The organism is Arthrobacter sp. V1I9, assembly GCF_030817075.1.
Taxonomy (GTDB): domain Bacteria; phylum Actinomycetota; class Actinomycetes; order Actinomycetales; family Micrococcaceae; genus Arthrobacter.
The window spans coordinates 3821931-3879601 of the sequence record NZ_JAUSYU010000001.1 but is presented as its reverse complement, the minus strand read 5'-3'; the positions used below and the strand labels follow the sequence as shown (position 1 = coordinate 3879601).

48 protein-coding genes and 2 tRNA genes (1 of these 50 only partly in view) are annotated in these 57671 nt (G+C 62.8%); 19 read left to right on the top strand and 31 right to left on the bottom strand.

Annotated elements, in window-relative coordinates; translation table 11 throughout:
* From rplI to QFZ70_RS18000, 19 genes are all read right to left on the bottom strand, one after another.
* On the bottom strand, positions 1 to 250 hold the 5' portion of the coding sequence (gene rplI / locus QFZ70_RS18090) for a 50S ribosomal protein L9 (protein ID WP_050057159.1). The gene continues 203 nt to the left of window position 1, outside the view; 250 of the gene's 453 nt are visible here — the first part of the coding sequence; the start codon lies at positions 248 to 250; its stop codon lies off the left edge, out of view.
* 17 nt (positions 251 to 267) lie between these two features.
* The gene (gene rpsR / locus QFZ70_RS18085) at positions 268 to 507 is read right to left on the bottom strand and encodes a 30S ribosomal protein S18 (RefSeq protein WP_003800144.1); all 240 of its coding nucleotides are present in this window, start codon (positions 505 to 507) and stop codon (positions 268 to 270) included.
* A 126-nt stretch (positions 508 to 633) separates the two neighbouring features.
* Complete coding sequence (locus tag QFZ70_RS18080; RefSeq protein ID WP_307097576.1) at positions 634 to 1224, bottom strand: single-stranded DNA-binding protein; 591 nt, start codon at positions 1222 to 1224, stop codon at positions 634 to 636.
* 73 nt (positions 1225 to 1297) lie between these two features.
* Entirely contained in the window at positions 1298 to 1603 is a 306-nt protein-coding gene (gene rpsF / locus QFZ70_RS18075; RefSeq protein WP_015939036.1) for a 30S ribosomal protein S6, read from the bottom strand.
* Between the two features lie 231 nt (positions 1604 to 1834).
* The gene (locus QFZ70_RS18070) at positions 1835 to 3250 is read right to left on the bottom strand and encodes an amino acid permease (RefSeq protein ID WP_307097575.1); all 1416 of its coding nucleotides are present in this window, start codon (positions 3248 to 3250) and stop codon (positions 1835 to 1837) included.
* 256 nt (positions 3251 to 3506) lie between these two features.
* Positions 3507 to 4823 (bottom strand): M18 family aminopeptidase, encoded by a 1317-nt coding sequence (locus tag QFZ70_RS18065; protein ID WP_307097574.1) that lies wholly within the window; start codon positions 4821 to 4823, stop codon positions 3507 to 3509.
* A gap of 82 nt (positions 4824 to 4905) precedes the next feature.
* Complete coding sequence (locus QFZ70_RS18060) at positions 4906 to 5598, bottom strand: response regulator transcription factor (RefSeq protein ID WP_307097572.1); 693 nt, start codon at positions 5596 to 5598, stop codon at positions 4906 to 4908.
* The gene (locus QFZ70_RS18055; protein WP_307097571.1) at positions 5595 to 6944 is read right to left on the bottom strand and encodes a sensor histidine kinase; all 1350 of its coding nucleotides are present in this window, start codon (positions 6942 to 6944) and stop codon (positions 5595 to 5597) included. Before QFZ70_RS18055 ends, QFZ70_RS18060 begins: the two co-directional genes overlap by 4 nt.
* A gap of 25 nt (positions 6945 to 6969) precedes the next feature.
* The gene (locus QFZ70_RS18050) at positions 6970 to 7857 is read right to left on the bottom strand and encodes an ABC transporter permease (protein WP_307097569.1); all 888 of its coding nucleotides are present in this window, start codon (positions 7855 to 7857) and stop codon (positions 6970 to 6972) included.
* Between the two features lie 14 nt (positions 7858 to 7871).
* Entirely contained in the window at positions 7872 to 8804 is a 933-nt protein-coding gene (locus QFZ70_RS18045; protein ID WP_307097567.1) for an ABC transporter ATP-binding protein, read from the bottom strand.
* Between the two features lie 212 nt (positions 8805 to 9016).
* On the bottom strand, positions 9017 to 10513 hold the full coding sequence (locus QFZ70_RS18040) for a bifunctional phosphatase PAP2/diacylglycerol kinase family protein (protein WP_307097565.1): 1497 nt from the start codon (positions 10511 to 10513) through the stop codon (positions 9017 to 9019).
* A gap of 78 nt (positions 10514 to 10591) precedes the next feature.
* A complete protein-coding gene (locus QFZ70_RS18035) occupies positions 10592 to 11788 on the bottom strand; it encodes an MFS transporter (protein ID WP_307097563.1) in 1197 nt (398 codons plus the stop codon).
* 53 nt (positions 11789 to 11841) lie between these two features.
* Positions 11842 to 13524: an ABC-F family ATP-binding cassette domain-containing protein gene (locus tag QFZ70_RS18030; RefSeq protein WP_307097938.1), complete on the bottom strand. Its 1683-nt coding sequence runs from the start codon at positions 13522 to 13524 to the stop codon at positions 11842 to 11844.
* Between the two features lie 45 nt (positions 13525 to 13569).
* On the bottom strand, positions 13570 to 15558 hold the full coding sequence (locus QFZ70_RS18025) for a penicillin-binding transpeptidase domain-containing protein (protein WP_307097561.1): 1989 nt from the start codon (positions 15556 to 15558) through the stop codon (positions 13570 to 13572).
* A 70-nt stretch (positions 15559 to 15628) separates the two neighbouring features.
* Positions 15629 to 17077 carry an NAD(P)/FAD-dependent oxidoreductase gene (locus QFZ70_RS18020; protein ID WP_307097560.1) on the bottom strand — a complete coding sequence of 483 codons (1449 nt, stop codon included), beginning with the start codon at positions 17075 to 17077 and terminating at the stop codon, positions 15629 to 15631.
* Positions 17070 to 18536: a glycosyltransferase family 87 protein gene (locus QFZ70_RS18015; RefSeq protein ID WP_307097559.1), complete on the bottom strand. Its 1467-nt coding sequence runs from the start codon at positions 18534 to 18536 to the stop codon at positions 17070 to 17072. The genes QFZ70_RS18020 and QFZ70_RS18015 overlap by 8 nt, the downstream gene beginning before the upstream one ends.
* A gap of 128 nt (positions 18537 to 18664) precedes the next feature.
* Positions 18665 to 18805, bottom strand: coding sequence for a hypothetical protein (locus tag QFZ70_RS18010; protein ID WP_307097558.1), 141 nt, complete (start codon positions 18803 to 18805; stop codon positions 18665 to 18667).
* Positions 18806 to 19363: 558 nt separating this feature from the next.
* Complete coding sequence (locus tag QFZ70_RS18005; RefSeq protein WP_163164999.1) at positions 19364 to 19948, bottom strand: histidine phosphatase family protein; 585 nt, start codon at positions 19946 to 19948, stop codon at positions 19364 to 19366.
* Positions 19945 to 21450, bottom strand: coding sequence for a CCA tRNA nucleotidyltransferase (locus QFZ70_RS18000; protein WP_307097555.1), 1506 nt, complete (start codon positions 21448 to 21450; stop codon positions 19945 to 19947). Before QFZ70_RS18000 ends, QFZ70_RS18005 begins: the two co-directional genes overlap by 4 nt.
* 207 nt (positions 21451 to 21657) lie before the next feature.
* Between QFZ70_RS18000 and QFZ70_RS17995 the strand changes: the two genes are divergently transcribed.
* The 5 genes from QFZ70_RS17995 to trxA all read left to right on the top strand — a co-directional run bounded on the left by QFZ70_RS17995 (position 21658) and on the right by trxA (position 27760).
* Positions 21658 to 22158, top strand: a complete 501-nt coding sequence (locus QFZ70_RS17995) for an NUDIX hydrolase (protein WP_163165305.1) — start codon at positions 21658 to 21660, stop codon at positions 22156 to 22158.
* 61 nt (positions 22159 to 22219) lie between these two features.
* Positions 22220 to 24469: a murein biosynthesis integral membrane protein MurJ gene (murJ, locus tag QFZ70_RS17990; protein ID WP_307097554.1), complete on the top strand. Its 2250-nt coding sequence runs from the start codon at positions 22220 to 22222 to the stop codon at positions 24467 to 24469.
* Positions 24470 to 24637: 168 nt separating this feature from the next.
* Complete coding sequence (locus QFZ70_RS17985) at positions 24638 to 26203, top strand: ABC transporter substrate-binding protein (protein ID WP_307097552.1); 1566 nt, start codon at positions 24638 to 24640, stop codon at positions 26201 to 26203.
* Between the two features lie 236 nt (positions 26204 to 26439).
* On the top strand, positions 26440 to 27396 hold the full coding sequence (gene trxB / locus QFZ70_RS17980; protein ID WP_307097551.1) for a thioredoxin-disulfide reductase: 957 nt from the start codon (positions 26440 to 26442) through the stop codon (positions 27394 to 27396).
* A 37-nt stretch (positions 27397 to 27433) separates the two neighbouring features.
* A complete protein-coding gene (trxA, locus tag QFZ70_RS17975) occupies positions 27434 to 27760 on the top strand; it encodes a thioredoxin (protein ID WP_104043843.1) in 327 nt (108 codons plus the stop codon).
* A gap of 4490 nt (positions 27761 to 32250) precedes the next feature.
* Here trxA and QFZ70_RS17970 read toward each other — a convergent pair.
* The 8 genes from QFZ70_RS17970 to rpmH all read right to left on the bottom strand — a co-directional run bounded on the left by QFZ70_RS17970 (position 32251) and on the right by rpmH (position 38007).
* A complete protein-coding gene (locus QFZ70_RS17970; RefSeq protein ID WP_307097549.1) occupies positions 32251 to 33576 on the bottom strand; it encodes a ParB/RepB/Spo0J family partition protein in 1326 nt (441 codons plus the stop codon).
* Between the two features lie 66 nt (positions 33577 to 33642).
* Positions 33643 to 34710 carry a ParA family protein gene (locus tag QFZ70_RS17965; protein ID WP_307097548.1) on the bottom strand — a complete coding sequence of 356 codons (1068 nt, stop codon included), beginning with the start codon at positions 34708 to 34710 and terminating at the stop codon, positions 33643 to 33645.
* Between the two features lie 89 nt (positions 34711 to 34799).
* The gene (rsmG, locus tag QFZ70_RS17960) at positions 34800 to 35450 is read right to left on the bottom strand and encodes a 16S rRNA (guanine(527)-N(7))-methyltransferase RsmG (protein ID WP_307097547.1); all 651 of its coding nucleotides are present in this window, start codon (positions 35448 to 35450) and stop codon (positions 34800 to 34802) included.
* 21 nt (positions 35451 to 35471) lie between these two features.
* A complete protein-coding gene (locus QFZ70_RS17955; protein WP_307097545.1) occupies positions 35472 to 36038 on the bottom strand; it encodes a R3H domain-containing nucleic acid-binding protein in 567 nt (188 codons plus the stop codon).
* On the bottom strand, positions 36038 to 37012 hold the full coding sequence (gene yidC / locus QFZ70_RS17950) for a membrane protein insertase YidC (protein ID WP_307097543.1): 975 nt from the start codon (positions 37010 to 37012) through the stop codon (positions 36038 to 36040). Before yidC ends, QFZ70_RS17955 begins: the two co-directional genes overlap by 1 nt.
* 15 nt (positions 37013 to 37027) lie before the next feature.
* On the bottom strand, positions 37028 to 37426 hold the full coding sequence (gene yidD, locus QFZ70_RS17945; protein WP_307097541.1) for a membrane protein insertion efficiency factor YidD: 399 nt from the start codon (positions 37424 to 37426) through the stop codon (positions 37028 to 37030).
* Positions 37419 to 37829 (bottom strand): ribonuclease P protein component, encoded by a 411-nt coding sequence (rnpA, locus tag QFZ70_RS17940; RefSeq protein ID WP_307097539.1) that lies wholly within the window; start codon positions 37827 to 37829, stop codon positions 37419 to 37421. The genes yidD and rnpA overlap by 8 nt, the downstream gene beginning before the upstream one ends.
* A 40-nt stretch (positions 37830 to 37869) precedes the next feature.
* Positions 37870 to 38007, bottom strand: a complete 138-nt coding sequence (rpmH, locus tag QFZ70_RS17935) for a 50S ribosomal protein L34 (protein ID WP_003800212.1) — start codon at positions 38005 to 38007, stop codon at positions 37870 to 37872.
* Positions 38008 to 38475: 468 nt separating this feature from the next.
* On the opposite strand from rpmH, the gene dnaA reads away from it, so the two are divergent.
* The 5 genes from dnaA (at position 38476) to QFZ70_RS17910 (ending at position 44350) form a co-directional block, all read left to right on the top strand.
* Positions 38476 to 39897 carry a chromosomal replication initiator protein DnaA gene (dnaA, locus tag QFZ70_RS17930; RefSeq protein ID WP_307097537.1) on the top strand — a complete coding sequence of 474 codons (1422 nt, stop codon included), beginning with the start codon at positions 38476 to 38478 and terminating at the stop codon, positions 39895 to 39897.
* Positions 39898 to 40420: 523 nt separating this feature from the next.
* Complete coding sequence (dnaN, locus tag QFZ70_RS17925) at positions 40421 to 41545, top strand: DNA polymerase III subunit beta (RefSeq protein ID WP_307097536.1); 1125 nt, start codon at positions 40421 to 40423, stop codon at positions 41543 to 41545.
* A gap of 108 nt (positions 41546 to 41653) precedes the next feature.
* Positions 41654 to 42538: a phosphogluconate dehydrogenase (NAD(+)-dependent, decarboxylating) gene (gnd, locus tag QFZ70_RS17920; RefSeq protein WP_373461616.1), complete on the top strand. Its 885-nt coding sequence runs from the start codon at positions 41654 to 41656 to the stop codon at positions 42536 to 42538.
* Positions 42539 to 42582: 44 nt separating this feature from the next.
* The gene (recF, locus tag QFZ70_RS17915; RefSeq protein WP_307097535.1) at positions 42583 to 43785 is read left to right on the top strand and encodes a DNA replication/repair protein RecF; all 1203 of its coding nucleotides are present in this window, start codon (positions 42583 to 42585) and stop codon (positions 43783 to 43785) included.
* The gene (locus QFZ70_RS17910) at positions 43778 to 44350 is read left to right on the top strand and encodes a DUF721 domain-containing protein (protein ID WP_307097533.1); all 573 of its coding nucleotides are present in this window, start codon (positions 43778 to 43780) and stop codon (positions 44348 to 44350) included. Before recF ends, QFZ70_RS17910 begins: the two co-directional genes overlap by 8 nt.
* A gap of 30 nt (positions 44351 to 44380) precedes the next feature.
* Here the strand turns inward: QFZ70_RS17910 and QFZ70_RS17905 are convergent, their stop codons facing one another.
* Both QFZ70_RS17905 and QFZ70_RS17900 read right to left on the bottom strand, forming a co-directional pair.
* Positions 44381 to 45055, bottom strand: a complete 675-nt coding sequence (locus tag QFZ70_RS17905) for a hypothetical protein (RefSeq protein ID WP_307097532.1) — start codon at positions 45053 to 45055, stop codon at positions 44381 to 44383.
* A 149-nt stretch (positions 45056 to 45204) separates the two neighbouring features.
* Positions 45205 to 46347 carry a ThuA domain-containing protein gene (locus QFZ70_RS17900; RefSeq protein ID WP_307097530.1) on the bottom strand — a complete coding sequence of 381 codons (1143 nt, stop codon included), beginning with the start codon at positions 46345 to 46347 and terminating at the stop codon, positions 45205 to 45207.
* A gap of 690 nt (positions 46348 to 47037) precedes the next feature.
* On the opposite strand from QFZ70_RS17900, the gene gyrB reads away from it, so the two are divergent.
* The 7 genes from gyrB to QFZ70_RS17865 all read left to right on the top strand — a co-directional run bounded on the left by gyrB (position 47038) and on the right by QFZ70_RS17865 (position 54102).
* Entirely contained in the window at positions 47038 to 49128 is a 2091-nt protein-coding gene (gyrB, locus tag QFZ70_RS17895; protein WP_307097529.1) for a DNA topoisomerase (ATP-hydrolyzing) subunit B, read from the top strand.
* 55 nt (positions 49129 to 49183) lie between these two features.
* Positions 49184 to 51862: a DNA gyrase subunit A gene (gene gyrA, locus QFZ70_RS17890; RefSeq protein WP_307097528.1), complete on the top strand. Its 2679-nt coding sequence runs from the start codon at positions 49184 to 49186 to the stop codon at positions 51860 to 51862.
* Positions 51855 to 52571: a DUF3566 domain-containing protein gene (locus QFZ70_RS17885; protein ID WP_307097526.1), complete on the top strand. Its 717-nt coding sequence runs from the start codon at positions 51855 to 51857 to the stop codon at positions 52569 to 52571. The genes gyrA and QFZ70_RS17885 overlap by 8 nt, the downstream gene beginning before the upstream one ends.
* Before the next feature lie 96 nt (positions 52572 to 52667).
* Positions 52668 to 52741 (top strand) — tRNA-Ile (locus tag QFZ70_RS17880).
* Positions 52742 to 52809: 68 nt separating this feature from the next.
* Positions 52810 to 52926 carry a DLW-39 family protein gene (locus QFZ70_RS17875; protein WP_229748488.1) on the top strand — a complete coding sequence of 39 codons (117 nt, stop codon included), beginning with the start codon at positions 52810 to 52812 and terminating at the stop codon, positions 52924 to 52926.
* Between the two features lie 72 nt (positions 52927 to 52998).
* Positions 52999 to 53074 (top strand) — tRNA-Ala (locus QFZ70_RS17870).
* 77 nt (positions 53075 to 53151) lie between these two features.
* Positions 53152 to 54102 carry a DMT family transporter gene (locus QFZ70_RS17865; RefSeq protein ID WP_307097525.1) on the top strand — a complete coding sequence of 317 codons (951 nt, stop codon included), beginning with the start codon at positions 53152 to 53154 and terminating at the stop codon, positions 54100 to 54102.
* Positions 54103 to 54139: 37 nt separating this feature from the next.
* Here the strand turns inward: QFZ70_RS17865 and QFZ70_RS17860 are convergent, their stop codons facing one another.
* Both QFZ70_RS17860 and QFZ70_RS17855 read right to left on the bottom strand, forming a co-directional pair.
* Entirely contained in the window at positions 54140 to 55015 is an 876-nt protein-coding gene (locus tag QFZ70_RS17860; protein WP_307097523.1) for a glycosyltransferase family 2 protein, read from the bottom strand.
* A gap of 108 nt (positions 55016 to 55123) precedes the next feature.
* A complete protein-coding gene (locus QFZ70_RS17855; protein ID WP_307097522.1) occupies positions 55124 to 55993 on the bottom strand; it encodes a hypothetical protein in 870 nt (289 codons plus the stop codon).
* A gap of 155 nt (positions 55994 to 56148) precedes the next feature.
* Here QFZ70_RS17855 and QFZ70_RS17850 point away from each other — a divergent pair, with 155 nt between their 5' ends.
* The gene (locus tag QFZ70_RS17850; protein ID WP_104043860.1) at positions 56149 to 56694 is read left to right on the top strand and encodes a peptidylprolyl isomerase; all 546 of its coding nucleotides are present in this window, start codon (positions 56149 to 56151) and stop codon (positions 56692 to 56694) included.
* A 9-nt stretch (positions 56695 to 56703) separates the two neighbouring features.
* Positions 56704 to 57582 carry a rhomboid family intramembrane serine protease gene (locus QFZ70_RS17845; RefSeq protein WP_307097521.1) on the top strand — a complete coding sequence of 293 codons (879 nt, stop codon included), beginning with the start codon at positions 56704 to 56706 and terminating at the stop codon, positions 57580 to 57582.
* Positions 57583 to 57671 lie beyond the last annotated feature (89 nt).

Sequence of the window (57671 nt, the reverse complement as noted above, 5' to 3'; positions counted from 1 at the left end):
CCTTGACAACGAGCTTGACCGGCTTGGCGGAGAGTGCAGCAGCCTGCTTCTGAGCGTCTTCCAGGGAAGCGTGCTCGCGGGCGGCGCGGGCAGCCTTGATGGACTCAACCTGCTTCTCGCCACCCTTCGACCAGGTCAGGGCGAAGTTGCGGGGGAGCAGGTAGTTACGTGCGTAACCGTCCTTGACCTCTACAACATCGCCAGCAGCACCGAGACCGGTTACTTCGTGGGTCAGAATGAGCTTTGCCATGTTAGTTAATCCCTTCCTTAGCCGCGGCCAGCGCCGGAGTAAGGCAGCAGGGCAACTTCGCGGGCGTTCTTGATTGCCTGTGCGATCTTGCGCTGTTCCTGCACCGTAACGCCAGTGACGCGACGGGCGCGGATCTTTCCGCGGTCGGAGATGAACTTGCGCAGCAATGCTACGTCCTTGTAGTCGATGACAGTGATGTCAGCGGCCTTCAAGGGGTTGGACTTTGGTTTGGGCTTACGGAGTTCAGCCTTAGCCATCGTGGAGCTCCTATTCTAGGGAGCCCGTGGATATTGATCCACGGGATGGTGGTGGTCCGGCGGCGGCAGTCACCCTGGTACCTTGCGGCACATTCGGTGGTCCCGGCGTCGGGCCTTAATTAGTTGTTAGAAGGGAGGTTCGGAATCGGGGCCGTTGCCCCAGCCACCTGCACTGGAGACACCGGGCGTTGCCCAGGGATCGTCCTGTGCAGCCTGCTGGTTGCCGCCGCCCCAACCGCCGCCGGAGTTGCCGCCCTGGTTTCCACCAGCGTTGCCTCCTCCGAAGCCACCGCCGCTGTTGCCGCCGCCGAAGCCACCCTGACTGCCGTTTCCGGCACCCCCACCGCCGGAGCGCTGGGTGCGGTTGACTTTGGCATTGGCGTAGCGCAGGCTCGGGCCGATTTCGTCGACCTCAAGCTCGATGACGGTACGCTTTTCGCCTTCTTTGGTTTCGTAGGAACGGCTCTTCAGGCGCCCGGTAACAATCACACGCATGCCCTTGGTCAGGGACTCGGCGACGTTCTCGGCCGCTTCACGCCACACAGCTGCGCGGAGGAACAGGGTTTCCCCGTCCTTCCACTCGTTGGACTGGCGATCAAAGGTGCGGGGGGTGGAAGCGATGGTGAAGTTCGCTACTGCCGAACCGGACGGTGTGAACCGCAATTCCGGGTCATTGGTGAGATTACCGATGACCGTAATGGTGGTCTCGCCTGCCATCTACTGCCTCCTTGTTCGATCCTGGGTGAAGAGTGCGTTTCCTGCGGGGTAAAGAATGAAAATTGGGCTGAAGTTACTCAGCGACAACCTTCTGCTCTTCGGGGCGGGTGATCTTGGTGCGCATGATGGTCTCGTTAAGAGACAGCTGGCGGTCAAGTTCCTTGGCGGTTTCCGGCTTGGCGGTGAAGTTCACCACGGCGTAGATACCTTCGGACTTCTTCTTGATGTCGTAAGCCAGCCGGCGACGGCCCCAGATGTCAACCTTTTCGATGGTTCCACCATCGTTGGTGATGACGTTCAGGAACTTCTGAAGCGACGGCTCAACGGTACGCTCTTCGACCTCGGGGTCGATGATTACCATCAATTCGTAAGGACGCATATGTGAACCCACCTCCTTTGGGCTAAGCGGTTACGGCATTTCCGTAACAGGAGGTTCATTTGCGATGCCGTGCAATGCCCCGCCGCCGGAACGGAGGCAGGACGCAGCACAGACTTCAATATCTTAGTGCATTTGGACCGGTATGGCGATTCGCGCTTGACTCAAGGCTATGGGCCATGGTTGCCCGAACGGCAGCACGGATGCGGCTATGTGGAAAACCCCTCCAGAGGCCTACGACGCCGGGCCGGCACCCACGGGGACGTCGTCGCGTCCAGCGTCGCCCTCGGCCGCAGCGCCAGGACCGGTCCTGCGGTAGCGCCATATGCCGATTCCCACCACCAGGGCCGCCAGGCCAAGCGAAAGGAACAGGGACTCGCGGGTGGACTCCAGGATCACCATGCCGATCAGCAAGGCCACGATGCTGGCGATGGCCACCCACGTCAGGTAGGGAAAAAGCCACATCTTCAGGGCGAGGTCCTTGGCGGCAGCGCCCATGCGCTTGCGCAGGACCAGCTGGGAGGCGGCAATGACCAGCCACACGAAGAGGGCGATGGCCCCGGAGGTGTTGACGAGGAACAGGAAGACGGTGTCCGGTGCGATGTAGTTCAGGCCCACGGTGAGGAACCCCACCACGGTGGAGGCGAGCACGGCAGCAGCCGGCACCCCGCGCTTTGAGATTTTCGTCCAGGATGCGGGGGCGTCGCCGCGGCGGGACAGGGAGAAGAGCATGCGGCTGGCGGTGTAGAGGCCGGAGTTCAGGCAGGACAGCACGGAGGTGAGGACGACGATGTCCATGATGGTGCCCGCTCCGGGGATTCCGAAGAGCTCGATCACGGCCACGTAAGGGCTTTTGGCGACGTTCGCGTCGTTCCACGGCAGGAGTGTGACAACGATGGCGATGGAGCCAATGTAGAACACCAGGATGCGCCACACAGTGGACTTCACGGCCTTCTTGACGGCGTCCACCGGGTTCTCGGATTCACCGGCTGCGATGGTGGCGATTTCGGCGCCGAAGAAGGAGAAGACCACCACCAGGATGCCCGCCAGCACTGCCCCCGGCCCGTTGGGCAGGAAGCCGCCGTTCTCCACCAGGTTGCTCAATCCGGGCGCAGGTACGCCGGGCACGAGCCCCACGATGGCGGCCACACCGAACAGCAGGAACAGCACGATTGCGGCGACCTTGATGGAGGCGAACCAGAACTCGAACTCCCCGTAGGACTTGACGGAGCCCAGGTTGGTGAGGGTGAGCAGGATCATCAGGATCAGCGCCCAGACCCATTGGTCGATCCCGGGAACCCAGCGGTGCATGATCGCGGCGCCGGCGGTTGCTTCGATGCCGAGCACGATGATCCAGAACCAGGCGTAAAGCCAGCCGATGCTGAACCCGGCCCAACGGCCCAGGGCCTTGTCGGCGTACGTGGAGAAGGAGCCCGTCTCGGGGTTGGCCGCAGCCATCTCGCCGAGCATGCGCATCACGAGGATCACCACGACGCCGGCGGCCATGTAGGCCAGCAGGATTCCAGGGCCGGCTTGCTGAATGGCCGCGCCGGAACCAACGAACAGCCCGGCGCCGATGACGCCGGCTATCGCGATCATGGACAGGTGCCGCGGTTTGAGCGACTTGGCTAATTGCTGGTCAGCGGGCATGGTGCGCCGTCCTTAGTTCTCTGGGAATGGATGGCATCAAGTGGCGCGGGCAAGGCCCGGCGCCGGGGACGCAGCATCCAGTGCGATGGGTCACAGGTTTCTCCCACCCTAAACCGGCCATGGGCCGTCGGGACTGTGCAGAAGCACAAACTCAAGCACAGCAGAGCGGGCGGGTTTCCATTTTAGAGGCAGACGGCGAACCAGATGATTCCTGCCAGGCATCGCGGAAATCCCGCGGAAACTTAAGCAGCGCGCCCTACAAAGCCGTCCGGAAAAACAGCTCCGTCACCGCAGCCAAACGCCGCGGATCTTCAACCCCGCAGAGCTCCCGGGCAGAGTGCATGGAAAGCAGCGGAACACCCACGTCCACCGTCCGGATGCCCAGGCGGGTCGCAGTCAGCGGGCCGATCGTGGAGCCGCAGGGGATCGCGTTGTTGGACACGAACTCCTGGTACGGCACCCCCGCTTCGTGAGAGAGCCGCGCCCACAAAGCCGCACCCGCCGCGTCCGTGGCATACCGCTGGTTCGCGTTGATTTTCAGCAGCGGGCCGCCGTTGAGCACCGGGTGGTTGGCGGGGTCGTGCCGCTCTGCATAGTTCGGGTGGACCGCATGGCCGGCGTCGGCAGATACACAGAACGACGCCGACAGCGCCTGCCGCCGCTGGCTCGCCGTAGCTCCAAGGCCGTCAGAGATGCGCACCAGTGCATCCTCAAGGATGGGTCCGCAGGCCCCCGAACGCGAGTTGGAGCCGATCTCCTCGTGATCGAAGGCGGCCAGCACAGCGATCGGCGCGCCGGCGCCGCCGGAACCAGGAACAGCAGACGAAGCATGCCCGATCAGCGCCACCAGCCCCGCATGGGTGGCGGAAAGGTTATCCAACCTCCCGGACGCGAAGAACTCCCCGTTCCCTCCGAAAACGGCAGGGGCCTGCGTGTCTGCAATGACGACGTCGTACCCGCCGATCCGGGCAGGATCCACGGAAGCGCCGGGAACGTGTGAAGCCAGCACAGCGAGCAAGTCAAAATCACCGGGACTCCCCAGTCCCCACACCGGGTTCATATGGCGCTGCTTGTCCAGCGTCAGGCCGTCATTGACCGCCCGGTCCAGGTGGATGGCCAGCTGCGGGAAGCGGAGCATGGGACCGGTGGCCGTCAGGTGCTCGGCGCCGTCCAGCATGACCAGCCGCCCGGCGAGCTGCAGCTCCCGGTCCAGCCAGGAGTTGAGCAACGGCCCGCCGTACACCTCCACTCCCGCCTGCAGCCAACCGTGCGCGCCGATAGTGGGCTTGGGCTTGAGTTTGAAGGACGGCGAATCGGTATGCGCCCCCAGGATGTTGAACCCGGTGGTGGGTCCGGCCCCCTCGGGGACCACCCAGGCGATCAGGGCGCCGTCACGGATGATAAAAAACGCACCGGCGCCGCCCTCCCAGGGCTCCAGCTCATCCAGGCGGACAAACCCCGCCTCCACCAGCCGGCGGCCTGCTTCGTGCACCGCGTGAAAGCTCGACGGTGATGCGCTGACGTAGGCGCCAAGGTCCTGGATATGGTCTGCGGCGGAGGAAGAAGAAGGCATGCTCCCGAGTCTAGATGGTGACGTTCAGCCCCGCCGTGTAGCCCGCCGCGGCTGATCCCGTCATCGTGGCGAGCGGGGTGAGTCAGTAGTCCGGGTTGCTGGGAACCACCAGGCCGGTTTCGTAGGCGTAGACCACAGCCTGGACACGGTCGCGGAGATGGAGCTTGGTAAGGATGCGCCGGACGTGCGTCTTCACCGTGGCCTCGGACAGGAAGTAGCGGTGCGCGATCTCTGCGTTGGAAAGCCCCTCCGCCATGGCCTGCAGCATCTCTGTCTCCCTGGGCGTCAGGTCGGCCAGGAGCGGATCGGGCGCAGTGGCCGCGGGTGCCGGCTTGTTCGCACCCCGGACGTAGGTTTCCAGCAACCGCTGGGTGATCCGGGGCGCCACCACGGCGTCGCCGCTGGCCACCAGCCGGACGGCATTGATCAGTTCCGACGGCGCCGCGTCCTTAAGCAGGAATGCCGACGCGCCTGCCTGGAGGCCTGCGAACGCATACTCATCCACGTCGAAGGTGGTCAGAATGATGATCCGGGAGCAGGCCCCGGACTCCGTGATGGCGCGCGTCGCTTCAATGCCGTCCAGCACCGGCATCCGGACGTCCATCAGCACAACATCGGGGTCCAGTTCACGGACCTGGCGGACGGCTTCGGCGCCGTTTGAGGCTTCGCCCACGATCCGCAGGTCATCCTCGCCCTCAAGGATGAGCCGGAAGCCCATGCGGAGCAGCGGCTGGTCGTCCACCAGCAGGACGCGAATGGCCGGATTGTTGATCATGCTTTGCCTTGGAATTCGTAGGGACGGAGGGGTTCGGAAACGTCATCGCCAGGCCAACTAAGGACTGCGTGCACCCGCCAGCCGCGCCCGCTGCGGCCGGCTTCGACGGATCCGGCATAGATCCGGGCGCGCTCTGACATTCCGGTGATTCCCTGGCTGGTGCCGTACGAGCCGGGCACCGGAGAATGGCCCGCAGTGCTGTCAGGGGCGGGAACTCCCGGGACTCCCGCCCCGTCGTCGAGCACGTCAATGGTGACCGAAGAACCATTTCGGACGATCGAGACGTCTACCCGTCCCAGCGAACGCCCGTAGCGGAGCACATTGGTCAACGATTCCTGGACGATCCTGTACACGGTGAGCTGGAACGCGGCGTCATCGGGCAATGCCGGGCCGGTGTGGGAATAGTGCAGGGGCAAGCCTGCGGTGCGGAACCCCTCCAGCAGCTTGGACAGGCTGTCCCCCGCAGCGAGCGGCGGCGGCGCCGCGGCTCCCGCATCATCGCGGAGGACACCGAGGACCCGCCGCATGTCGCCAAGGGCCGTCCGGCCGGTCCGGGACAGTTCGCCAAGGACCTCACCGGCACGTTCCGGACTTTTCCGGACCACGACGGCGGCGCCGTCAGAGAGACTGATCATCACCGTCAGCGAGTGGGCCACGACGTCGTGCATCTCCCGGGCGATCCGGTTCCGTTCGTTCACTGAGGCGAGGCGGGCTGTCCGCGCCGCCCAGGCGGCCACTTCCTGTTCGTGTTCCCGCCGCTGCCGGACAGAGATGCCGATGCCCGTGGCAATGAAGTTGGAGAGGGTGATGGTGGCCCCGGTGGCGATGCTGGTCAGCAGGTGGAAGTCCCCGGGGTCCACCCCCGTGTCGTGCACGAAGGAGTTCTCCATCGGCCCGACGGCCGCAAGGAGGTAAAGGAGTGCCAGCGGCGCCGTGGCCACGGCCATGGTGATGAGCGCAAAGCGGCGGGTATGCGCCACTGCCACCGCATACAGCGAGAACCAGAGGCCGGCCGAAACGTTGGAACCCCACGGGTGCACGAGCGTCACGGCCACCTCAGCCACTGCAACAAAGGCAACAAGGCCCACCGGGTGGGAACGGCGAAGGAAAAGCGCCGCGGCCACCGCCGCCAGCAGGGCGATGGCAAGCCAATTGCCGGACCTGACGGCGTCCGCGACCGTGGGCGCAACCAGCAGGCAGTAACTGAGGGCCACCAGGGCGTCCATAACGCGGGGGTGCCGGTGCAGGTAGCGGCGGAGAAGTCCCCTGCGCCTGGCCGTGAGCTCGGCAAAGGACGCGTCGGCCTGTCCGGCCGGCGCGTCCCTTCCCACCGCCGTTTCTGTCATGGTCCCTATTCTTGGTCCTGCCCGGTCAGACGTCGCGCTTCTTCAACACGATCATTGCCGGAACCAGGAACAGCAGCACGTAGCCCAGAAAGATCAGGCCGCCGTGCCAGGGATCAATCACGCCGTCGGTGTGGCCGATCGACAGGAACCGTCCGCCGGCCTCGCTGGGGATGTACTGCGGAACGTACTTCCAGAATTCACCGGGGATGAGGGTCATGAAGCCGGCGGCGATGGACAGGACAAAGAACATCGCCACCAGGACCGTGATGCCGCCGGCGGAGTTGCGCAGCAGGGTTCCCAGTGAGAGGCCGATCAGGGCAACGCCGGCTACGTAAAGGCCGCCGGTGAAGATGCTGTACAGCACGCCGTCGGTGGACCAGTCGAGGTCGAAGCCCATTCCCTGGAATACCGGCATGGCGATCAGGAAGGTAGCTACTCCGGCGATGGTGGTGATCACGTAGGAGATGACCGCAAGGATGATCGCTTTGGCCACAAAGGCCGGGGTGCGCCGCGGGACGGCGTTCATGGTGGAACGGATCATTCCGGTGGCGTATTCAGAGGACATAAAGAGGACTGCCAGTGATCCGAGGATCAGGATGCCGATCTGGAGGCCTGCGTTGGGCAGGTTGTAGAGGTCAAAGCCGGAGCCCGGGGGGAAGGATGCCTCGAGCATTTCGGGGGTCATCGTCTGGCCCTGGTCCCTGGCGCTGCGGACCATCTCATCGAGGTAGGTGTAGCGGATCAGTACTGCCAGCGCGCCGATTCCGATGATGGCGGCCAGTGTCAGCAGCAGCAGGATGCGGGTGGACATCAGCGACCACAGCTTGATCCATTCGGACCGGAGGACGCCGCCAAAGGTGACGCCTTTCGAGCCGGCAGAGGAACGGGTGGGCGCCGTGCGGGTATCAGTCATGGTGCTCATCGTCCTTACTTTCCTGCCACTGCCGGTTCGCCGGTCAGGTGCGAGTGGTATTCCACTTCGTCCTTGGTGAGGTCGAAGTACGCGTCTTCCAGGGAGGAGAGCTGCGGGGTGAGCTCGTAGAGCAGGATGCCGTTGTCCAGGGCCACCTGGGCGATCCGGCGGGAATCCATGCCAGCCACTTCGAGGGTTTCGGGCTCGCTCTGGTCCACCGTGACGCCGTCGCCGGCCAGCAGGGCAGACAGCTGCAGGGCCGCGCTGGTGCGGACCATGGTCCTGGCCTGCCGGGTTCCGGCGATGATCTCCTTGACGGGGGCATCGGCAATGATCCGCCCGCGGCCGATCACGATCAGGTGGTCCGCGGTCTGTGCCATTTCGCTCATCAGGTGCGAGGAGAGGAAGATCGTTTTGCCCTGGTTGGCGAGGTACCGGACCAGGTTGCGGACCCACAGGACACCCTCCGGGTCCAGGCCGTTGACGGGCTCGTCCAGGATCAGCGTCTGCGGGTCACCCAGCAGTGCCGCAGCGATTCCCAGCCGCTGGCCCATGCCCAGCGAGAAACCGCCGGCCTTCTTGCGGGCCACCGCTTCCAGTCCGGTCATTTCGATGACTTCCCGGACCCTCGCTTTGGGAATGTTGTGCGTGGCGGCCATGGCGAGCAGATGGTTGTAGGCACTGCGGCTGGTGTGTACGGCCTTGGCGTCCAGCAGCGCGCCCACCTCGTGCAGCGGCGCTTTGTGCTCCGCGTAGGGCCGCCCGTTGACGGTAACGGAGCCCGACGTCGGCCGGTCCAACCCCATGATCATGCGCATCGTGGTGGACTTGCCGGCGCCGTTCGGGCCCAGGAAACCCGTGACCTGCCCTGCTTGGACGGTAAAGCTGACCCCTGCCACGGCGGTTTTTCCGCCGTAGACCTTGGTCAGGCCTGTTGCCTCAATCATTGATTGTTCCTTCGGACGGCAGCGCGTGGCTGCGGCAGATGTTTCGGGACGCTTGGGTATCCACCACGCTACCGATGCCCGGCCCTGTTTCCGCCGGTCTCAGGGATGATTCAGGGGTGAACCGGGGTAGTCCCCCTGGATGATCCCCGGTCACACCGTCAGGTAAGAATTCGGTCAAGGCCGCGGGGGAATTTCGTCACGGACGATCTCCATCAGGGGCGGGGGGAGTAGTAGGTGAGGGCCCGGGGCAGGACCCGGTAGGCCACGCTGCGGACCCCGGCCAGCGCCTCGCCGTCGACGGCCAGTGCCATCGGTGATCCGCCTGCTGCGATTCGTACCTCCTTTGCCTCCGACAGGTGGGTGATACGTGAAGTGGTCACCGTGCCTGTCAGCACGGACCACAGCAGCCGCAGCCGGGCGAAGGACTCGTCTGCCGTGATCATGCGGACGTCCAGGACGCCGTCGTCCAGCAACGGGCGCAGCAGCGGGGCGTGGTCGCGGGGAAAGTAGCGGCCCCGTCCCACGTAGGCGATCCATACCTTGTGCAGCCTGCCGTCCACCGTCAGGGCGGTGGGAGTGCCCGCAGCGAACGTCCGGAACATGGCCACGACGCCGGCGAGGGGTTTTCCGAGTGCCGGCCGCAATTGTTCACGCCGCCGGACAAAATCGGGATACAAACCCACACTCGAAGTGTTGAGCATGATCACTTCCGCGGTTTGAGGCTTCCCGGCGAGGCCGCGTTCAACCGTAACGGTCCCGACGTCGGCCAAAGCAGCTTCACCTCTCGACGCCGCTGTCAGGGCTTCCTTGAGGCCCCCCGTTCCGGCGTCGCGGGCAAAGTGGTTGAGGGTTCCGCCGGGCAGGACCAACAGCGGCAGTGACCGCTCGACGGCGGCAGCCGCGGCAGCTCCCACTGTTCCATCGCCACCCCACACCCCCAGTGCCCGGGTTCCATGAAGGTCCGCCGTGTGGCTGATTGCCTCCAGCAGGTCATCCTCCGGCTGCACTGTCTTTATATACGCCTCGGGGAATACCTGCAGCAGCGCGGCAGCTGTCTCTTCCGTAAAGGAACCACCCAGAGTGTTGACCACAATCGACAGCCCCTTTCCGCGGGGCAGTTGAGGCGCCGTGGTCCAGGTCCTGGCTGCGTGCGGAATGGGCGGACGGACAGGCCACCACCGACGTGTCACCAGAGCGGCGCCGGCTCCAAGGACTGACCCGAACACCACGTCCGAGGGCCAATGTGCGCCCGTATGAACGCGGGAGTACGCCACTCCCAGCGCTGCCGGGGCCAATGCAGCACCCAAAGCGGGCTTGACCAGCCCTGCCCCTACGGCGAACGCCACAGCCGAAGCTGAATGGCCCGACGGCATGGACGAGCTCCGGGGCTGTGGATGCACAAACCGGAATACGGGCAGGTGTTCGGGCAGCGGGCGGGCCCGGGGCAGCAGGGTCTTGAATATTCCGTTGGTAACAGCGGAGGCCACCGCCTGCGCAATCAGTCCGTGAAGTGCCGCGCGTCGTGGCCAGCCGGGGATGGTGGCGAGGACGGCGGCCACGCCCATCCAAAGTTTTCCGTGGTTCCCCGCAGCAGAGAGCCGCCGGAAGAAGTCATCATGGTTCCCGCCCGGCAGCCTTGATACATGCCGTACAAGGTATCTGTCCGTACGGCTGATCCAGCGATGGCCCTTATGCCACTTCCTCTGCATGCCCTCACCATACCGCCGCCGGTGTGCCTGGCTACCGCCTCGTCAACGGCTCGCCAGCCCTCCTTCCGGCTGTGCCGCCTACTTGACCTTCAGCGGTTTGGCCGCGCCGGCGAGCAGGAGAGCGAGGAGGATGGGGGCAAGGATTGCCAGCAGCGCGAGGTGGATCCCGGTGAGGTCGCCCAGGTATCCCAGCAGGGGCGGGCCGGCCAGGAATGAGATGTATCCGAGGGTGGAGACCACGGAGACCCTCGCTGCTGCGTGCCGGGGATCGTCGGCAGCAGCGGACATTCCCATGGGGAAGGCCAAGGCAGCGCCTACGCCCCAGAGCGCGGCCCCCACCGCGGCGAGCCACACGTTCCCGGCCAAGACGAAGAGGCAAAGGCCGGCGGCGGCTGCTGCCATGCTGGCGCGGAGGACGGCGACGCGGCCGTACTGGTCGATGACACGGCCGCCGAGGAATCGCATGGCTGTCATGGCCAGGACAAAGAGGGCGAACATCAGGGCGCCGGTCGATTCGGAGGTGCCCAGGCCGTCAACGGATGCCTTGGCGATCCAGTCATTGCCTGCGCCCTCGGTCAGGGTGGCTCCGAGGACAACAACGCCGATGAGCAAGGTCCTGCCGTCCCGCCAGGCCGAGGGGCCCTTGGCGGCTTTCGGCTCCCCATCCGCGGGCACAAGTGCCGTGATGTGCGGAAGGAAGTATCGCGGAACGGTCATCGTCACCAGCAGCACGATGCCCGCGATGACCAGCAGGTGCACCGGCAGTCCGACCCCGAGGTTGGACAGTCCTGCGCCGATGAGGGCACCCACAAAGGCGCCGCCGCTGAAGGCCGCGTGGAACTGGGGCATGATGGTGCGCCGAAGCTTGTGCTCGACGTCGGCCCCTTCAATGTTCTGGGACACATCCCAGAGGCCGATCGCTATGCCAAAGAAGAACAGGGCGATGGCCGTGCCCGGAATGGACGCCGCGGCCAGGGAGAGCGCGATGCCCACACCGGCCGCCGAGGCCAGCAGTCCGCCAAAGCGCACGGTGTTGGCCGTGCCGATCCTGCCCACCACCCAACCGGCCGTAGGCAGGGCGAGCAGTGAACCGACGGCGGTGCAGAGCAGCAGGGTGCCCATCTGGCCGGAGGTGATCTCCAGGGTGTCGGTAACTGCGGGGATCCGGGCTGCCCAACTGGCGAACACCAAACCGTTGATGCCGAAGACAACGAACGTGGCTGCGGCCGCTGCCTTTAAGCCGGCATGCTGTTCCGTTCCGGTATTTATGCTCATACATTCACTACTTTCACAGAGTTGTCCTATTCAGCCAGTACTGCCACAACGCGTCAGCGTGTGCGAACCACGCGTTTCTCGTCCCACACCGGCCCGTCTGACTCGTACACCTTGCCGTCTGAACCGAACACCAGGAAGCGGTCGAAGGTCCGCGCGAACCAGCGGTCGTGCGTCACGGCCAGGACGGTCCCCTCGAAGTGGTCGATGGCCCGCTCCAACGCCTCAGCTGAGTGCAGGTCCAGGTTGTCCGTGGGCTCGTCCAAAAGCAGCAGGGTGGCGCCGCTGAGCTGCAGGAGCAGGATCTGGAAGCGGGCCTGCTGGCCGCCGGACAGGGACTCGTACTTCTGCTCGGACTGGGCTGCCAGCCCGTAGCCATCCAGAGCACCGGCTGCTGCCTCCCGGCCCAGGCCGGACCGGTGTTCGTCGCCGCGGTGCAGGATTTCCAGCAGCGTCTTTCCGAGCAGGTCCGGCCGGACGTGCGTCTGGGCAAAGAAGCCTGGACGGATCCTTGCGCCGAGTTTAACGGTGCCCTCGTGCGGCACTTCGGCAATCTCGACGTCGGACACCGGCAGGTGCTCGCGTTCCGGGTCGGTCCCGCCGGTGGCGAGCAGCCGCAGGAAGTGGGATTTACCAGAGCCGTTGGATCCCAGGACACCCACACGGTCGCCAAACCACACCTCGGTGGAGAACGGCTTCATCAGTCCGGTGAGTTCGAGTTTCTCGGCAACAATGGCGCGCTTGGCAGTCCGTCCGCCTTTGAGCCGCATCTGCACGTTCTGCTCGATGGGCAGCGCCTCGGGCGGTCCGATCTCAAGGAACTTCGCGAGGCGGGTCTGGGCCGCGTGGTACCTGTTGGCCATGTCGGAGCGGAATGCGGCCTTGTTTTTGTACATGTTGACGAGTTCCTTGAGCTTGATGTGCTCCTCGTCCCACCGCTTGCGCAGTTCCTCGAAGCGCGCGTTCCGGTCCGCCCGCGCCTCCACGTACGAACCGAACCCGCCGCCGTGGATCCAGGCACCGGCGCCGTTGATGCCCGGTTCCAGCGTAACGATGCGCCCTGCGGCGTTGTTCAGCAGTTCGCGGTCGTGGCTGATGAAGAAAACGGTCTTCTTCGATTCGTTCAGTTTGTCCTCGAGCCAGCGCTTGCCGGGCACGTCCAGGTAGTTGTCCGGTTCATCCAGCAGCAGCAGGTCGTCGGGTCCGGCAAAAAGCGCCTCCAGCACAAGCCGCTTCTGCTCCCCGCCGGAGAGGGTCGACGCCGGACGGTGCTGCGCTCGGTCAAAGGGAAGTCCCAGCGCGGCCATGCATACTTCGTCCCAGACAGTCTCGACGTCGTATCCTCCTGCGTCTCCCCAGTCCACGATGGCCTGGGCGTAGCGCATTTGGCTGGGTTCGTCGTCGTCCTCCACCATAGCCAGCTCGGCGTCGTCCACTTCGCGGGCCGCTGCGGCCAGGGCGGGCGGGGCGGCGGACACCAGCAGGTCGCGGACAGTGGACCCGTCGCGGACCTGTCCCACAAACTGGCGCATGATGCCCATGTTGCCGGAGCGCCCGATCACGCCTTCATCGGGAACCAGGTCCCCGGCGATGATCCGGAACAACGTGGTTTTGCCGGTTCCGTTGGGGCCAATCAGGGCGGTTTTGGTGCCGTCCGGAACCTTGAAGGTCACCCCATTGAGCAGCTGGGTGCCGTCGGAGAGGAAGTAATCGATACCGGAAACGTCAATATGGGCCACGTACTCCATCTTCCCACGGCGCACCCGCTGGACTTTTTCCGGAAGTTACCGCGCGGCTGTCAAGAACTTCTGCAGCAGCGGGCCCGACGTTGTGGCACCCAGGCCGCCGTCCTCAACAAACACGGCGACGGCGAGGTCACCGTGCACCGCAACAATCCAGGCGTGGGTCTTCGGCGGATTCGCGTTGCCGAACTCGGCGGTCCCGGTCTTGGCTCCCACGGGAGCGCCCGGGACGCTGGACAGGAAGCCCGCGTGGCCCGACGTCACCACGGCCCGCATCATGTCCGCCAGGGACGCTGCCTCGTCAGCGGTGATCGGGTTATCGGACGCCTGTGACGGCGCCTCGGCAGAAGCCGTGGCAGACGGCTGCGCAGCGGGGGCTGTGGAACCGCTGGTTGTTCCCTCAGCGGCGGCCCCGCCGTCGGGATTCAAGACCAGCTGCGGGGCAACCGGCGCGCCCTTGGCCACGGAGCCGGCCATCATGGCAGCCGCCAAGGGTGACAGCAGCACCTTGCCCTGGCCGATCATCGAGGCAGCGTGTTCTGTTCCGGCGGCCTCGCCGGGGACGGAACCCAGGAAGGCGGCTGCGCCGAGGGTCGGTGCTTCGACGGCAAGGCCCATCGCCATCGCGGCTGATTCAAGCTGGCTTTGCGAGACCGTGTCGCGCGCGGCGATAAAGGCCGTATTGCAGGAGTGTGCGAAGGCATCGCGGAGCGTCACCGAACCCAAGGAATCCTCCGGGTACCCCTCGGCGTTCTTGAACTTCCGCCCGTCCACCGTCAACGTGGGCGTGCACTCGACCTTCGACTCGGGGGTCATGCCATTGCGGAACATTGCCAGCGAGTCCACCATCTTGAAAATGGAGCCGGGAGCGTACTGGCCCAGCATCGCGGTGTTGTAGCCGTTGCTTCCCGGCCCGGAGGCGGCCACCAGGACCGCGCCGGTAGAGGGGCGGAGCGCAACGATGGCGGAGGCCGGGTCCACACCTTCCAGGGTGCTCTCGGCCAGCGACTGCAGCTTTGGGTCCAGGGTCGTTTTCAGCGGCGTTCCGGGCGTTGGCTTCACCTCGAAGAGCACGCGGCGGGGATCCGTTGCGGCGGCCTGGATATCTTCCCTGGTCAGGTCGGCGCGCTGGGCACGGATGACGACGGCGTCCGTCCCCCGCAGCTGGTCGTCATACTGCTGCTGGAGGCCGCCGACGCCGGTGACATCACCCGCTGTCAGTTCGCCTTCTGAGGCTTCAATTTGCTCCGCTGTGGCCTCGCCCACCGAGCCCAGCACGGCACGCGCAAACGTGCGGCTGGGAGCCAAGGGCACCGTATCGGGAATGGCGCGGGCTCCGGGAATCGCTGCGATCTGCTCATTCGTGATGGTGCGGCCTTCTTCGCGCAGGGTGATCGCGGAGACAAAGGCTTCGGCACCGGAGGCCTGTACCTGCTGGACGTACGCCGCCGGGTCCACGCCTACGAGCGCAGCAAGCTTGGTGGCGGAAGCAGCGGGATCCGAGCCTCCCAGCTGGGGCTTGTCAATGCCGACGTTCACCACGGGGCGGTAAGTCACAAGGGGAACGTCGCCCGCACCAAAAATATCTGCCCGCGGGGGCGATTGGGAACCCTTGGTCAAAATCTCGCTGTCGGCAAGGTCCGGTGCCAGGGTGGCGGGATCCCAGACCGTGAGCCACTTGTCCCCGGACTTCTTGAATTTGGCGGAGACGGTGTACTTCCACTCGGCGCCGCCGAAGTTCCAGGTGTAGTTCAGGGGTGCGGAAGCGTTGTCGCCGTCGAGGGCCAGCTCGCCCGCCTGGACGGCGGGCTTCTGCGGATCCAGCGCCGCAAAGACTTTTTTCAGCTGGTCGTTTGCAGCCGCTGATTCCTTGCCGTCGAACGGCACGGAGCCCACATCGAGTCCGGAGACTGCGGTAGCCAACTGCCCCGCGGCCGCTTCAGCGCCGCTCCTGCCGTCGTCGCAGGCAACCAGCGATGTTCCGAGAATGACGGCAGCGATGCCTAAAGAAAGTTTTGTTGATATCCCCATTGCGCCATTATCCCCTGCTTTCACGGTCGATTTGGCACATTTCGCACCGCGTGCGCTGGATGACAGGAGGCTAGGTTGCGGCCAGTCCCAGTGCGGGGACGGACAGGCCAAACATGTCCCGAAGGGCATACTTCGCCGCGTGATAGCCGGGCATGCCGGTAACACCAGGCCCTGGCGGCGTGGAGGAAGAACAAAGGTAGACGCCGCGCAACGGGGTCCGCCATGGGACCGGGGATACGACAGGCCTTTGAACCAGGTTCAGCAAGTCCATGGTGCCCGCGCTGAAGTCCCCGCCGACATAATTCCGGTTGTACTTTGCCAGCCCCGCAGCCGTGATGGCCTTGGACTCCACTACCAGGTCCCGGAACCCTGGCGCGAAGCGCTCCACCTGCGCCGTTACGGCTTCCGTCATGTCCCTGGTGGACCCCGTGGGAACGTGGCAGTAGGCCCACAGGGTGTGGTGTCCGGCCGGCGCCCGCCCGGAGTCGAAGCGGGATTGTTGGGCCACCAGGACGTAAGGGCGTTCCGGGTGTTTGCCGGCGTTTACTTCGTTTTCCGAACGTGCCACTTCTGCCCGCGTACCGCCCAGGTGGACGGTACCGGCGTCAGCCAATTCTTTTGCAGCCCACGGCACGGGTCCCGAGAGGATGAAGTCCACCTTGCACGAGCCATTTCCGTACCTGAAGGATTCCAAAGCACCGCGGTAACGCCCGGGCAGGGCGTTACCGGCCATGTTCAGCAGCCCTTGGGGAGCGACATTCAACAAAGTTGCGCGGGTGGCGGGAAGATCTTCCAGCCGGTCGATCGGGGCATCCGTATGGATAACACCGCCGTGTGCAACAAGGTCCTCGGCCATCGCGGCGGCTATGGCAGCTGAGCCGCCTTCGGGGATAGGCCAGCCTCCCGCATGTCCGAGTGCCCCGAGCATCAGCCCGGCACCGGAAGCGGCCAGGGATGGCTGATGCGAAATGGCATGGGCGGCCACTCCGGCGAGCAGCGCCGGGGCTGATTCCTCCTTGAACCGGGCGTTCCACACGCCGCTTCCCTGCTCCAGCGTCCGCAGGCCGAAGATTCCGGCCGCGATGGGATTGCGGGGGATACGGAGGAGCTGGTTCTGGGTGAAGTCCATAACGTCGTCCACACGGTCGACGAGGGGTGCCATCAGCCGACGGTACGCAGCACCGTCGCGGCCCAGTCCGGCGGCTGTCTTGTCCAGGGACCGGAAGGCCAGGGCCGCCCGGCCGCCGTCCAGGGGGGATCCATAGGACAGGTCAGGGGTGATGAGGTTTATCCGGCGGGACAGTTCAAAAGCCTTAAAGAACGGCGAGGCCACAGCCATCGGATGGACGGCCGAGCAGATGTCGTGGAAGTGTCCTGGCTGCATTAGTTCGCTGGTGCGTGTGCCGCCGCCGATGGTTTTGCCGGCCTCGAAGAGCTCCACCGAGAGCCCGGCGCGCGCCATCACCGCTGCTGCTGCAAGTCCGTTGGGTCCGGCACCGACTACCGCCACGTCAGGCATTGGTACCGACCTTCCAGGGCATGATGGAGTTTGATCGGGCCCGGGGGTTCACCCGGAGCCAGTCGGGCGCCCCGGTGAAGGGGCCGCTGTGGGGGTCATCCAGGTGATGCCGCCGGATGGGGTCGTAATCCGGGTTGTAGATATCCCAGGTCACGCGCAGCATGAGGTAGCCCACCGCAGCCATGTGCGCGGCCACGGCGAGGACGTAGTAGGGCATATCCAGGTTGTGCTGGGAAGAGCCTGCGCTGGTCACCTGTCCAAGGTACATCCACACTGCTGCCCAGTGCAGGCCTTCGATTCCCTGCCAGATCAGAAAGTCACGCCACCTCGGCCGCGCCAGCGCCAGGAGGGGGATCAGCCACACCACGAACTGCGGGGAGTAGACCTTGCTGGTAAGGATGAAGGCCGCCACGATGAGGAAGGCCAGCTGGGCCAGCCGGGGGCGCCGGGTGGCAGTCAGGGCAACGGCTGTGATGGCCGTGCAGGACAGCAGGAAAAGGCCAAGGGACAAGAGGTCGACGGCGGCCGGGCTGAGTTCCGTCCACCGCAGCCGGTCCGCCACCAGGTTGTAGGCGAACCAGGGCGAGCTGTACCCGGCATCGCGCTCTGCGCTGAACTGGAAGAAGTAGGCCCAGCCGGAGGGGTTGGCAGCCGCGAAGGGCAGGTTGACGGCCAGCCACGAGGCAGCGGCAGCGCCCGCTGTCACCAGGAAGGGGCGGAACCGGGCGGTCCGGAGGGCCAACAGCAGGATCGCGCCGAGAACCAGCAGCGGATACAGCTTCGTGGCTGTGCCCAGCCCGATGAAGACCCCGGCAAGCACCAGCCGTTGCCGCGAGAAAAAGTACATTCCCAGGGCGAGCAGGGCGACAGCCCAAAGGTCCCAGTTGATGGTGCCGGCCAATACGATCCCCGGGGCCAGGGCCACCATGGCGGCATCCCAGGGACGGCGGCTGGTCATCCGGGCGGTAGCCAGGACCGTGACTACGGTGACGGCGGCCAGAAGCGCAACATTGATGTCGAAGTAGGCGAGCACACTCGCATCCGAGATCCCGGTCCCTGGAACGAGCCATGCCGTTAGCCCCGCGATCAGTGCAGTCAGGACCGGGTACTCAAACTGGCTCCCGGTGCCAAGGACGGGAAATGTTCCCTCGGCCAGTCCACGGTTCCGAAAGAGCTCGGGAAAGTCGGAATAGCAGGTGGCGTAGAACTGCGTGGGAGACTCCCAGCCGTTGGCACGGCAATACCCTTTGACCAGGATTCCCGTAACGGCCGCCAGGACTGTGAGGAGTATCAGTACGCGTTCCACGGTGAAAATGCCGGGGGAGACGATGCCCGGGGCTGCCCTTGATCCGAGGGGGCCGCCGATGACTTCGGTGAAGTTGCGCAGCAGGACATCACTTCGGCTGGGAACTACCAGGCGGGACCGACCTCGATGCTCCGGCGGCTGGGTCTCCTGCATGGCATCGAGCTTACCGCCGCAGCCGGGCACCAGCGGGGAGAGGGCATACGGGAGCCCACGCGTTGCCGCGTGGGCTCCGGCACGGCATTGAGGTGCAACATAACTTTTCCTGAAGGAGGGACGAGTGGCTAGCGCATGCCGCCCAGTTGTTGGTGCATCAGGAGGAATACGTCTTCCCGCTGCTTCTCCAGCAGCGGGCGGTTGAATTGCCAGCGGCTGCTGCGTCTCCGGCGTGAAGGAGACAGAAGTTGTTGAAGCTTTTTGATCATTGTGGTCACCTCCTTGTCGAAACTGACAGTCCCGGAAACTGGGCGCGGCAATTAGGCCCTCAATTTCCACCTCAAAATTCGGCGGACCAGGGCAGGAAAGGCCCGGAAAAGGGCGCGCAGATATAAATAAGGGAAATGCAATGCAAAGGCGCAACGGCAGCCGGTTGAGTTAAAGGCGCGCCGTTCGGCTAAGGAATGGCACGGTTATCCCGGGGAACGTTTATGACGCCCGCACCGGCACCCGGAGAAGCCAAAGCGTCAGCACCGGTCACGCCGACGGCAGAGACAAAGGCTAGGCGCCGAGGAGCCCTGTATTCGGGCGCGCAAAAGCATCAGAGGCCGGGGCAGCGGTGATGGTCGTCTTCCGTCCGCTAGTCAAAGTAATCATTGTTCCCAACCTCCTTTTCTGCTCTGCCGTTGCTGCGGCTGACATGCCTGCCAACGGTCGCCATGACCCCGGCGAAACGCTCTGGGGTCAGGAATAAAAGTACACCATGATTAGAGTCCGCGGCTAGCTAATTCGAAAACATTTTTTCCAATAAAACTGGCAAGTAACTATCAAAGACCCCACCGGACAATTGCCGGAGTCCTCTTATCCCAGCCCAGGGTGCACACTTTCGCGGTTCCGAGAATAAAGTGGCGTCCCTCAGTAGGAGGCAATTCCAGCCAACGGGCGGTGAGGATCCGGGAGAAGTGTCCGTGCGCCACAATGAGGACGTTGTCCATTCCCGATTCCAGTACGCGTCCAATAATTTTGTCCGCCCTCGCGGCCACTTCGTCCAGGGTTTCGCCGTTGGGAACGCCGTGGGTCCAGATCAGGTAATCGGGGTTGTCCTTGCGGATCAGGTCCGAGCTGATGCCCTCGTAGTCGCCGTAGTTCCATTCCACGGCGAGCGGCTCGTGCTGCGCGTCAGGGAAACCGGCGAGTTCCGCAGTCCGGCGCGCCCGCCGCAGAGGAGACGTCAGCACCAGATCAAAATCGACCGGGTCCAGTACCTTGCGTGCCTCCACTGCCTGCTGTTCACCTTCAACAGTGAGGGGCAAATCAGTGAGTCCGGTGTACTGCCCGCTTTTGGACCACTCGGTCTCGCCGTGGCGGAGGATCCAGAGCTGGGGCCGGGGGGCAAGGGCAGGATTGGTCACTTGGACTCCTTGGAGGAAAGGTCGACGGCGGCAGGAGGCGTTCCATCCTCGGTTCCAGCAGGTGCAGCCTCGGGCTGTTCCGCCCACCAGCGGAACAGCCTCGCCTCCGCTTCTTCGGTGGGCAGGGGACCGTGCTCCATCCGCTCGTTGAGCAGGAACTTGTAGGCCCGGCCCACCACGGGGCCGGGTTTGAGCTCCAGGAGGGCCATGATCCGGGCACCGTCCAGGTCCGGGCGCACCGCGTCCAGCGATTCCTGCTCGCGCAGTGTCGCGATCCGGGCTTCGAGGTCGTCATAGGCGAAAGCCAGCCGCTCTGCCTTCCGCTGGTTGCGCGTGGTGACGTCGGACCGGGTCAGCCGGTGCAGCCTTTCCAGCAGCGGCCCGGCGTCGGTCACGTAGCGGCGCACGGCGGAGTCGCTCCAGCCGGCCTCCCCGTAGCCGTAGAAGCGCATGTGGAGCTCCACCAGGCGGGCTACGGCCTTGATGGTGTCGTTGTCGAACCTCAGCGCCTTCATCCTCTTGGTGGTGAGCTTGGCACCCACCATGTCGTGATGACGGAAGCTGACCGCGCCGCCCGCTTCGAAGCGGCGCGTAGCCGGCTTGCCGACGTCGTGCATTAACGCCGCGAAACGCAGCACAAAGTCCGGCGATGGCACGGGGCCTTCAGCGGATGTTTCCAGCTCCGCTGCCTGTTCCAGAACCTGAAGCGAATGCTGATAGACGTCCTTGTGCCGGTGGTGCTCATCCGATTCGAGCCGGAGAGCGGAGACCTCGGGCAGCACGAATTCGGCCAGGCCGGTGTCCACCAGCAGGTCAACGCCCACCCGCGGCCTAACACCGCAAATGAGCTTGGTGAGTTCGTCCCGCACCCGTTCCGCGGAAATGATGGTGATCCGTTCAGCCATTTGGGTCATGGCCTGGCGGACGTCGTCGTGGACGGAGACACCCAGCTGCGCCGCGAACCTGGCGGCGCGCATCATCCGCAGTGGATCATCCGAGAAGGACGCTTCAGGGGACCCCGGCGTGGCCAGGATGGAAGCGTGCAGGTCCCGCACGCCACCAAACGGATCCACCAGCTCCAGGGAAGGCAGTTTCAGGGCCATTGCATTAATGGTGAAGTCACGCCGGAGCAGGTCATCCGTCAAAGAGGAACCGAAGGCCACCACCGGCTTCCGGGACTCGGGGTCGTACGCCTCGGCACGGTACGTGGTCACTTCAATCTGGAAGCCGGCCTTCCGCATCCCGATGGTGCCAAAGGCGCGGCCGATCTCCCAGTAGTTGTCCGCCCACTTCTTGATGAGTGCCACCGTCTGGTCCGGCGTGGCGTCCGTGGTGAAGTCCAGGTCCGGGGAGGTCCTGCCCAGGAAAAGGTCACGCACCGGGCCGCCCACCAACGACAGCTCGTGGCCGGCGTCCACAAAACGCTGGCCGAGCTCCAGGACCACCGGGTCCACCTGGAAATCGACGGTGTGGGATTCAGTCTTGTGATGTGCGTGCGCCATAGTTACTTAAGCTTGTCAGAAACCAGCGGCAGCGCAGGCCAAAATACCGTCAAGATCCTGCTCATTCCGTCCACGGCCGGCAAAGCGCGTCATATGCAGTCCATGTTGGTGTCATGTTCCGGTCATCACGAACGGGCAACAGTCGTTAGAGTGGACTCCATGGCCCATCCAGTACCGAGCGCTCCAGGCAGGAGGACAAACGCACCGTTGCCGTCGGCAATCGGTGCGCACGTTGCGCCTGCCCAGCATTCGGCGCCGGCCTCGCTGCCTACGGTGGAGGAAGTCTCCGCCGGCGGCGTCGTGGTGGACACGTCCGACGCCGAACTGAGGGTTGCGATTATCGCCCGCCTTAACCGCGGCGGGCGCCTGGAGTGGTGCCTTCCCAAGGGTCATCCGGAGGGCAAGGAAAACAACGAGCAGGCTGCGGTCCGCGAGATTGCCGAAGAGACCGGCATCGAAGGTGACATCCTCGCACCGCTGGGAAGCATCGACTACTGGTTCACCGTCAGCGGCCACCGTGTGCATAAAACGGTTCATCATTACCTCCTGCGGGCCACCGGAGGCGAGCTGACCATCGAGAACGATCCGGACCAGGAAGCAGTGGACGTTGCATGGGTTCCCATCCACGAACTCGCGCGCAAGCTGTCCTTCCCCAACGAACGCCGCATCGCCGACCTGGCCCGTGAAGTCCTGCCCGAACACCTCTAGGACCGCACTGCCGGCGCAAGCGTTGCCATGATAGGCGCGTGCGGGTGAGACGATGAACTCGATGTCAGCTTCCAATTATCCTTCCGATCAAGCCGGCCGGGCCGGCGGCGCCCGAGACGGCGCGCCTGGCGACGGCGCATTTCCCGACCGCGCACCCCTGGCCGGCCCGCCATTGGATGGGGCACCCCTGGACGGGGGACCCGTAGACGGCGCACCCGCAGAAATCGTGTCCACCGACGGCGGTTCCGCCAACGGTGCACGAGCCGGCGCCGAGCAGGCGAGCGAAACCAGGTCAAGCGCCATCATGGCCGCCGGAACCCTCGTTTCGCGCTTCCTGGGATTCGGCAAGACCTGGATGCTGGGGACTGCCCTGGGCCTCGGTTCCACGGTCAATGACACGTTTATCAACGCCAACAACCTGCCCAACCTGATCTTCCTGCTGGTGGCCGGCGGTGTGTTCAACGCAGTGCTCGTGCCGCAGATCATCAAGGCCAGCAAGGCTCCGGACAGGGGAGCGGACTACATCAGCCGGCTCCTGACGCTTGCTGTCCTGCTCCTGCTGGGACTGACGGCCATGGTGACGCTGGCGGCACCATGGGTCATCGAACTGACCACCCAGGGGTATTCCCCGCAACAAAAAGCGCTGGCCGTGGCCTTCGCGTTCTGGTGCCTGCCGCAGATCTTCTTCTACGGCCTCTATGCCCTCCTCACCCAGGTCCTTAACGCGAACGGCGCTTTTGGACCGGCCATGTGGGCGCCCATCCTTAACAACCTCGTGGCCATCGCAGGCCTCGGGATGTTCATCTGGATCTTCGGCTCGAACGAGTTCAATCCGCACACACTGGACAACTGGGGCGAGACCCAGACTCTGTTCGTGGCTGGATTCTCCACCATCGGCGTGGTGTCACAGACCGCCATCCTGATGATCCCCGTGATCCGGCTGAAACTGGGACTCCGCCCGCGGTTCGGTTGGCGCGGAGTGGGACTGGGCCAGGCAGCCAAGCTGAGCGTGTGGACATTGCTGACCGCCGCCGTCGGGCAACTCGCCTTCCTGTACGTCATGCGCATCGCCACCATTCCCGGAGCTGAGCGCATCCGGCTTCAGCAGGCGGGCGACCCCTCCGCCACCCTGCTGCCCGGCAACGCCGTACTGGAGGTGGCCAGTCAGCTGTATCTGCTGCCACACTCCATCATTGCCTTGTCCCTGGCGACAGTGCTCTTTAATCGAATGACCCGTGCCTCGCAGGACGGCAATAAGGCGGAGCTCCGCGATGCCCTGTCGCACGGGCTCCGCACCATGGCCGTGGCCACTGTCTTTGGTGCCCTTGCCCTCTTTGCGCTGGCCGGGCCGCTGGGCATGTTCTTCTCCGGCGGCCTTCGCCAGGACGGCGTAATGCTGGCCCAGACGTTGACCATCCTCGCGCTCAGCACACCGTTTATGAGTGCCAACTTCATGATGTCCCGGGTCTTCTACGCGAATGAGGATGCCCGGACCCCCTTCTACGTCCAGCTGCTCCTGGCGGTTGTTTACGTGGCCGGGGCCTTCGCCATCCAGTTCCTGCCGGTGAACCAGATCATTTACGCCATCGCGGTGCTCTACATGGTGGGCAACATCCTCTCGGTGGTTATCAGCGCCTACTTCCTGCGCCGGCTTCTGGGGCATCTGGACGGCCCGCGGATTGCCAACTCCTACATCCGGATGGGTTACGCGGCCCTGGGCTCAGCGATTGCAGGTGCAGGGGCCCTTTGGCTGATGGGCAGCTACAGCCCGGACGGGTTCGCCTGGCGTGACCGCCTGACTGCTCTCATCACAGTCATCGTGGTGGGCCCGGTCATGCTCGTGGTCTACTTCCTCCTGCTCAAGCTGTTCCGGGTCTCCGAACTACGGGACCTGCTTCAACCCCTCCTGGGACGGCTGGGACGCGGCGGGCAAGCAGCACCTGCCACCGACGCCGGGAAACCGCCGTCGGACTCTTCACCGGGTGCGTCCTCCGGGGACCGCCCGCGCTCCGCACCGGAGCGCGCCACCACCTCTGTTGATACAGGGCTCATCCCGCGCATTTCAGGAGAATTCGACGCCGTCTCTTTCCGCGCCGGGCCGGCTCCGGAGCGCGCTGCAGGTCGCAGGCGAGAGTCCGACGGCGGTGACGGCACCGCCGCTGGGGGCAACTATCTCCCCGGTGAGGATCAGCCCAGCACCGCACGGGGCGGACTGCTGCGCGATGAGATCCCGCTTCCGGGCCGCCGGACCTTCCAGGGGAAGTCCGGCGAGAACCCCCACTTTAGGCCCCGGCGGCCCCGGAAAAAGTGATTTTTGCGCGGTCTGCCGCTGTCTTTGTCCACGGTGCGCCGGGCGCAATCGGCTAGGATCGAAAGGGAACAGGGGTAGTTGCATTCAAGGATCTGCCTCCCCGGCGGCCCCCTTGAACGGTGGTTGCGTCATCCGTGCCGGCAATACCGGACAGTCTAGGAGGAACACGTGTCCAACCCGATCGATGTCGGATCAGTACTGGGCGGCCGTTACAAGGTCACAGCCACTGTATTGGCCTCGCACGACCACGATCTGGTGCTGGATGGTGTGGACCAGGTACTTAACCGTCCCGTCAGCATCCTGGTTGCCGGACCGGACAACACGGAGCAGGTTGCACAGAGCGCCCGCGAAGTTGCTACCGGGGAACGTCCCGGAACGGTCCAGGTTTTGGACCTGGGCGTCACCGAGGCTGCCACGTACCTCATCACCAATCACACGTCCGCCGCGGACCTGCTGGATCTCGTGGTCGCGTCCAACCCTCCGTATGTGGAGCCCTTCTTCACGGACACCCTCGGAAGCGAGATCTTCGGTCAGCCGCGGTCCCACGAGCCCGAGCCTTACGACGAGGAAGACCACGTAGACGCGGGCTACATCAATTATGGTGATGCCCACCCCAGCCAGGTAGATCCTTACCGGGCTGCAGCTGCAATGCCGCAGAAGCCTCCTGTCCGGCCGGCGACGGCACCCGCCGGCCGCAAGCCATCCGGTGCGTCCCCTTTAGGGGGAGCAGCCCTTGGTGGCGCCGCCGGGGCTGCAGCTTCGAGCGCCACGACGCGCCCGGCCGGCCCTTCAACCCGACCCGCCGAAGATCCAGCCACTGCCAGTTTCACCTCCAACTCCAACTCCAACCAGGCGGAGGCGCCTGGTTCAGGGAAGCCGAAGGTGTCCCTCTGGTCTGAGGACGACTACGCCAGCGCTGATAGCCAGGACCGCTATGAGGATGCGCCGGTGGAAGATGACCGGCCTGTTCGGAAAAAGTCCTCCGTCTTGGCTCGCGCGGCAGCCCCGGCCGCTGCTTCTGCCGCTGCCCGCCCTTCTTACGCTGAGCAGAACGACTATGACGACGACCGGGATGCACCGGCACGGGAACCGCGCTCCATGCGGTGGCTTGTAGGCGGGCTGTTGGCCGTCGTTCTGATTGCCGGCCTTATATTCGCCGTGACCAACCTTGGCAGCCTCTTCTCCCCGGAGCCACAGGCCAAACCGTCGGCTCCCGCCACCAACAATGACGCTCCCGAAGCCTCCGCCGCACCAACGCAGGCACCTACCACCGCTCCGCCCGCTGTTCCGCCCGCCATCGAAAGCGTCAGCCGGCAGGGTGCTTTCGATTTTGCGGCGACTTTTGACGGCGACTTGGTCAAGGCCTACGACGGCAACGCAGCCAGCTACTGGTCGGACATGGAGTTCGCCACCGAAAACTGGGGCGGACTCGCCGCCCAAGGCGTACCGCTGGTGGTAAAGCTCAAGAACCCTGCAACGGTTTCATCCGTGACACTTTCGCAGCTGGGTGGCTCGGGTGGAAACATCACCGTGTACACCAATGACCAGCCGTCCTTGGACGGTGCGAAGGCTGTCGGGACCAACAGCTTCACCTCAACCGACCTGAACATGCCCCTTGCAACACCGGTCCGTGCCCAGTACGTCATAGTCTCCATCAACTCCCTTCCCAGGCTCGCTGCGCCGAAGACACGCTACAGCTACGGACTCCGTCTGGCCGAGGTCAAGGTCCAGTAACTCCGGCTGCCTTCGCGTGGGTGCCGCGGAACCTGCGGCTGGAGGTGCTTGACGCGGTGCTCGGGTTTGTCACGGGACGGTAATCTGGAAAAAGCGTCTCGCGGAGTTCGCTTACTGCGGTCCACCGGCAGTCTGCCGCGCCCTGGTGCCGGAATATTCAGCCTGCAGTATCAGTTGTGCCATGTGGCCGGCCTCCAAAGCGGGGCGCGTCGAATAAGGAAGAGGTTCACCGTTCAGTGACCATCACAGAAAACACCACGTCAGACGTACGTGATGTCATTATCGTCGGCTCCGGCCCGGCTGGTTACACGGCAGCTGTCTATACTGCCCGTGCCAACCTGAAGCCCCTGATGCTGGCAGGTTCTGTCACTGCCGGCGGTGAACTGATGAACACCACAGATGTCGAGAACTACCCGGGCTTTCCGGAAGGCATCATGGGACCGGACCTGATGGAGAACTTCGAAAAGCAGGCAGCACGCTTCGGCACCGAAATTCAGTTCGAGGACGTCACCTCGCTCCAGCTCGAAGGGCCTGTAAAGACGGTCACTATCGCGACGGGTGAAAGCTTCCAGGCGAAGGCAGTGATTCTCTCCACCGGATCGGCCTACAGGGAGCTCGGCCTGCCGAACGAGAAGCGCCTTTCAGGGCACGGCGTCAGCTGGTGTGCAACCTGCGACGGTTTCTTCTTCAAGGACCAGGACATAGCAGTCATCGGCGGGGGCGACTCTGCAATGGAAGAAGCACTGTTCCTTACCAAGTTTGCGAAATCGGTAACGGTTGTCCACCGCCGCGACTCGCTCAAGGCCTCGAAAATTATGGCCGACCGTGCCCTGGCCCACGAGAAGATCAACTTCGTTTGGAACAGCACCGTGGACGACGTTGTCGGTGACCAGAAAGTCACCGGCCTCAAGTTGAAGAACCTCATTGACGGATCCGTTTCGGATTTGGCCGTAACGGGTGTGTTCGTGGCCATTGGCAACGACCCCCGCACGGATCTCGTCAAGGGAATCCTGGACCTGACGCCGGAAGGAACCATCGCCGTGGAAGGGCGTAGTTCCAAGACCAGCCTGCCAGGTGTATTCGCCGCAGGCGATGTCATTGACCCCACCTACCGTCAAGCAATCACAGCTTCTGGTTCCGGCTGTGTCGCCGCCCTTGACGTTGAACACTACCTCGCAGACCTGTCCGCATAAGTCCGAAGCGTTATAAGACGAAGAGAGAGATAAAGCTATGAGCAATGCGAAAGACGTAACAGACGCAAGTTTCGGTACGGACGTTTTGTCCTCCGACAAGCCCGTTATCGTGGACTTCTGGGCAGAGTGGTGCGGCCCTTGCCGCAAGCTGGGCCCGATTCTTGACGAGATCTCTGTTGAGTACAGCGAAAAGGTTGACGTCGTGAAGCTAAACGTCGATGACAATCCGGGGATCGCCGCCGAATACGGGATTACCTCAATTCCTGCTGTTTACCTGTTCCAGGGCGGGGAAGTGAAGAGCACCGTCATCGGGGCAAAGCCGAAGCAGTTCTTCGAAAAGGAATTTGCTGACGTCCTTTCCTAGGAGCGACTGACCCTGGGCTTGGGTCCAGTAGTTTCGAAGTGGCCACCGCTTTTGTGCGGTGGCCACTTTTTTGTGGCCGCCTGGGCGATGCATCGTTTCACGTGAAACTACCCGATTGAAAGTGAACTGCCGCTTGGTTCCGGATTGTGGCTTTGCGTGCGCCTTCAAATAGCCATCCTGAACGATCTGCACATAGGCGCTCAGGAGTGCCCCGACCTGTTGCTCTTTTCCCACGGCTCCGCTGCACCGGCTGGCGGCGCCGCCGCCAGAACCATGAACCTGTTTCACGTGAAACACCGGCGCGAGCATGAACCGGTAGGACCAGCCCCTCGGTAGTAGCTGCGGCACATCGAGACCAAATTTGTGTCCTAACGTGTGCTGGCTACGCGTCTGCCAAGTAATCCAGTTGGCACTCGGGATCTGTATGCTTCCACTTGGATAGAGGCCAGCCGTTTCGTTTGGGCGTCGCCCGTGGCAGTAAGCACTAGCTCGGCCGGACGCGGGCAAGACAGGGGGTATCGCGGGCCACAGTAGCGATCGTTTTAGTATGTGGATCTCTGGGAAGTTAGGGAAGCACCTTAAGCGCACGGCACGCATTGGCGATGTGCCGATGACTATGCGCCGGGTCGCAGAATCGCGAGGCGCAAGAAGTAGCAAGCGTTTCACGTGAAACCGATGGCACCTGGGGTTCTTCTTGTCGCCTGGTGCTTTGCCCTAGTAGGGAATGTAGCCCGATCTCAAGGTAGCCTGCCCACGCAGGAAGCTCCCGAGGATTGATTGGAACGGCACTACTAGTGGGGGAGCGCCGGCTTTATCCGAGACGAAGCTGCTCCGTTTGCTTCTTCCTGATCTGGTCGGGCTTGAAGTAGCATTCCGTACTCTGGCTGGAATTGGGAGAGTCGGGCTACCAAATCCAGTCCGAACACGTTTAACTGCCCAACCGGCCTGTCGACGCCACGAGCGGTACCTATTCCGCCAAAGAGGTCCCCAGTGCGCCCACCTGAGCCGTTCCCACCGAGAGAGCAATAGCCTCGGCCGCTCCAATCTGCGTCCTTATGATTTCGAGGCACTGCTTGGAATTGGACAGCGCCCACCATCCCAAGCAAACCGACTTTGCGCGACGAAAGTGCGCCTTAGGCTCCGGTCCCTACTTACCTCCGCCAACTCGACCGTCACCCAATGCTGGTGGCATCACTCTCGATGGTACGAACGTTTTGGTCCCGCTCAGATGGCAGGAAGGATAGGCGCCGAGCACTGTTTCACGTGAAACGCGGGGGCTCAGCGGGTCCTCGGCTGGTCGTCGTTCCTCTTCACATCGCGTGCCAACATTGTGCTTACAAGCCCCACCATCTTGTCGGTATGGAAAGTTGTCCAAAGTGGCTAGCTAGATGATGCATTTTCGAAAAGCCCGAACTGAAACGGCGCGAGTGATCCTACGACGACTAACAGCCGAGCTCTGGCGGCGCCCAACCGATCAATCCGCGCGTTGCGATGACGCTAAGGTGACTACCCTAACTCATCATGCCGCTTCCCTCGTAGCAAGGCGCCAGGAGAAACAAGAGCAGCGGACAGACCGGTTTGGGCCGCTCGAGGAGACTGTAGTAACTGAACCTAAGGACGCTCACACCTGGCGCTATTCGTAATGCGGCGGCACCGCACGTCAGATGCAGATAACGCAGGAAGGCAAGAGTCGCAGGACCTCACCACCTGGAGTGCCGGAGACATTCCAAAAACAAGCATGTGTAGGGCATGGCCTGCGGTGTCCGGCCCGGCACCCCAGTCGAATCTCAGAGGGCCAGGCAACTACTGTCCGACCGAGGCCAACATTCGACCATGAACGTCATGAGTCGCGGAAGCGCCGACCTCCTTTTCCGACTGCAGACGATCGTTGTGTACACAAATTGCGCTGGACCAAGACGAGCCTGTCGCAGCTTTGTCCACATATTTATCCACAGCGCCCGTTCCGCTTATCCCCAAGGTTATCCACAGCGCGTTAGCCAGGTCACGGCATCCTCTCCCTTGGGACATAAGTCGAAGGGTGGGTCGAAGTGCGCAAGGCGACGGTCGTGCGCATCATCTTGCGGGGCAGGTTGGCCCGATGGGCAGTCACCTCAACGCCACCGCGGACACGAATCAACCATATCGGTGCTACGCTCTGCTGCCATCAGCTGCTTTGCGCGCGCTTGATACTCCCGCACGGCGGTAGCCGAGTGTTTCACGTGAAACACGCCAGACATTCAGCCGAGCGTGTGGGCCGACCACGGGGAATGGGCAGCAGTGACCGACCAGTTCCTGTCATGGAAGCAGCCGGGTCCACGTGTGTATCCCCAGGCTTATCCACATCATTATCCACAGCGCTTTCCACACGGCTGCCAACGGTTATCTTCGCCGGTCCAACAACGTCGGCACCCGCATGATCATCTAGGAATAAGGAAGTAACTCTTCAGGCGCAGGTAGCTTCCCGTCCGCTGCGCCATTGTTGCGAACAACATTAGTCCTTGTCGCCGAGAAGGAGGTCAGTCCGTCAGTGAATGGCTACGCTTTCTGTGCTCCGCCGGCCGAGGGTAGCACGCCCTCAGCTGCTGGATTTGGGTTGTGGAGGTGCATCGCATCGCCAGTTTGGAGCCGAGTGTCCAACCCGACCTGCCTCTGCCCCTACAAAAGTGGAGGATGAAGACGCGCGCTGTCTTCGCCCTGGTGCAACTACTGCCCACTGCTCGCCTGTCTCGTGGTTCTCTGGTCATTCTCCATTCAAAGGAAGGGAGGCGCGGATGCTACGGGGAAGGTGCATCTGGTCGTGTACTCCCGCGTGCGCGTACTCATCCAGCGCGACGGGAAGCACTTGGGGAGGCGCAGTACATAACTCCGCGATCCTCCGACTGGCACGAGGACTGGCGAAGAGTGCAGTTAGCAAGACCGCCAGCGTCCTTATCGTGACTGGCCCTTTTGGTATGCAGTACGTAACTGGCCGGCAGCGCGCAGGCCACCATCCTAAGCTGCATAGAATCTATTGGATTGAAACCGCCGGCTCGACACAGGGGAGCTCCTTTGCAAAAGGCAGGGGGCGTGGCCTGTCCTGTGCCGTTTCACGTGAAACAATAAGGTGCGCCACCTTCCATCACGTGGGCTATGGTTCGCACATAGGAGCTTGAAGCCGAGGTAGACGTGGCCTTCGTTTCAAGACCTATGGAAGGTGGGATAGGGGTAAAGGCAGTGCGGCAGCCCACCCACCAGCGGGGTTGCACGAATGACCAGGGCGGTGCGCTGCGCCTATATATGCAAGAGCTCTAGATCTGAGCCAGGCTAGGGGACTGATGGGAACAGCAGCGGTCCAGTCACCCGGTCATGATGGTCTGCCACCAGGCGCACGATGTTCCGTACGGTCGCGGATGTCTCCTATGCGAGTAGCTATTGCAACACTCACGAATGCGCCTTGGTACAGTCTAGGAAATCACTTGGTCCCGTCGTATCTGGCCGTGTCACTCCGGAGTCCATGGTCTCCAGAAGGACATTGAAGCCATATTTAGAGTGCGACTTGCGCGGCCCTCTAATCGGAATGGCCTTCACGGTAAAAAGCGCACCGACCTGCAGCCCTTATGCCTGGAGCGCACCTGGTTCACAGTATGAGCAGGGTTGTTATGGGTAGGCTCACAGGACATCGTGCGGCCCCAGATTTAGCTTCCCTTGGACCTTTTTACGGTACTAGATCGCCCAGATTCTCTGCCGCTGCTTTGGTAGCTGGCAGAGTACCAGCGCCCCGTAGCGCTGAGGGGCTTGTGCATTTGGGAAGGCAAGCAGCCGCTGCTTTGCTGTTTCACGTGAAACAGTAGGATGATGCCGGGGTTTGCGCTGAAGACCGTCGAGGATTCATTTGCTTGGCCTGCGCGTCGGGCTCTAGGCCCCACAATAGCGTGTCGGCAGATGCTGCGAGGAACTGAAGCAATGAGGCAATGCCAAGGTATCAAGACTTGAACACTTTCAGGATTCGCCACCGGCACCCGACAAAAAATTGGTGCAGTCTTGTTGAACCAAGGGACACAGTCCCGTTCGGGCTTGGGAGTCGCGCCGCGCAGTCCCATACGGTCCACCTACGGAATACACGGGGCTCCTTCGGGCCCTTGAGCAGCCAGGCGCGCTCTCAACCACCCCCGACGGGCTTGAACTCAAGACCATGGTCTGTTTCACGTGAAACACTTACTCACCGGGCGGAACGTGCAGAACTACAAACATCCGCATCAATGACGGGGCTCCTAGCCTTGGGGCAGTCCAGTCACTGCGCGCCGCCGGGTATCAAAGACTAATTGCTGGTTCCCAAAGGCAAGTGGACCACGAGCAGTACATGGAGGTGCGGGACTCACTGCACTGTTCAGGCAGGCAAGCTGTACCCAGCCAGCGCAGCACAGAACCAAGACACGGGCCTACCAGAGTAAGACGACAACTTCTTCATAAGTCCTCGCAAGGACGCCGAGAGCGCGTTGCGCCTGGGCTCTTTAGTTCTCAGAACCGGGAGCGAGGACGTCCATGATCCGATTAAGATCTTCAACACTGGCGAATTCAATGCTGACGCGGCCCTTGCGCACACCCAACGAGATCTTCACGTTCGTGTCCAGGCGGTCCGAAAGCGAAGACGCGAGGTAGTCAAGACGCTCGTGGCGCGCTCCCGGACGAGGAATGTTGTTTTTCGTCGGCTTAGTCGGGTCCTGGTACAGTGCCACAGCTTCTTCCGTGGCGCGCACGGACATCCCTTCAGCAACGATGCGCTGCGCCAATCGTTCCATCGCCGCTGCGTCAGGAAGTGCCAGAAGGGCGCGTGCGTGGCCCGCAGACAGCACTCCGGCTGCAACCCGGCGCTGGACCAGCGGCGGCAGCTTCAGGAGCCGGAGGGTGTTGGATACCTGGGGGCGGGAGCGGCCTATGCGGTCCGCCAGCTGTTCGTGGGTAGTACCGAAGTCTTCGAGCAACTGCTGGTAGGCGGCTGCCTCTTCCAACGGATTCAGCTGGCTCCGGTGGAGGTTTTCAAGCAGTGCGTCCCGCAACAGGTCATCGTCGGTAGTGTCCCTAACAATTGCAGGGATGGTTTCCAGTCCGGCAGCCTGTACCGCACGCCATCGCCGCTCGCCCATAACGAGCTCAAACGGCTCACCACCGGTTTCGGTTGAGTTTCGCACCACAATTGGCTGGAGGACTCCGATTTCGCGGACGGAGTGGACGAGCTCCGCCATGTCGTCCTCATCGAACACAGCACGCGGCTGTTTCCGGTTGGGATGGATATCGGAGACACGGATTTCCGCAAAACGGACTCCGGGAACTGGCACAAGCTCCACGCCGGCATTCGAACCAAACGATCGCAGGGATTCGCCGGTCGTGACGTCAAGTGGTTCAGGCCTCTCCGCATCAGGTGAGTCCGCAACTTCCGCAGCCGGCTCGACCACGGCTTTCCCGGCAACATTAGTGCTGACGGTGGTCTTCGTCGCCGTCTCGCTACCGGAGCTGCTGGAAGTGCCCGCCGACTCTGATGCCCGCTGCGCTGCGGATGATTTGGATGAAGTCGTTTTACGCGAGGTGCTGCCTGGAGCCTTGGAAGCAGAATCACTGGTGCCCGCAGGCCTGGTGGCACCATTACTTGTCGGCTCTGATTCCTTCGCCGGTGAAGTACCCCCAACTTCCTCGGGCTCAACAGTCTTCCTGCGCCCCTCAGGGAAAAAGAGATCAACGGGTCGCGAAACTGCTGCCCCGTTGCCAGCCCCATTCGCACCGGCGGAACTCGGAATCAGCGCGCCAAGACCGCGGCCTAAGCCCCTTCGCTTCTCGCTCATGGGTAAATCCCTCCAGTGGTAGAGCACAGTCTGGCCGCACTCCAGTTGTTGCAGTTCTTGAAGATTTTAGCGTTCTGCTATTTCAGCAGCGGCTTCCAGATAGGACAGGGCGCCACTGGATGAAGGGTCGTAGGTCATCACGGTTTGCTGGTAGCTCGGAGCTTCAGAAATACGAACCGAGCGCGGCACTACCGCAGACAGTACTTGTTCGGGGAAGTGTTGGCGGACCTCGGCGGCGACCTGGGCAGCAAGGTTGGTTCGGCCGTCGTACATGGTCAGGAGAATGGTGGACACCACAAGATCAGCGTTGAGATGTTTCTGGATCATCTCGATGTTCTTGAGGAGCTGGCTCAGGCCTTCCAGGGCGTAGTACTCGCACTGGATCGGAATCAGGACTTCACTCGCCGCGCAGAATGCGTTGACGGTCAAAAGCCCAAGGCTTGGCGGGCAGTCAATGAAGATGTAGTCCAGGCGCTCTTCGCCCTTCTTCGCGCGTGCCTTTGCGTAAACATCAATGGCCCGGCGCAGCCGCTGCTCACGGGCCACAAGGGACACTAGTTCAATTTCCGCACCTGCCAGGTGGATGGTTGCCGGTGCGCAAATGAGGTTGCCGATATCGGGGCACTGCGCCACCACGTCGGCCAGGGGAACGTCATTGATCAGGACGTCATAGATGCTGTCCACATCTGCGTGGTGCTCAATGCCCAAGGCGGTGGAAGCGTTGCCCTGGGGGTCAATGTCGATAACCAGGACGTTCAAGCCGGCAGCGGCTAGGGCGGCAGCGATGTTCACCGTAGTAGTAGTCTTGCCTACGCCACCCTTTTGGTTCGACACCGTGAAAATGCGCGTCTTTTCCGGACGTGGCAGCTGGCGCCCGACTAGCCGTTCACGTCGGCGGGTCTCGTGGGCAAGTTCGCGCGCGATAGGGCTCGAATCGTCAATGGCGTCGATGATGTTCGCTCTACCGGTGGACGTTGTTTCACGTGAAACCAACACCGGCGAAGACTTTGATACCTGCTTCGGCTGATTTCCTAGGAAACCCGAGGAGGCGGAAACAGCACCAGCGAGAGAACGCGCTGACCCCAATGACACGAACGGCGGTATCCGTTGCGTGGAGGCTTCGCTACTGGTCACTGGGGCACACTCACTCTCGTTCAGCTATTTTTGCTGCCGTTGACTAGCCTAACTGCTTACCCCGGCAGACTGTGGCCGCCGGGCCTACCCTAGGCCTTCTTTTGGGACTTGTTTACAACGATGCGTACTACGGTGGTTGGCTCTTCCAGCAAATTGTCGCCCACCGTAACGACGGATGTCTGAACGCCCCCCAGTTTGCGGATAACCTTCGCTGCCTTCTCGATTTCGTCGGCTGCACTGCGGCCCTTGATGGCAACAACTTCACCATGCCCGCCGAGCAGGGGGATGGTGAGGCCTGCGAGGTTGCTAAGAGCAGATACCGCCCGCGCCGTCACAACGTCGGCCTCCACATGGCCTACTGCAAGTTCAGCACGGGTCCTCATGACCGTCACGTTGTCCAGGCCAAGATCATCGACCACTTCCTGCAGCCAGATCACCCTGCGCTCCAGCGGTTCGATCAGAGTAAGTTCCAGGTCAGGGCGCGCGATCGCCAGGCAAAGGCCCGGCAGCCCGGCGCCGCTGCCGACGTCGGCAACATGGCTTCCCTGCGCGATCTCGCTTTCGATGACCGCACAGTTAAGGACGTGCCGTCCCCACAAGCGGGGAATCTCACGCGGCCCAATAAGCCCACGCTCCGTTCCGGAGGTGGCGAGGTGTTCCACATAGCGCTTAGCGAGGTCCAGGCGATCGCCAAAAATCTTTTCAGCCGCCAGAAGCTCAGCTGCCGTGATATCAACCATGATTAGCGAATCAGCAATTCTCTAGTCCGCGGATACAACGATGTGGCGTCCGGCGCCTTCGCCCTCGGACTCGCTCACCAAGCCAAGATCAGCGACGGCGTCGTGGACAATCTTGCGCTCATAGGCACTCATTGGTTCAAGGGCCACAGCCTCGCCGGTCTGCTTCACAGCGACCGCTGCGTCTTCGGCGATCTTCTGCAGGTGGCCAGTGCGTTCCTGCCGGTAGCCGTTGATGTCCAGCACCAGCCGTGACCGGTTCTCCGTTGCGGACAACACAGCGAGCCGGGTCAGTTCCTGCAGGGCTTCAAGGACTTCGCCGTCCTCACCCACCAGGCCGTCGAGGGTGTCGGACTCTTCCTCGGTAACGATGGAGATGTAGGTGCGGCCGTTGCGGACCTCGATGTCGATGTCGCCGTCGATGTCCGCGATGTCCAGCAGTTCCTCGAGGTAATCCGCCGCCACGTCCCCCTCTTCCTCAAGCCGGCTGGCCGAGGAAACCTTGGGGGCGGAGGAGTCCTCGGCCACGGACTCGTCCTGATCGTCGATGATCTCTTCGGAAAGGGCGTGTTCGGTACTCTCGGCTGACATTACTTCTTCTTCCTGTTCTTGCGTTGTGGCTGGATGCGCTGGCTCTTGGCCTGCGCCACGGCAGCGGCGGCAGCAGCTGCGTCGGCGTCCTCGTCCTTCTTGCCAGTCAGGATCGAGAGGGCCGGAAGCCCCTTGGCCGCGCGGCGCTCGGCGAGGGCCTTCGCGGCGGGTGATCCCGGCGTCGGCATGCGGCGGATAACGAAGAACTGCTGGCCCATGGTCCAGAGGTTGGTGGTGGTCCAGTAGATCAGGACACCGATGGGGAAGTTGATGCCGCCGACACCGAAGACGATGGGGAGGATGTAGAGCATCATCTTCTGCTGGCGCATGAAGGGGCTGGCCATTGCTTCTTCAGACATGTTCTTGGCCATGATCTGCTTCTGCGTGATGAACTGCGAGGCCGTCATTGCAAGGATCATCAGGATGGAGAGGATCCAAACTGCCACCTGGTTTCCGTCGCCGCCATGCAGCAGGGACGCGGACAGCGTGGCACCGAAGATGGTGGAGTCATCGAACTGCACAACCTGCTCGTGGCTCATGGCGCCGATGCCCTCGCCCTCGCGGCTCGCCGTCGAGATCCCGGACAGCACTGTGAACAGCGCGAAGAAGAACGGCATCTGGATCAGCATGGGCAAGCAGGCGGAGAACGGGTTGGTGCCGTGCTTCTTGTACATGGCCATCTGTTCCTGGGCCATTGCCTGGCGGGACAGCTGGTCAGTCTTACCCTTGTACTTGTCCTGTAGCTTCTTCAGATCCGGCTGCAGGAGCTGCATGCCGCGCTGCGCCTTGATCTGCTTCACGAACACCGGGATAAGGGCGGCACGGATCACCAGCACCAGGCCGATGATGGACAAAGTCCAGGTCCAGCCCGAAGCTTCGGGCATGCCAATGGTGCTCAGGCCCTCGTGGAAGCCCACCATGATGACGGACACCAGCCACTTGAACGGAAACATGATTGTTTCAAAGAAGTCCATACTTATCCCTATTCGTCAGGCCGCCGTGCGGCCTTCTCCATCAGTCCGAGCAGCCAGGTACTTGTCCGGGTTGTTCAGCACAACAATCGTGGGGGTCTGGCTGACAGGCCATTCCCGGTGGCCGGCGGGGACATGGTCCACACCACCGGCATTCCATGGATGGCAGCGGCCCAGGCGGCGGACGGCAAGCCAGCTTCCTTTGACGGCACCATGAACAGTAATCGCTTCAAGGGCATAGGCCGAGCATGAAGGAAAGAAGCGGCAGACCTGGCCGTACAAGGGAGAAATCACCTTGCGGTATGCGGTCAACAGAAGAATAAGGATGTTGCGGGGCAGGTTCCAGAAAAACCTCCCGGCAGCGGCAGCAGCAGGACGGAGATAGGTGACGACGACGACGGCGGTGGCGTTACGCACGCAGTGTCCCCTCCTGTGTTGTACCGGGCGAACCGTTGGCAGCAGCCCGTACAGGGCGGCCTGCCAGCCGGGTCATAGTCGCTGCCAGTGCCGCGTTGTAATCCGACAACAGCTGATCCCAGCTCGCGGACGCAGACGCAGGAAGCGCCCGGACCACTATGGCAAAACCGGTACCGTACTCGCGCAGCGAGGCAGCACCTGCTTCTCTCAGTCTCCTCTTAACGAGGTTCCTGACCACAGCGTTCCCGACACCCTTCGAAACGATGAACCCGATCCGGCTGGGTTCGTCAGCAGCAAGAGCTGCCGTATATAACACTACGTTCCGGCGTCCATTGCGGACACCGGAACGTACAGTTGTTGAAAAATCGGTTGCAGTCCTCAAACGGTTACGGGTGGCCAGCACCTTAAACTCGCAAAGAAATGTCTACCGACGAGTCAGTTATTTAGGCCGACAGCTCGGTACGGCCCTTGCCACGACGGGCTGCCAGGATGGCGCGGCCGGCACGGGTACGCATACGAAGGCGGAAGCCGTGCTTCTTGGCTCGACGGCGGTTATTCGGCTGAAAAGTCCGCTTGCTCACGTTAGTTACTCCAGTGGATCAAAGGTGCGCCCACCCGATCAGTAAAGGGGAAGAACTGGCCGACGCTAAGTTTTGTATATGCACGCTTCCCCCGGCTGCTCACACGCACTGCGTCTGAGAGGTTCAGATGGGGCCAAAAAGCGGACACAAAGGACTTCACAACGTTAGGGCAATTTAAGCCCCTGAGTCAAACCGGAGCAGGCCGCAGGCGCTATCCACAACTGTGGCCAACTGGCCCCTCCAGCCTGTGGATGAAGTGGCTCACAGGGCCGCATTCAGAACAACACCGGTGTAATTATCCACAAGCTACTTGCCAGCTATCTTCTAGGCTTTTCATCCCCTAGAGTTGCCCAGTAGCCGATTATCCACGTGCTGTGCATAACCCTGTGGATGAAGCTGAACCCATCCTGGTTCAAGACTTGCGGCTGCAGGCAATGCAGGCAAAGCAAGTTTTGAGGGAACCGATTGATGACAGTAGACGAAGCCAACCACGCCAATACTGTCGGAAGTTCCTGGCGTCGGGTTGTGACCTTGCTGGAGCAGGACCACCGCGTGACGCCGCGGCAGCGGGGCTTTGTCATCCTGGCGCAGGCACAGGGCCTGATCGGCTCCACCCTTCTGGTTGCCGTCCCCAACGAGCTCACCCGCGAAGTGCTGCAGACCCAGGTCAAGGACGCACTGGACGACGCCCTGCACAACGTGTTCTCCGAAGACATCCGCTGCGCCATCGATGTGGACACAGATCTGGTGCCTGTCCACGTAGAGCCGGAACCCGTCGTCGAACCTTCCTTCTCGCCGGACCAGCTCATCGAGCAGAAGCCGCAGCCCATGCTGCCCAGCACCTCCCACGAGTTCGGCCGGTTGAACCCCAAATACGTCTTCGACACTTTCGTGATCGGTTCCTCCAACCGCTTCGCCCATGCCGCCGCCGTCGCAGTGGCAGAAGCGCCGGCCAAGGCCTACAACCCGCTGTTCATCTACGGCGACTCGGGCTTGGGAAAGACGCACCTGTTGCATGCCATCGGTCACTACGCGCGCCGCCTGTACAGCGGAATCCGTGTCCGTTACGTCAACTCGGAAGAGTTCACCAACGACTTCATCAACTCCATCCGCGACGATGAAGGCGCCAGCTTCAAAACTACGTACCGCAATGTGGACGTCCTGCTGATCGACGACATCCAGTTCCTGGCCGGCAAGGACCGGACGCTGGAGGAGTTCTTCCACACCTTCAACTCGCTGCATAACAACAACAAGCAGGTTGTTATCACTTCGGACCAGCCGCCCAAGCTGCTTGCCGGTTTCGAAGACCGCATGAAATCCCGCTTCGAGTGGGGCCTGCTGACGGATATCCAGCCGCCGGAGCTCGAGACCCGCATCGCCATCCTGCGGAAGAAGGCGCTCAGCGAGGGTCTTTCCGCGCCGGATGACGCTTTGGAGTACATCGCGTCCAAGATTTCGAGCAACATCCGTGAACTCGAGGGCGCCCTGATCCGCGTGACGGCCTTTGCCAGCCTCAACCGCCAGCCCGTGGACGTCGCCCTCGCCGAGATGGTCCTCAAGGACCTCATCACCGACGACGGCGCCCAGGAAATCACTTCGAGCCAGATCCTCACGCAGACCGCTGACTACTTCAAGCTCAGCATGGAAGAGCTCTGCAGCAAGTCCCGCACCAGGACCCTGGTCACCGCCCGCCAGATCGCTATGTACCTGTGCCGGGAGCTGACGGACATGTCGCTTCCCAAGATCGGCCAGGAACTCGGCGGCCGCGACCACACCACTGTGATCCATGCAGACCGCAAGATCCGCGAACTGATGGCCGAGCGCCGTGTGATCTACAACCAGGTGACAGAGCTGACCAACCGGATCAAGCAGCAGCAGCGCGATTCCTAGCGGAGCATCTATACCTTATTAACAGGTGCATGTGGATAAGCCTGTGGATAGTTAAGGGGACAACCGCGGTTAATGGGCTTAAAACCCTTAAGGCGCCTGTGGATTCGAAAAATCGCGAAAAATGTTGTCCCCATCCACACCCTGTTTAAAACCTGCTCCACCCACAACCCATGAACAGGGCTTAACCGCCGAATCCTGCGGGCGGACGAGGTTATCCACAGTTTCCACAGCAGTTATTAACACTACTAATCCCAAAAATTTGAAGTCCCTCAAATAACAACTCCGGTCTCCCGCGCCGCACCGAGGGGCCAACGGCCCAAAGGGACTGGCGCTGGAAGACGGGGGATGGGTTAATCGCTGATCTTCCGGCTAAGCTGTCAGCAGCGCTCCCACCCTTGGGTTTCTGCGTGGTCCAGGCAGCACGGACCATGCAGGTTCAGGTGTCGGGACAACTCCTTTTGTGACTTCCTGCGGGAAGTTTCCGGAACACCATCGCAGCAGCAATGAAAGGCGGAACCCTTCCGTGAAGTTCAGAGTCGATCGGGACGTCCTGGCAGAAGCCGTCACCTGGACAGCCCGCTCGTTGTCTCCGCGGCCGCCCGTCCCCGTCCTTTCCGGCCTTCTGCTGAAGGCTGAAGCAGGTACGGTGAGCCTCTCAAGCTTTGATTACGAGACCTCCGCGCGCCTGGAAATCGCCGCTGACATCCGTGACGAAGGCACCATTTTGGTTTCCGGCCGCCTCCTTGCGGACATCTGCCGCAGCCTTCCTTCGGCCCCTGTCGACGTCGAGACGGATGGGAACAAGGTCACCCTGACCTGCCGCCGAAGCAGCTTCCACCTGGCCACCATGCCGGAAGCTGAATACCCGCCGCTTCCGGCGCTTCCCACCGTGAGTGGAACGGTTCCGGGTGACTCGTTTGCCCAGGCCGTCTCCCAGGTGATCATCGCTGCGAGCAAGGATGACACCCTCCCCATCCTCACCGGCGTTCGGATGGAGATCGAGGACGACCTCATCACCCTCCTCGCCACAGACCGCTACCGTCTCGCCATGCGCGAGGTGCCGTGGAAGCCTGTAACTCCCGGAATCTCCACCAGTGCGCTGGTCAAGGCCAAGACCCTGAACGAAGTGGCCAAGACTCTCGGCAACAGCGGTGACATCCAGCTGGCCCTATCCGATGACGAAAGCCGTTTGATCGGCTTTGAAAGCGGGGGCCGCACCACCACATCTCTGCTCGTGGACGGCGACTACCCGAAGATCCGCTCGCTCTTCCCGGATTCCACCCCCATCCACGCCACAGTGCAGACCCAGGAACTCGTGGAAGCGGTACGCCGCGTGTCCCTCGTGGCTGAACGCAACACTCCTGTCCGCCTTGCTTTCACCCAGGGCCTGTTGAACCTTGACGCCGGCACCGGTGAAGATGCCCAGGCCTCGGAGGAACTCGAAGCCCAGCTTTCGGGTGACGACATCACCGTTGCGTTCAACCCCCATTACCTGGTGGAGGGCCTGAGCGTGATTGAAACCAAGTTCGTCCGGTTCTCGTTCACCACGGCACCGAAGCCCGCCATGATCACGGCCCAGGCTGATGCCGACGGCGAGGACCAGGATGACTACCGGTACCTCGTGATGCCGGTCCGCCTCCCCAACTAGTCCCCGCCGCCTCCCTCGCCTCACAAGTCCCCATCGGCGTGGGCCCACAGTAGTTGTCGTTCTCTGCCCCAAAACAAAAGCCAAACCCGCGCAGAAAAGAGATCCACCGTGCACATCGGACTGATCGGCCTCGGGAAAATGGGATTCAACATGCGCGAACGCCTGCGCAAGGGCGGTGTGGACGTCACAGGGTATGACCGGAACCCGGACGTCACTGACGCCGGCTCGATCGATGAGCTCCTCGCCGCAGTTCCAAGTCCGCGGCTGATCTGGGTGATGGTTCCCGCCGGCGACGTCACGGACGCCGTCATCAAGGAACTCAGTGAAAAGCTCGACGAGGGCGACCTTGTCATCGACGGCGGCAACTCACGGTTCACGGAAGACCAGAAGCACGGGGAACTCCTCGCCGCCAAGGGCATCCGCTTTGCGGACTGCGGCGTTTCCGGCGGAGTCTGGGGGCTGCAAAACGGCTACGGGCTGATGGCCGGTGGCGACGCAGCCGACATCGAACGGGCGCTTCCGGTCTTCGACGCGCTCCGTCCGGAGGGCGAACGCGAGGACAGCTTCGTGCACGTCGGCGGAATCGGTGCAGGCCACTACGCCAAAATGGTGCACAACGGCATCGAGTACGGCCTGATGCAGGCGTACGCCGAGGGTTACCAACTCCTGGCGTCCAAAGACATCATCAACGATCTGCCCGGCACTTTCCGCGCCTGGCAGAAGGGCACCGTTGTCCGCTCGTGGCTGCTCGATCTCCTGGTCAAGGCACTTGATGAGGATCCGGGACTGCAGAACATCGACGACTACGTCGAGGACTCCGGCGAGGGCAGGTGGACCGTGGAAGAAGCCATCGCCAACGCAATCCCCGCACCGGCCATCACCGCCGCGCTGTTCGCGCGCTTCGAGTCCCGCGAGGACAGCTCCCCGGCCATGAAGATGGTGTCCGCACTGCGCCACCAGTTCGGTGGACACGCAACCCGTCCCGCCAAGTAGCCACCGCCGGGAACCTCTGTGGTTCCCAGAATTGCCGAACCCGCGTGTACCTAGAACACCTTTCCCTGACCGACTTCCGCAGTTACGCCCAGGTTGACCTTGCCCTGGGCCCGGGTGTCACCGTTCTGGTGGGATACAACGGCATCGGCAAGACCAATCTGATGGAGGCCATAGGCTACCTGGCCACCCTGAGCTCCCACCGCGTCAGTTCCGATGGACCGCTTTTGCGCTTCGGCACCGACCGCGCGCTGGTGCGGGCCAGACTGGTCCGTGGCGGGCAGATCACCGTACTGGAGCTGGAAATCAACGCTGGCCGCGCCAACCGCGGCCGCATCAACCGGAGTAACCCGGTGCGCGCCCGCGATCTGCTGGGCATCTGCCAGACAGTGCTCTTCGCCCCGGAAGACCTGGCTCTCGTAAAGGGTGATCCCTCAAACCGGCGCCGCTTCCTTGACGAGCTGCTCGCCAGCCTGATTCCGCACCACGCGGCCACGCGCAGCGACTACGACAGGGTGCTGAAACAACGCAACGCGCTGCTCAAGTCAGCCCGTGCCGGGAAGTTCACCTCCGCGCATGAAGCAACACTCGATGTGTGGGACCAGCACATGGCCAAGGCCGGTGCCGAGCTGCTTTACGCGCGGCTTGAACTTGTGGAGCGCCTCCGCCCGCACCTGGCCCGGGCCTATGCCGAGCTGACTGACGCGTCAAAGCCCGCTGACGCCGTCTACCGCTCCACCCTTCAGGACCAGATGGACGACGACGGCGCCCCCTTGCTGCGCGATGCGGCTACCGGAGCCGGGGGTACTTCGTCAGAAGCGGACGACCTGCGCCGGCTGACCGTCGAGCAGTTGACGGAACGGTACGTACGCTCCTTTGCCGATGCACGACGGAAGGAACTGGAACGGGGCATCTCACTGGTGGGCCCGCACAGAGATGAACTGGAACTGGTCCTGGGCCAGGCACCCGCCAAGGGCTACGCTTCCCACGGTGAAACGTGGTCCATGTGCCTTTCGCTGCGACTCGCTTCCTACTACGTGATGCTGGACGATGCCCGCACCGGAGGCTCCGCCCCCATCCTCATCCTCGATGACGTTTTTGCTGAGCTTGATGTCCAGCGCCGGCGTAAACTGGCGGCAATAGTCTCAGGTGCGGAACAGGTCCTGGTGACCGCCGCCGTCGACGCCGATATCCCGGAAGAGCTGTCCGGCCGGCGGGTGAAGGTCATCGCGGGAGGTATCGATGAGTAGGGACGAGGAAAAGGCAGGTGGCCAAAAACCTGGCGGATCCGACAGCCGCGTCCCTGACAGCATCGATGCGCCCCAGGCTGCATTAAACAGAATGCGGGAGGCTGCCGCAGCGCGGGGCGAGATCCGCCGGGCCGCACCGCGACCCGGATCCCAAAAGGCCAAACGGGGAATCCGGGACACCCGCGGCTTCAGCCAGTTCCATGCCACCGGCCGCGATCCCCTCGGCCTCGGAAAAGTAGTGGGCCGCCTGGTGGCTGAACGCGGCTGGACCTCACCGGTTGCTGTCGGTTCCGTCATGGCGGAGTGGGCCACCCTGGTTGGACCGGAAATCTCGGCCCACTGCACGCCGGAGAGCTTCACCGACACTACGTTGCACGTCCGGTGCGATTCGACTGCCTGGGCCACACAGCTGCGGCTCCTCAGCTTGAGCCTGCTGGAGAAATTCCGGGTGGAATTGGGTGATGGAGTGGTCACCAGCATCCAGGTCCTTGGGCCCTCCGCGCCCAGCTGGCGCAAGGGCGGCCGGTCCGTCAACGGCCGGGGACCCCGCGACACCTACGGATAGCCCGCCGTCGGACTCCTGAAGCAGGCCAGATTAGTGCTGGGTCTCTGGCTCCTGGAACTCCTCCGGGACGGCCTCGGGGTCACCATTTAGAGCCAGGAACACGTGCACGTGTGCTCCGCCTGACTTAACAGTGAGCGTATCCAGTTGTCCCGCTCCGGCCTGCCACAGGCGCACCGCCGCCTCGCGTCGCTTCCCTACAGTTACAGCAAGTGCATCACGCTGGTCAGCAGGCGCGGTTAATGAATGTTCATAGCCGGCAGCTGCCGACTGCAGCAGCTCAGCGGCACCAAGGAGGGCCTCCCGGGTAACCGTCTGTTCACTTGTGCCGTCTTTGACGGCTTCCAGTGCAGACGCCGCAGATGCCAAGTTCCGATTCCACTTGTCCACATCACCGGCGCTGGCTGGAGTTGAACTGATGGTTGGGTCCACCGGTACAGCGAGGGCGAGGTCCTGCAGGACCCGTGCCAAATGCCCCTGTGCCACGTCGGCAGCAGAACTCAAATGCGCGTTCAGCTCAGCTCTTTCGGTGGCCTGGCCAGCGGCGAGTTTTTCAGCAACCGCCTCGATTGAACTGGCCTCTTGGGCATTGCCGACGTCCCCGGCGCGCCCTTCGCTGAATGTAATGGTCACGGGTACGAGGACGGCAGTGACGGCCGCCAGGGCAAAAATGTATGTTCTGCGGGAGGGGCGCGAAGAACGGTTCAAGAGGATCGACTACCTTCGGAGACCAAGCAGGTCGTTTTGTTCCTCCGCTTGCTGACGATGCGGAGTGAATTGAGCATTTCCGGACTTCGGGCTGATGGTGTCTGGCGCACTGGCGGATACTCCAGCCGCCGATGCGCCAGACACCACGTTTACTCCAGTCCGAGCTGCCAGGTTTGCAGGTCACGTACCTTTCCGAGCAACAGGTCGTAAGCTTCGGAATCACTGTCGATGTGCGCCCGGACCTGGGCAGCAGCTGCGTTGAGTTTGTCCGCAGAATCGGCATGCAGGCCGGCTTCGGCAAGGTCCTGGGCCTTGTCCAGCTGTTTGGTCAGCTGGGTGGCGGCCTTCGATGAGATCTTTCCTTCAGCGAGTAGGTCCCCTGTCGTTGATCCAACCTCGGCCCAAGTCACGCAGTCACCGCCACCGCTTACCGCACCGGCTGACCATGTAATGCCTCCCAGCAGGTGCTTAAGAAAAGCAGGCTCGACGTACGATGCTTCCGTATGTCCTCCGCCGGTGTACCACGAGCGGGAGGACTCAAAATTTTGGCACCAGGAGAGGGGATGGTCGGAACCCATAGCGTTGCCGCGCGCGTTGTACGTGGTTTCGTCAAGGTTTGTGAGGACACGAACGCTGTTGCGGGGGCTTTGCGTGAAGTTGTACCACTCGTCAAAGCGCGTCCAGGTCCCTGACAGGTGCTCTGTCGAAGGATGGGTGCCGTCTTCAACCACCTGGACAGCATTCTGCTGCTCAGGATGGCTGACAAACCGTGCCCCGCCTCCGGTCAGCTGGCTGTACCAGGGAACTGTGTGCATTGAGTCAGTTGCTGCATGGACGCCGGCGAACCCACCGCCTGCCCGGATGTAGCCTTGGAAAGCCGTAAGTTCTCCCGCATCGAGCAACGTCGGCTTTGCAGGATCGAGGTTATTGGTGCCGTCGACAGTGGAAACGAAGACGATGGTTTCGTACTTGCCAAGGTCGGAGGCACTGGTAAATGGCGTGCTGGGCAGCGTCCGGTCGGGCTGGCCCTGATTCCGCGATGACGTCGGGGGGTCCCAGACATCAACGCTGAAACCGTTTGCCTCGCCGAGGGCAATGATCGCCGTCGTCGCCTCATCAATGCTGCTGTGACGAAAGCCGGTCGTCTTCCCAACGACGAGTACGTCATAGTTTTCCACCACCTCGGCCTGCCCCGGAACGGGCCCGGCTTGGGCTGGAGTTACCACCAGGGCAGGAACGACGAGCGCTGTTCCAAGTACGCCGAGGACTGCCTTACGGATGTATCGCTTCATTGCGCTCCTCTTGTTTCAGTATTCCCAGATCGGACAAACGCCAGTTGGGCACAAGGTTGAGAGTTATTGACCTTCGTACCCCACGGCATCGAGCCCTAAGAAGTTCGGTTCGACAACTCTTGATCAGTAAACACCGGAACTCCGGCGGTTTCTAGCTTTTTGGACGAGGACTTCTTTCGCCTTGTTTCGTAAGCGCGCTGAGTTTCGCCTTTTCCCTGCCGGAATTCCTTCAGTAATGCGCATTTTTCGACATAAGTGAGGCCCATGCCCGTTCTCCAACGCCGATACCGACGGTGCAGTGCTGACGTTCCTTTGCACGCGAGTCCGAACCGGCAGTTACGGCGTACAGGGCCGTGCAGGAGCAGGAGGGCGTATAGGAACCCAGAGGCGGGACCGTTGGGGCCCCCAGGGCCGGATCTACGGCTTGCAACAGGCACATCAGCCGCCATCCACACCCCTGGAATGCGGAGATACTGCCCGTCCCGCGGTAGAATCGTTGTAGATAACTGGGCGCGGGTGAAACGTTGACTGAGTCCGTTTTCCGCAGGCTTCCAGCACGCGGGCATCGGGCTCCACCATCAGCTAATAACCGGCGCTATAAGTTTGTGCCTGCCGGCAGATGACAGTCCTGGTGGAACCGGGGAAAGAATCGGTCGGCCATCATCGAGAACAGAGGAGTCGACAGCGCCTGTGGCTAACGACAATACAGACATCCTGGCAGTTGAACCCGCAGTCGAGGATGCCCGCACGCCCGACACCCCTGCGGAAGCTCCCACTCCACGCGAGTACGGCGCCAGCGACATCACTGTCCTTGAAGGCCTGGAGGCAGTGCGGAAGCGTCCGGGCATGTACATCGGTTCCACCGGACCACGCGGACTCCATCACTTGGTATACGAAGTGGTGGACAACTCTGTGGATGAAGCCCTGGCCGGCTACTGCACACACATCGAGGTAGTGCTTCAGGCCGACGGCGGTGTGAAGGTTGTGGACGACGGCCGCGGTATTCCCGTTGACATGCACCCCACGGAGCACAAACCCACCGTCGAAGTTGTTATGACCATCCTGCACGCCGGCGGCAAGTTCGGCGGCGGCGGTTATGCCGTATCCGGCGGCCTGCACGGCGTGGGTATCTCCGTTGTTAATGCTCTCTCCAGCAGAGTGGACACCGAGGTCCGCCGTCAGGGCCACGTCTGGCGGATGTCCTTTGCCGACGGCGGCAAGCCCCAGGGCAGCCTGGTCAAGGGTGAGGAAACCGACCGCACCGGAACCACCCAGACCTTTTACCCGGACGCCGAGATCTTCGAGAGCACCGAGTTCGATTTCGAGACGTTGCGCGCACGCTTCCAGCAGATGGCATTCCTCAACAAGGGATTGCGCATCACCCTGACCGACGAACGCACCTCGGCCAGCGACAGCGAAGCGGACGCTGACCTGGACCTCGACGGTGTAGTCACCGAGGGCGAAGTCAGCGCAGAGCACCGCACGGTGGTCTACCAATACAACGAAGGCCTGCTGGACTACGTCAAACACCTGAACTCCGGCAAGAAGGTGGAAGTTGTCCACGAGGACGTCATTGCCTTCGAGACCGAGGACAAAGAACGCCGGATTGCCCTGGAAATGGCGATGCAGTGGACCAACGCCTACTCCGAAAGCGTCCACACCTACGCCAACACCATCAATACTCATGAGGGCGGTACGCACGAAGAGGGTTTCCGCGCTGCCATGACCTCCCTGATCAACCGCTACGCGCGCGAAAAGGGAATCATCAAGGAAAAGGACGACAACCTCACCGGTGACGATATCCGTGAGGGCCTCACCGCCGTCATTTCCGTCAAGCTTGCTGAGCCCCAGTTCGAGGGCCAGACCAAAACCAAGCTGGGCAACTCCGAGGTCAAGGGCTTCGTGCAGCGCGTTGTCACTGACGGGCTCGGTGACTGGCTGGAACGCAACCCCGGCCCTGCCAGGGACGTGATCCGCAAGGCGATTTCCGCTGCCCAAGCACGTATGGCGGCCCGCAAGGCCCGTGACAACGCGCGCCGCAAGAGCCCGCTGGAATCCTTCGGCATGCCGGGCAAGCTGTCCGACTGCTCCTCCAAGGATCCGGAGAAGTGCGAGGTCTACATCGTGGAGGGTGACTCGGCAGGTGGCTCCGCCAAGCGCGGCCGGAACCCTGAGACTCAGGCCATCCTTCCGCTGCGCGGCAAAATTCTCAACGTGGAGCGTGCCCGCCTGGACAAGGCACTGGGCAACGCAGAGGTCCAGTCCATGATCACGGCGTTCGGAACCGGTATCGGTGAGGACTTTGACCTCGCCAAGCTGCGGTACCACAAGATCGTGCTGATGGCAGACGCCGATGTGGACGGCCAGCACATCACCACCCTCCTGATGACACTGCTGTTCCGCTACATGCGTCCGTTGATCGAGAACGGCTACGTCTACCTCGCCCAGCCGCCGCTTTACCGCATCAAGTGGTCCAATGCCGCCCACGACTACGTCTACAGCGACAGGGAGCGCGACGCGAAGCTGGTTGCCGGCCAGGCAGCCGGGCGCCGCATCCCCAAGGACAACGGCATCCAGCGTTACAAGGGTCTCGGTGAGATGGACTACACGGAACTGTGGGACACCACCATGGATCCGGACCACCGCACGCTGCTGCAGGTCACCATGGATGACGCCCTCGCCGCGGACCAGATTTTCTCCGTCCTGATGGGCGAGGACGTGGAATCACGCCGCAATTTCATCCAGCAGAACGCCAAGGACGTCAGGTTCCTGGATATCTAAGGGCACTCCCTTCGCATATTCCAGAACTGACATATACCTGAAACGGAAATAGAAAATGAGTGACGAAACACCCGGAAATCCGGTCCCCGAGGCCGGAAACCCGGACACCGTTCTTGAAGGCGACGTGCTGGTGGACCGCGTGGAGCAGGTGGACCTGCAGACGGAAATGCAGCGGTCCTACCTGGACTACGCCATGGCCGTTATTGTGGGCCGCGCCCTCCCTGACGTCCGGGACGGCCTTAAGCCGGTCCACCGCCGCGTGTTGTACGCCATGTTCGACGGCGGCTACCGTCCGGAGCGCTCCTTCAACAAGTGCGCCCGTGTGGTGGGCGAGGTCATGGGCCAGTACCACCCCCATGGCGACACCGCGATCTACGACGCGCTGGTCCGCCTGATCCAGGACTGGACCATGCGCTACCCGCTGGCCCTCGGCCAGGGCAACTTCGGCTCCCCGGGCAACGATGGTGCTGCTGCACCCCGTTACACCGAGACGAAGATGGCGCCGCTGGCCATGGAAATGGTTCGGGACATCGACGAGGAAACAGTCGATTTCCAGGACAACTACGACGGCAAGAACCAGGAACCCACCATCCTGCCGGCCCGGTTCCCCAACCTGCTGGTCAACGGATCCTCGGGCATCGCCGTCGGCATGGCCACCAACATTCCGCCGCACAACCTCCGCGAGGTAGCGGACGGTGTGCAGTGGTACCTGGCCAACCCGGGAGCCAGCCGCGAGGAACTGCTGGAAGAGCTCCTGCTGCGGGTCAAGGGCCCCGATTTCCCCACCGGCGCCACCATTCTGGGCCACAAGGGCATCGAGGATGCTTACCGGACCGGCCGGGGCTCCGTCACCATGCGGGCCGTGGTGAACGTGGAGGAACTGCAGGGACGCACCTGCCTCGTGGTCACGGAATTGCCGTACCAGGCGAACCCGGACAACCTGGCCATCAAGATCGCCGAACTGGTGAAGGACGGCAAGATCCAGGGCATCGCCGACCTGCGCGATGAAACTTCCGGCCGCACCGGTCAGCGCCTGGTCATCGTCCTGAAGCGCGATGCCGTGCCGAAGGTAGTGCTGAACAACCTTTACAAGCACACCGAACTGCAGAGCAACTTCTCCGCCAACATGCTGGCCATCGTGGACGGAGTCCCGAGGACGCTGAGCCTTGACGCCTTCATCCGGCACTGGGTGACCCACCAGATGGACGTCATCGCCCGGCGCACCCGGTACCGGCTGCGCAAGGCCGAGGAAGAAGCCCACATCCTGCGGGCACTCCTCAAGGCATTGGACATGCTGGACGAAGTCATTGCCCTCATCCGTGCTTCCAACACCACCGAGGCAGCACGCGACGGCCTGATGGAACTGCTGGACATCGACGAACTGCAGGCCCGGGCCATCCTGGACATGCAGCTGCGCCGCCTGGCGGCTTTGGAGCGCCAGAAAATCCAGGACCGGCATTCAGAGCTTGAAGCCCTCATCGCCGAGTACAACGAGATCCTCGCCTCCGAGCAGCGCCAGCGCGAAATCATTAGCAACGAGCTGGGTGAAATCGTAGCCAAGCACGGCGATGACCGGCGCACCAAGATCCTCATGGGTTACGACGGCGACATGTCCATGGAGGACCTCATCCCCGAAGAGGAGATGGTGGTCACCATCACCCGCGGCGGCTACGTCAAGCGCACCCGGAGCGACAACTACCGGTCCCAGCAGCGCGGCGGCAAGGGCATCAAGGGCGCCCAGCTCCGCGGCGACGATGTGGTGGAACACTTCTTTGTCACCACCACCCACCACTGGCTGCTGTTCTTCACCAACCTCGGGCGGGTTTACCGCGCCAAGGCCTATGAGCTGATGGAAGCGGGCCGTGACGCCAAGGGCCAGCACGTGGCCAACCTCATGGCCTTCCAGCCGGACGAACACATTGCCCAGGTCCTGGACCTGAAGGACTACCAGCAGGCGCCTTACCTTGTTCTCGCCACCAAGCGGGGACTGGTTAAGAAGACCCGCCTGGAGGACTACGACACCAACCGCTCCGCGGGCGTGATCGCCATCAACCTCCGCGACGGTGACGAACTGGTCTCTGCACAGCTGGTTTCGGAAACCGATGACCTCCTGCTGGTGTCCCGCAAGGGCCAGTCCATCCGCTTCACCGCAACCGAGGACGCCCTGCGCCCGATGGGCCGGGCCACCTCCGGTGTTACTGGCATGAAGTTCCGCGAGGAGGACGAACTCCTGGCTGCCAACGTGGTGACTGACGGTTCGTACGTATTCATCGTGACCGAGGGCGGTTACGCCAAACGCACTGCGGTGGACGAATACCGGCTCCAGGGCCGCGGCGGCCTGGGCATCAAGGTTGCCAAGCTGGCAGAAGGACGCGGTGACCTGGTGGGGGCGCTGATCGTCCAGGAAGAAGATGAAGTGCTGGTGGTCATGGAGGGCGGCAAGGTTGTCCGTTCCTCCGTGGCCGGTGTCCCCGCCAAGGGTCGCGACACCATGGGCGTCATCTTCGCCAAGCCGGACAAAAACGACCGGATCATCGAAGTGGCACGGAACAGCGAACGCGGACTCGAGGGCGAGGAATCGCTTGAGGATGACGTAACGTTGGCTGAAGATGGCGGTTCCCCGGAGGAAGCCGCAGAGTCAGCAGTGGCAGAAGAATCACCGGCCGTAGAGTCAGAGGACGCCTCGGGCGACGCTGAGCCGAACGAAGACAACACGGAGGTAACGAGTGAGTAATCCGGACTCATTTCCCAAGCCGAACACTTCTGTTCCCGAGGGAAGCCGGCCCTCGGCTGCGCCCCGCGTGAACGCTCCTGTTCGTCCCCAGCAGCGGCCGGCAGCGCCGGCAGCGCCGGCAGCTGCTCCGGGCCAGCGCCCCTCGGCTCCCGGCCAGCGGCCTGTCCAAAGCGACCGTCCGGCGTCGGGCCAGCCGGCCCCGCGCACGGCCACTGGAAGTCCGGCACAGGGTCAGCGGCCCGTGCAGGGCCAGCCCGGTCAGCGGCCGGCGCAGGGAAGCCCCGCACAGGGCCAGCGTCCTGCGCAGGGGACGCCCGGACTGGTGAAGCCGGCGCCGAAGGCCAAGGTTCGGCGCGCGCGGCTGCTGGTCAGCAAGGTGGATCCCTGGTCCGTGCTGAAGATGGCGTTCCTGCTCTCGGTGGCGTTGGGAATCGTTACCGTGGTGGCCGCAATCGTTCTATGGACAGTCCTGGACCTCACGGGGATCTTTGACCAGGTGGACAGCCTGCTGGGGACGCTTGCTGGCTCCGAGGGCGGCGGCTTCGAGCTGAAGAAGGTTGCTTCACTGGGCCAGGTGGCTTCCTTCGCCACCATCATCGCCGTGGTGAACGTTGTCCTGCTGACCGCGCTCTCCATGCTCTCTGCCGTGCTCTACAACATCGCTGCCACCTTGGTGGGCGGCATCGGCGTTACCCTCACGGACGACTAGGTCCTGTTTTCACCGGCTAATCGCCGGTGGAGACGCCCGATTTGAGATCGGGCCGGGATGTGCTGTAAAGTCATGTCTCGGCCCGATGAGGTATCGGGGCGTATAGCTCAGGCGGTTAGAGCGCTTCGCTGATAACGAAGAGGTCCCAGGTTCAAGTCCTGGTACGCCCACGGAACCTGTGCAGGTTCAAGTGGAGGTTCGGTTCGCATCACTGCGGCCGGACCGGAATGGGGAGCATGTGAAGAAGTTGCTGGTACTGGCAGCTGCCATCGCAGGCGTCCTGGTCTACCGCAAGGCACAGGAATCCGAAGCCCGGAAGACAGTCTGGAGCAAGTCGACCGATACGGTTGACTAGGCCGGACACCTGGTCCGGGGGCTGGTCAGAAGCCCCGTGGTTCTAGGGTATGATGGACGGGTTGCTTCTTATGGGGGCATGGCGCAATTGGTAGCGCACCTGCTTTGCAAGCAGGGGGTTCGGGGTTCGAGTCCCCGTGCCTCCACCATAAGAAAGTCCCGGTTAGCGTCCAACGCTGGCCGGGACTTTTGTTTGCCCCGCAGCAGCCAACATTAGGGTTGGACAGTGAACTTGTTTTTCGCGGCCCTGGGCGTGCTGGGCGTTGCCTCCTCCGGCCCCTTGATAGCTGCCACGCTTGGAGCTACCAGTGTCAGTGCGCTGGCCATAGCCTTCTGGCGGAATGCCATCGGTGCCGCCGTCATGGCCACCCCTACCCTCGTTCGGGAGCCGGCCCAGTTCGGGAGGGTTACGAAGGCGGAGTTCCGCTGGTCCGTGCTGGCCGCCGTCGCACTGGCCCTGCACTTTGCCTGCTTCATCACTTCCCTGCAGCTGACGTCCGTTGCCGCAGCCACAGCCCTGGTCTGCCTCCAGTCCGCATGGATCGCGGTCTTCCAGCTTTTCCGGGGCACCAGGCACCGCTGGCAGGTGCTGGCCGGGCTGGGCATCGCGTTTGGCGGCGTCGTGGCCATCACGGGCTTCGACATGGGATCTTCTCCTGAAGCACTGACGGGAGACCTGCTGGCGGTGGCCGGCGGCGCCTTGGCCGGACTCTACACGCTTGCAGGCGGCAAGGCCCGCCAAAGCATGACCACGGGAACCTACACCACGCTGTGCTACGGGATGTGTGCCGCGCTGGTGGCCGTTCTGGCCCTGCTTGGCGGCCAGCCGCTGGTGGGGTTCGAAGCCGCCGGTTGGCTCGGCATCGCAGCCATCACCGTCTGCGCACAGCTTATTGGGCACACTGCCTTCAACCATCTGCTGGCCACCTGGAGTCCGCTCCTGGTATCGATGATCATCCTTCTGGAGATCCCCGGCGCGGCCCTGCTCGCAGCCCTGTTCCTGGACGAGGTGCTCCCTGCCGGCACGTACGCCGGGCTGGCGCTCATCCTGGTGGGACTCGCCGTCGTCGTCCTCGGGCAGAAGCCCGGAAGGGCAGCGTGGCGGGGACGGGACAAAGGTACAGGCGACGCTAATGGACCGCCGGAGCGTCCCCTGGCGGAACTGGGGACTGACTGACCCCTCGCCGGCTGAAGAAGCCCTGGCAGAAAAACCCCTACTGACCGCCGCGGCGGACGGGCTGCGCTGTGTTGACCGTGTGGATGGCGCGCAGGAGTTTCGCCGGGAAGTACACCGAGAAAAACACCACCATGGGCGCCTTGAGGGCCATCTTCTTGACGTTGTGGGCCTTGTAGGTCCGGTCAAACCGAGTGACGTAGTAGCGGTAGTCCCGCGGTGAGTCCTCCAGCCGGCGTGCGGACATGCCGGAAACCATCTGCGGACAGTAATTGATCTTCAGGTCGTGGTCCGCCAGGTGCAGGGAAAGATCGATGTCCTCATGCATCTCGTCCTTCTCGTCGCGGCAGGTCTCTGACCGGATGATTTGCCAGGCAGATGAACGCAGGGCCATGTTGGAGCCGAACAGGAAGTGGTACTGGTGTTTGGCGAGCTTCAGCATGAGCTGGCGCATCTTGTCATCGGCCTTAAGGCCGAAGCGGCGCATGGGCATGTCGTAGTAGACCACAGGGCCGGTGGCTGCCTGGACTGATTGGTCCAGGAATGCCCGCTGCACCTGCTCCACCCAGTCCGGCTCCACTACGGAGTCCGCGTCGATCCGGCCCAGAATGTCCCCGGTGGCGTTGTCCAGGCCGAAGTTCCGGGTGGGAATGAGGCCCTGTTCCCTGTCCTGGCTGAGCAGGATGATGGGGCTTTCCGGATACTCGAGCTGCATCTGCCGGACAATGTCCGCAGTGCGGTCCTTTGACAGGTTATCCACAACGATGATCTCGTGCGCGGGAACAGACTGGTAGATGGCAGCTATGAGGCACTGCCGGATCACGCTCTCCTCGTTATATGCCGGGATAACTATTGATACGCGGGGCAGTTCTGCTGCGTCGTTCAAGGCATCCCCAGAGGATTGGTCGGCTGGCATCAGTCCAAATCTAGCACCGATCAGATGTCCAGCCGGGAGGGCGCAATGCCGGAGACGAATGAGGGGCCCCGCCTAAAAGGCGGGACCCCTCACAAGGAACGTGGACTGCTAGGGCTGGACGGTGCCCTTGTCCGCGGCAGTGCTGCTGGAGACGTCCTCGGCTACGTGCTTGGCCTTGTCAGTGCCGTCTCCGGCCGTGTCCTCGGCAGCCTCTGCAACCTCGGAGGCGGATCCGGTGGTCGCTTCCGGAACCTCGTTCACTGTGGTGGCCGGAACCGGTGCAGGCGTGCCGGTGCCGGTGACGGGTGAGGGCGTCTTCCACGGGTCCTCCACGGGCTTGGAGGCTTTCCAGGCCGCCACGCCGGCGGCAACTGCTGCGGCGATAACACCGAAGACCAGCCAGCCGCGCTTCTTCGGCGTCTCCGGCTCAGCGAGCTGGACGGTAGCCGTGCGGCCGGCCTGGGTTGCGGCCGCTTTGAGCTGCGTGCCGGTGGCCAGGGCCTGCTCCTGAAGGGCGTGGATGATCCCGACGTCCCCAAGCTTCTGGGCTACGGCGTCAACGTGTGCCGGCGTGTTCTCCAGCGTCCGGTGCACCACGCCTGACGCGACACCGATCTGGTCCGACAGACGGGGCAGGTACTCGACCACAACGCGGTCCCGCGCATTAAGGATGACCGGTGTTGCCCGGTCCAGGGCCTCATGCAGGCGCGGCGAAGCGCCCTCCACGGCGTCATTGATCCGGGGAGCGAGCTGCGCAAGGCCATCCTGGATGCGCGGTGTCACCACAGCGACGCCGTCCGCAGCCCTGTACGCGGCAGTCTTCAGGCTTTCCTGGATCTTGGGAGATGCCGCATCCAGGCTGTGCTGCAGGCGGTCAACTGCTGCTTCCACACGGGGGCCCGCCCAATCCCTGGCATTCTCTACGGCGCTGGTGACTGACAGCTCAAGCTCACGGGCAATACGATCCGATTTCTTCACAACTACCTCCCGATTTAATGTGACGGTCTGTGGTTAGCCTACGTGGCTTGATGTTCACCGGCTATTCGCTCTGCGGATTTTAGGCGGATTTCACCCAGCGCGGAACTGTTGTCACAGCCGTCCCCACCCCGGACCGCCGTGAAAGAATGAGCCCTATGACTGCAATCGCAACCGCAAAAGCAACCATCCACACCAGCCTCGGCGACATCGTCGTCAACCTCTTCGGCAACCATGCGCCCAAAACGGTCAAGAACTTCGTTGGCCTCGCCACCGGGGAGCAGGCGTGGACCCACCCGGAGTCGGGCGAGGAGAAGACGGGCACGCCGCTGTACAACGGCACCATCTTCCACCGCATCATTAAGGACTTCATGATCCAGGCCGGCGATCCGCTGGGCCGTGGCGTGGGTGGCCCAGGCTACCAGTTCGACGACGAGATCCACCCCGAACTCAGCTTCAACCAGCCCTACAAGCTGGCCATGGCCAACGCCGGCATCCGGATGGGCAAGGGCACCAACGGTTCCCAGTTCTTCATCACCACCATTCCCACTGACTGGCTGCAGGGCAAGCACAGCATCTTTGGTGAAGTGGCTGACGAGGAATCCAAGAAGGTAGTCGATGCCATCGAGGGCGTCCGCACCGGCATGGGCGACCGCCCGGTGGAGGACGTCACCATCAACAGCATCGACATCGAACAGCTGTAATTTCGACGCATGAGTTACGGAATTCCGTCGGCTGAGCCGTCCGCGCAGGTTCCGGTATGCCCGCGGCATCCGGACCGGCCATCCTATGTGCGCTGCCAGCGCTGCGGGCGCCCCGCGTGCCCGGACTGCCAGCGGGCGGCCGCCGTCGGATTCCAGTGCGTTGACTGCGTCAATGAAACAAGGCGCACGACGCCGGAGGTCCGGACGGTCTACGGCGGCGCCGTAGCGTCGGGCAAACCGCTGGTGACGTACGGAATCATCGCCCTTTGTGCGCTGATGTACGCGCTGCAGTGGCTCATTCCGGGCCAAGTGGTCTACGAACAGTTCGCCTACAACAACGTGTTCGCTACCCCTGAATATGGGGCGTTTGAACCGTGGCGGATGCTCACCGCAGCTTTCCTGCATTCGCCGGACTCCGTCCTGCACATTGCTCTGAACATGTACACGCTGTGGATCTTTGGCCAGGCCCTTGAGCCACTCCTGGGCCGTGCCCGCTTCCTGGCGTTGTACCTCATTTCTGCAGTAGGCGGCTCCGTTGGATACCTGCTCCTGAATCCCGTTCTGGTGCCGGGACAGGGGTTGGTAGGGGTTGTAGGTGCTTCAGGTGCCATCTTTGGCCTCTTCGGCGCCATGCTCCTGGTGCAGCGCCATCGCGGCGGGGATACCCGCCAACTCTGGGTTCTGATTGCGATCAACGGCGTGATTGGATTCCTGATCCCGCAGATCGCATGGCAGGCGCACTTGGGCGGCCTGGTAATAGGTGCCCTCTGCGCGGCAGTTCTCGCCTACACTCCCCGTGGGCGGCGGCAGGGTCTTATCCAGGCAGCAGGCCTGGTGGCGGTCCTGGTGCTGCTGGCTGCCGCGAGCTGGGCCAAAATTTCCATGTAGGCCATAGACCCTCAGCCCTATGGCCAGGGCAAGCGTCCTCTTGGGAAGGTCCCGACACCGATGGTGTCGGGACCTTTTCTTATCCACAG

Bases quoted from the DNA above. Each gene is read 5' to 3' on its own strand.
- rpsR (WP_003800144.1), bottom strand. From the start codon at position 507: ATGGCTAAGGCTGAACTCCGTAAGCCCAAACCAAAGTCCAACCCCTTG.
- QFZ70_RS18080 (WP_307097576.1), bottom strand. From the start codon at position 1,224: ATGGCAGGCGAGACCACCATTACGGTCATCGGTAATCTCACCAATGAC.
- rpsF (WP_015939036.1), bottom strand. From the start codon at position 1,603: ATGCGTCCTTACGAATTGATGGTAATCATCGACCCCGAGGTCGAAGAG.
- QFZ70_RS18070 (WP_307097575.1), bottom strand. From the start codon at position 3,250: ATGCCCGCTGACCAGCAATTAGCCAAGTCGCTCAAACCGCGGCACCTG.
- QFZ70_RS18065 (WP_307097574.1), bottom strand. From the start codon at position 4,823: ATGCCTTCTTCTTCCTCCGCCGCAGACCATATCCAGGACCTTGGCGCC.
- QFZ70_RS18060 (WP_307097572.1), bottom strand. From the start codon at position 5,598: ATGATCAACAATCCGGCCATTCGCGTCCTGCTGGTGGACGACCAGCCG.
- QFZ70_RS18055 (WP_307097571.1), bottom strand. From the start codon at position 6,944: ATGACAGAAACGGCGGTGGGAAGGGACGCGCCGGCCGGACAGGCCGAC.
- QFZ70_RS18050 (WP_307097569.1), bottom strand. From the start codon at position 7,857: ATGACTGATACCCGCACGGCGCCCACCCGTTCCTCTGCCGGCTCGAAA.
- QFZ70_RS18045 (WP_307097567.1), bottom strand. From the start codon at position 8,804: ATGATTGAGGCAACAGGCCTGACCAAGGTCTACGGCGGAAAAACCGCC.
- QFZ70_RS18040 (WP_307097565.1), bottom strand. From the start codon at position 10,513: ATGCAGAGGAAGTGGCATAAGGGCCATCGCTGGATCAGCCGTACGGAC.
- QFZ70_RS18035 (WP_307097563.1), bottom strand. From the start codon at position 11,788: ATGAGCATAAATACCGGAACGGAACAGCATGCCGGCTTAAAGGCAGCG.
- QFZ70_RS18025 (WP_307097561.1), bottom strand. From the start codon at position 15,558: ATGGGGATATCAACAAAACTTTCTTTAGGCATCGCTGCCGTCATTCTC.
- QFZ70_RS18020 (WP_307097560.1), bottom strand. From the start codon at position 17,077: ATGCCTGACGTGGCGGTAGTCGGTGCCGGACCCAACGGACTTGCAGCA.
- QFZ70_RS18015 (WP_307097559.1), bottom strand. From the start codon at position 18,536: ATGCAGGAGACCCAGCCGCCGGAGCATCGAGGTCGGTCCCGCCTGGTA.
- QFZ70_RS18010 (WP_307097558.1), bottom strand. From the start codon at position 18,805: ATGATCAAAAAGCTTCAACAACTTCTGTCTCCTTCACGCCGGAGACGC.
- QFZ70_RS18000 (WP_307097555.1), bottom strand. From the start codon at position 21,450: ATGGCGCACGCACATCACAAGACTGAATCCCACACCGTCGATTTCCAG.
- murJ (WP_307097554.1), top strand. From the start codon at position 22,220: ATGTCAGCTTCCAATTATCCTTCCGATCAAGCCGGCCGGGCCGGCGGC.
- trxA (WP_104043843.1), top strand. From the start codon at position 27,434: ATGAGCAATGCGAAAGACGTAACAGACGCAAGTTTCGGTACGGACGTT.
- QFZ70_RS17970 (WP_307097549.1), bottom strand. From the start codon at position 33,576: ATGAGCGAGAAGCGAAGGGGCTTAGGCCGCGGTCTTGGCGCGCTGATT.
- rsmG (WP_307097547.1), bottom strand. From the start codon at position 35,450: ATGGTTGATATCACGGCAGCTGAGCTTCTGGCGGCTGAAAAGATTTTT.
- QFZ70_RS17955 (WP_307097545.1), bottom strand. From the start codon at position 36,038: ATGTCAGCCGAGAGTACCGAACACGCCCTTTCCGAAGAGATCATCGAC.
- yidC (WP_307097543.1), bottom strand. From the start codon at position 37,012: ATGGACTTCTTTGAAACAATCATGTTTCCGTTCAAGTGGCTGGTGTCC.
- dnaA (WP_307097537.1), top strand. From the start codon at position 38,476: ATGACAGTAGACGAAGCCAACCACGCCAATACTGTCGGAAGTTCCTGG.
- QFZ70_RS17910 (WP_307097533.1), top strand. From the start codon at position 43,778: ATGAGTAGGGACGAGGAAAAGGCAGGTGGCCAAAAACCTGGCGGATCC.
- QFZ70_RS17900 (WP_307097530.1), bottom strand. From the start codon at position 46,347: ATGAAGCGATACATCCGTAAGGCAGTCCTCGGCGTACTTGGAACAGCG.
- gyrA (WP_307097528.1), top strand. From the start codon at position 49,184: ATGAGTGACGAAACACCCGGAAATCCGGTCCCCGAGGCCGGAAACCCG.
- QFZ70_RS17860 (WP_307097523.1), bottom strand. From the start codon at position 55,015: ATGCCAGCCGACCAATCCTCTGGGGATGCCTTGAACGACGCAGCAGAA.
- QFZ70_RS17850 (WP_104043860.1), top strand. From the start codon at position 56,149: ATGACTGCAATCGCAACCGCAAAAGCAACCATCCACACCAGCCTCGGC.
- QFZ70_RS17845 (WP_307097521.1), top strand. From the start codon at position 56,704: ATGAGTTACGGAATTCCGTCGGCTGAGCCGTCCGCGCAGGTTCCGGTA.